This window comes from Marinobacter panjinensis (assembly GCF_005298175.1).
In the GTDB taxonomy this organism is placed as follows: Bacteria; Pseudomonadota; Gammaproteobacteria; order Pseudomonadales; family Oleiphilaceae; genus Marinobacter; species Marinobacter panjinensis.
Window position 1 is genome coordinate 2,647,707 of record NZ_SZYH01000001.1, and the last position, 55,668, is coordinate 2,703,374.

The following is a 55,668-nucleotide window of genomic DNA, read 5'->3' on the forward strand; positions in this document are numbered from 1 at the left end:
CCGAGAGCCATCGCTGGAGTATGGGAGCCAGCGGGTAAGGCCTTTTCGAAAGCGTGCGGAGCCATGGATGGCGGAGCTCGAGCGTACAGGGATGTATTTACAGCGTATTTCGAAAAGGCCTTACCCGCTGGCTCAAACTCCCAAATTTCGAGCAAGACCAGAAATAGGAGTTCCCATGTCAGGCAAAACCGTAAACAGCGCAATCCTTCTGCTGGTGATCGGCAACGCCATGGCCATCATATCCGACGTATTCATCAAGCTGATGGAGCCCGGTGCGCCGATTTTCCAGTTCGCGTTCCTGCGCTGCGTCATCACCCTGCTGCTGTTACTGCCCCTGGCAGGACAGCTCAACAGGAAACACCTGTTCACCGGCTTCAAGGTCCATGCGGTGCGGGCACACATACACCTGGCGGGCCTGCTGTGCATGGTCATTGCTCTTGGCAACCTGCCGCTGGCCACCGCCAATGCCGTCTTTTACGCTGCCCCTATCCTGGTCATGGTGCTATCCACCATCGTATTCCGGGAAAAACTCACCCCACTGAGCGTCATCGCCGTATTCAGCGGCTTCGCCGGCATCGTCGTTATCCTGCGGCCGGTAGAGTTCAACTGGGCCGCCATCGCCGCTCTGGCAGCTGCGCTTACTCTTTCCATCAACGCCGTCATGGTACGCAAGCTGCCCAAAGAGCAGACAACGGTTCACAAGCTGCTGCTCAACTACCTGCTGATCCTGCCCGCCAGTTTTGTTCTGATGCTGGCAGAAGGGGCGGCCTGGGACCCATCAATACTGTTCAGCGCTCTGGGCTCGGCGCTTTTTATTCTAGGTTACAACATCACCGTGCTGCTGGCTTACCGCCAGGTAGACGCCAATCAAGTCACAAGCGCGGAATACACGGGCCTGATCTGGGCGGTGCTGATTGGCTGGATAGGTTTCAATGAGATGCCCGATCTCTGGTTCGCCGTGGGCAGTGCCATGATCGTGGTACCGCTGATTCTGGTGGGGTTGCGTTCGCGTCAGCTGAGCCACAGGGTGCTCCCTGCTTACCCAGCGAATAGTTGAGACCCTGGGCCAGCGACGATGCAAAGGGACTGACCACCAAAAAGGTCGCTGCAAAGTCAGTCGCCACAGGGTTTTGCCCAGGTCCACCTAGTGTCACTGCGACGTCCTGCCCCTACCTCAGAATTTCGGTCCATTTAAAACTGGAAAAATCCGGCTCCTAAGCGTATCAGGTCACACCAAAACTGAATGTGGCGTGCCAAAGGTTGATTGGCGGATGCACAAAACTGAAGCTACGGCGCAAAGCGAACATTCATATTTGTTTTAAAGGATGCACTCGATAAAGACCAGCAGATGACTATGGTTTCACGAGAATTCAGCGGCGGCGAAAGCCGCCTGCTGTAACCGGTTGTGAGCCGCCGAGCTCAGAGCAACATCAGTCATCTAGTCGACCGGCGAATACCAGATCGGCGAAGTGTAGACTCGCTCCTGCTGTTTGCGGAGTGCCTCTTTCGGCGCCTGCGTTCCGAACATCTTCTCGTCATAGGCGATCCAGCTCGGTGTCGGGATTTCCAGCACGCGCACGTAATAGAAGGCCCGCTGTTTCGGGTCGAAAGTGAAGTCCTCCCAGTAGCCCCCCAGGAGTGCGTCGCCAATGGTGTTGGTGAAGGACGCGTTCGCGACGTCAACCGTGTCACCGACCGGCGTCTTGCTGCGACCATTCTCATCGATCTTGCGGCCGTCCGACACGGCGACATCGAAGATGCGTTCATGCGACTTGCCGGCGGCATCGACCCAGCCCTTGATGATCTGGATGCGATCGAGATTGGCCCCGTCTGGATCGCGCAGGGCGCGAACCATGAAACGTGGCTTGGCCCCATCTGGCGCCGCGCTCAGATCACCGCCCATAGGCACGCCACGCTGGTATCCCTGCGACGCGAAGTCGGGACGATGGACCTCGTCCGGCTTGAAATCCCAGCCGGCGAAGACCCGCACGATCATCCTGGTTCCGGTCGTCGCGTAGACCTCCTTGCGCGCCATCGCGTCCCACAGCGCCTCGCGCGTGTTCTCGCGGGCCCATACCCCCGCGAGCCCGGAGGCGAGCGATTCCCAGTGATAGACGTTCAGGCTTCCGTCCCCGTTCTCACGCAGGTCCTGCGAGACCAAGTCGTCGAATCGATGTTTCGACCCGGGCTCGGCACCGGCGAACTTGCCGAAATAGTTCTCTTCTCGCGTCGTGGCCAGCGAGGTGTGGCTGTCGGTGGCGCCGATCATCCCGAACTTGAACGGATTGGCTCCGAGCTTCTGCTCCTGCTCCAGCCCGATCCCGAGCGCGCTTCGCGCGTACTCGTGCGGCAACATTTCCGGTTTCTTTGGATTGAGGCCGAAGTCGCCCTTGTCCCACTGGTAGTAGTCAGCAAACTCGTCATTGAGTGATAGCCTGGGATGTACCTCCCCATCTCCTTTGATCTGTGTCACCTCGTACAGCGGCTCCCAACGCATCCTCCGTTTGGCGTACGCGGCATCGAGCGGCTGACCGGACATCGTCTCCACCGCGAACATCAAACCCTGGGACAGGTTGCCGCCGTGCGGGATGGCAAGTGCCCTGCCTCCGGTCTTCTTCTCATAGGCCTCCATGAAATCCCAGAGATCCTCCGGATCGACACTGTCAAAGATGCTTAGCGGCAAGACCTGCCTGGCCTCCTCTGCACCATCCCGGAAGATGACGTTGCGATGCAGGTTGCGCAGGTCTGGCGTCGAGGTCCATTCGAAGCCATGAAAGGCAGTGAACACACCCGGCTCGTTGTAATTGTCGACCGCGTCGATGATCCGCTCCCAAGCCGAACGCTGAAGGCTCGGATTAGGCATGGAATCTTCCCGCTCCGCTCCGCTTTTCTTCCATAGTTGGTAGGCCTCCCAGCCTTCCCCTGACTTCACGAGGTCGTGGTACTTCTTGCCCATTGGATCTCTCAGTAGCTCCGGATTCGATTCCTCGATCATCGGCGCGAGGCCCAAGTTCTCGGCGTGGTCGGCGATGACTAGAAAATCGAGGGGCCTGATCAGGCGCGCCGGCACCCCGGAGGAGGAGATGGCCTGCTCGCCTCGGGCGAAACGTAAGGCTTCTTCCGGTCCGAGGGTGTCGCCCACCATGCCTGCATCAGTAGAGAAGGAGGTGTGGAGATGGGTGTCGCCCCAGAAGACACGATTGGGGTAGGCCTGGTGGAGATAGGGCGAGTATTCCTTCTTGCCCGCCTTGATCTCGTCCTTGGTGATTGCAAAGTCTTGGGCCCCTGCCACGCCGATAGCACACAGCAAGGCGATGGCGATACCTATGAGCCTTTGCACATTTACTGGAGCGTTAAACGATCGTGATTCCAAATTCATGATTTATTCCCTATCCCTGGGCAGTTCGGCTAACGCTTTGGCTTTGCGGAGCACCGGATCGCCAGCCGAGGTAGGTCCGATAGCAGCCACTTATTAGGCTTTTCGCGGGCTTAAAATGCAAAACACTGCAAGCTGAATAATGCCAAATGCGAAGAAAAATGCCGACAATGCAGCTAGCTGCCAAGTGGCCTTGATAAAGTGCGCAGCGATGTACAAATTAAACTATAACAATTTTTTTATAGGCCGTTTTTCGTTATTTGTCCATAAATTCTACTGGCATCTTTGCAAAAAAAATGGCCTCACAAAAACTCATGTTCGGACGAATTCCAGAGCTCCAGCAAGGATAAATTTCTTAGGTTTGAGGCAGGAAAACGGGTTCGGACTGAGTGAGGGGTGAATGTTTGCTTTTGTTTAGTGAGCAACACGCGGACAGACTTTAGGATCCGGACGAGGGCCTTAGCCAAATTTTAGAGCAATACCGATTTTTGGCCCCCGCTCACCGAACAGCGGCTCTTCGATACCGCCTCTTGACCTAAGTTCTGAAACTACCTCAGGCATAAATCCGCGGCTTCGTCCGTTAGAAAATAGGCTTTTATCCACACTGTCTACATTGTCGATTCGTTGGATTACGATGCTTCCTGATTCGAATCCTTCACTAATTGTTCGACTCAAGACGTCCGTGATCTTGTAAAAGCCAACATACTCAAATGGGCGAAAAGCCAGAACGGTCAACCGAGGGTACGCGGCCGGTCTTTTTGCGAGCAGGTCAGCGGGTCTCGATTTCGCGACCTGGTTTAACACGGTGCAGCAAGGATTGTCCGTTTCGTGCGACCTAATCAGGTCGCACGAGCGGGACTAATTGGTAGGTCGGAGCGAGCATCTCAATCTTAAGGAGGGTGTCCTAATTAGATTCTGAGATGGGTGTCCAATTTAGTACTCCACTGATCTAGCTCGATTCGCGTTACGCCCGGGCACTGACTATGATTCTGGTCAGGCTGACCTATCCGTGATGTCCTCTCGTCCAGTCGTATCCCTCAACTGCCAATAGGGAATGTGCAATGGGATAGTCAGACCAATGCCCTCCATTGAGCCGTTGGGGCGCTAATACGAATGGAAAGGGAGGTTGACCATGAGTTGGTTCAGCAAGCTTTTCGCGGGTGGTGTCGGCGATGTGATCGAGAAGGTGGGGAGCACCATCGACCGGTTTAATCTTTCCAGAGAAGAAAAGCAGGCTTTCAAGCTGGAACTGCAACAGGTGCTCATGGAGCGGGAGTCTGAGATCGAGCAGACTATCCGCAAGAACTTGGAGGCTGAGGAGCGGATCCTGCTCGCCGAGTTGCAGCAGGGAGACACCTACACCAAACGGGCCCGCCCCTCCGTGGTCTATTTCGGCCTTATCATGATCGCCCTCAACTACTTTGTGCTGCCCCTCAGCCTTTTGGTGTCCGGCAACGCTGATCAGCTCAAGCAATGCACCACGGAAGAGACGAAGTCGGGGGGGGTTATTAAGAATTGCGAAGACCGAACCATGTTCCCGCTGCCCGGCGAGTTCTGGGTCGCCTGGGGCGGAATTGTTGCAACCTGGGCCATCGGGCGCAGTTTTGAAAAAGCCAACTCCAGCAACAAATTCAGTCGCCTGGTGACCGGCAACAAACAGCGTCCGACACTGCTCGATGACGATGGGGCCGTTGGCTGATTGGAGGGCTTGCCCATGAAGATCGAGAATCACTGGCTGAGTGACGATGGGAACGTCAATTTTGAGTTCGAAACCCCCAATACCGGCGGCGAGTTCCCAGCCGGACGGCCAGATACCCTAGTCATTCATTTCACCGGGGGCAGCAGCGCCGAAAGTTCCGCGCGCCACCTCTGCAAGCCGTCAAGCCGGGCCTCGGCTCACGCCGTGATTGGCCGCGACGGACTCATCTACCAACTGGCGCCGTTCAATACGATCACCTGGCACGCCGGCCGCAGTACCTGGAAAGACCGGTCCGGCCTGAATCACTACGCGATCGGCATCGAGCTGGATAACGCGGGCCAGCTGGAGCCCAATGGAAATGGTCAATACAGCGCTTGGTTCGGACGGAAGTTCACGCAAGAAGACGTCTTTTTTGGCGTCCATCGCAACCAGAGTGCCCCCACGGCCTGGCATGCCTACAGCGAAACGCAGATTCAGCGGGTCTTGGATCTGTGTGCTCTGCTGATCGAGTATTACGGCATCCGCGACATTCTGGGCCACGAAGAAATCGCGCCCCTGCGCAAAGTAGACCCGGGGCCCGCCTTTCCTTTGGACCGCTTGCGCGCTCGCTTTTTCGGCGAAACCCGCGATCTGGACGGCGAGGCCGAATGGGGCAGCCCTCGGGATCGCGCCATTGTCGATACGGAGCGGCTTAACATCCGCAGCGGACCGGGGGTCAGCTACCCCACGGTATCCGAGCCCATCCTGCGCGGAGCCACTGTGAGGACCCTGGAAAACCGCAATGGATGGGCAGAGGTGGAGTGCGTCACTCGGGGCTGGGTAAGCAGCCAATACCTCAAATATCCGGATTAGACCGTATATCTCCAGTAGCCTATAAAGGGGCAGATCGATTTAATGCAATTTCGTGGAATAATCCGTGCACTCCCAAGTCCCGAGAAGTCCATTGAGATTTTCCCGGGCAAAAAAGCATTCAAGAAACATCTGACGACGTTTTGACAACTCGCGAATGAGTCATGCTTCTTTCGGACAGGTTTGACTTGAAAAGCCGACCTGTCGGCGTAGGGACGAGCTCCAGTCTTACTTGATGCAGGATCTCTTAATCCGTATCGCTGAGTAACAGCGCGCATGCATGCTCGGTGTTATGCGCCGTTTTGAGGCTTTCAGCGGTCAGCCCAGTCGCATGCAGAATGTTCGTCCCGCTCATCTCCGCCCCGTCCAGAACAGCACCCGAAAACTCGGCACAGACCAGACTACAGCGTGAAAAATCTACGTCGCGAAACGTCCCGCCGTGAGCTTTCGCGCGGTCGAAATTCAGATCGCTCAGGTTGACCGGCACCCGTGCATCCTCCAACAACCGGCCCAATATGTCGATGGCCAGCTGGCTTTCCATCTCGAGCGGCTCAAGGAGCAAAGGCGGAGCAACAACAAGCAAACCGGTATCGTTCGGGACGTCGAAACCGGCATCAAGATACATCGGATGAACAGAAAGCGCGCGCCAGTTCCGTAGGGCTAACGCCAGTTGATCAATCGTCGGCACCACAAGGCCGGGATGAGCGACGGCCAGATCTTCAAGCTCGTGCAGGGCCTTCACGCGCAGGGCGGTGTCGTCCTGACCCAACTGCGCAACAGCAGCGTCAAACCGGGACGCCCGATATCAAGGCGCTTGTCCCGCTCAAGCTGCTCTTTAGCGCGTTTTTCAGCAGACATCTGAACAAGTTTGACCAGACCGACAAGGATCGTCGCAAAAGATGCCAAACCGCCGATGACGAGGATTAACATCTGGCGCGTCTCGCTTTCCCATTTCGCAAAGTCATCCACGTCGCTCTCCGGCGGCTCGGGCAGGACAAGACCCGGATTAATCAGTATGGCTCCCGCCGCAACGATCGTAAGTGCCACGGCCAGAATTACCAGGACGTCTGTTTTCATGGCGGTATTTCTGACCTCTGTGTTGGGTCTTTTTCGGGATCACTGCAACGGAACGACCACAACGGCGGCGAAAGTGAAAACTGCTCTTCTGCAAAGCCATTGCTGTGTCCGCTTCCGCTGAGGATGACATGGCCAGGGTGCGGGACGTCAAAATATCTGCCCAGGCTTTTCCCTAAGCTGTAGATGTTTTTTCCTCTCAGTCGAGTATAGGCAAGCCGGATTTTTCTGACAATGAGCGGTACTGAAACGGGGTCAGGGTCAGCCATCGATGGCTCAAACTCCCAAATTTCGAGCAAGACCAGAAATAGGAGTTCCCATGTCAGGCAAAACCGTAAACAGCGCAATCCTTCTGCTGGGGATCGGCAACGCCATAGCCATCATATCCGACGTATTCATCAAGCTGCTCGAACCCGGTGCCCCGATCTTTCAGTTTGCCTTCCTGCGCTGCGTCATCACCCTGCTGCTGTTACTGCCCCTGGCAGGACAGCTCAACAGGAAGCACCTGTTCTCCGGCTTCAAGATCCACGCCGTGCGGGCTCATATACACCTTGCAGGCATCCTCTGCATGGTCGTTGCCCTGGCAAATCTGCCGCTGGCCACCGCCAACGCCGTGTTCTATTCGGCCCCCATACTGGTTATGGTGCTGTCCGTCTTCCTGTTCCGGGAAAAGCTCACCCTGCTGAGCGTATTCGCCGTGTTCAGTGGGTTCGGCGGCATCATCGTTATCCTGCCGGCCGCCGGTGCTCTGGCACTCTGGGAAGGCGCCGCTCAAGGGCGCCGGCCAGAGGCTTTAATCCGGATACTCAGCGGGTAACATCGATAAGCAGCTGAGCGCCCTCTAAAACCTGGCGCTCTGCCGGATGAGAGCCGCTGTTGTAGCGAAACCGGTAACGGGTGCCATGATCATAGTGGCGGTCGTACCGGCTGTTGTTCCAGTGGCGTTTGTGGCCATGGTAGCCGTGTTTGCGCTGCTGGTATTTCTTGTGCTTCCAGCCGTGATGACGCTTGCTGTGCTTTTTGTGTTTCCAGCCGTGCTTGCGGTCCCGGTAGCCATGGTCGGCGTACCTGTCACGGTGCTGGGACGTCAAAAACTTCTTGTGGTGGGGCGCGCCCGTTCCGTGGTCCACCCTCTGATGGTATCCCGCCTTGTGATCTTCACGTTTGTAAGAGTCCGCCATGGCAGGAGCGGTGGCCATCATCAGGCCGATAAGACAACTTCCGATCAGAAACTTTTTCATCGTTCATCTCCCGATCTTTTCAGATCCCGGATACCAGCACTCACCGACACGATGTGTGTGCTCCCTGAGTTCAGGTTACGGAATTACCGGGTAATGTCAGGCGATCAGGAGCCGCTTTGCACTTCTTTTACGTTGACGCTGACAGTCTTTACAGTTGCTGCCGCCGGTTGACGCGCATACTGGATCAAATCAGGTGAGATTCCAGTTCAAATACGTGTGGGTCGTGATCTCCGAGGGCTCTGAGCGCGTCAGCCAGTTTCAACAGATATTCACTGTTGGGGCCGCTGGGGCCCGACGAACGTGCAATCTGGCGGGCGATGTCCAGGACAGGGGCTGGCCCCAGGAACGCGGCATTGTCTTCGGTGGCGATGTACACCAGGCCTTCTGCGCTGCTGCCATCGTCAAACGCCATGGGGGTGCTGAAACGCAGGTAGCCATTTTTCTCGCGTACGTCCAGATGTTCGAACACCTCCGGTGACACCCGATAGGCCATGCCCTTGCACATTGCGCCAGACTGCTCAATCAACGTGGCCACCCGGCCCGGGGCTTCCGGCGTACCCCGGTGATCGTGGGAGCCCTGCCAGAAACGCCTGGCCCAACCCTCAATGGTTGCGGGGCGCTGCTCAAGGAACGGAAAATCCACCTTGTAGATCAGAGAACCATACCCAAACAGCCATACGGAAGACACCCCGTCGAACTGCTGGCGGCTGCGGTTATGCTCTACGGTATCAAATGACATTGTGGTACTGCCCCTTTCTCACGAACGCTGGTTGAGACCCTCAGGTGGCCGCCGTCGACGCGATAAATCCGGCGATGCCCGTCAGTACAATTTCTGCCGCCATGGCGGACAGGATCAGCCCGCTTATCTTGGAGAGTATGTTCAGCCCGGTTTTGCCCAGAACCTTTTCAAGGTAACCGGACAGGTGCAGCAATACTCCCAATATGACCAACCCTGACACCAGCCCCAGCAGACCGCCTGTTACTTCCGGAACGCTGCTCAGCTCGGCACCATAAACCAGTATGGCACCAATGGTGGCCGGGCCGATCATCACCGGAATGGCCAGGGGAACCACGGCGATGTCGTCACGGTCCTCATCCGGCAGACCGGTGGCGTGGTTGCGGGTGCCACTGGTGACCAGGCTGATAGCGGTGAGAAACAGCAGACTGCCGGCGCCAATCCGGAACGAGTTCAGGGTAATACCGATGGCGCTGAACAGCAGCGGGCCGGCAAAGAACAGTATCAGCCCCAGGATCAGCGCCGACACGGTCGAGCGGCGGATAATCGAACTCTTTTCCGCCGCCGGCAAGCCCCGGGTAAGCGCCAGGAACATGGTTACCACAAAGAACGGGGCCAGCAGGAACAGAAATCGAATCGTGCTGCTGATGTAGGTACTGACAAACGCTTCAAACATTCAGAATATCCGGCCAGAAGTGAAAACGGTATAGCATAACGGCAGTGGTGCCTGAGTGCCGTACGGAAGTGAACCTACTCTACCGTTTAACAATGGATTTCCGGGGTTTACGTGGCTTCACCGGTTTTGCGGGTTTTCCCGGCCGCGGGGGTTTACCGCGTTTTCCGGCCGGTTTCCCAGGCGGTTTTCCGGGCAACCCGCCTTTTGCATTCTTACCGCGAGCGCCCTGGGGCGGTTTGCCGGCCTTTTTGCCCGGCTTTTTCCCCGCCGGCTTCTTCGTTTCGCTGCGACTGTCCGGGCTGACCTCCGACGACGAATCCCGGATCATGTCAAAAAGTCCCTTCAACTCCCTCTCACCCAAGTCACGCCACTCGCCAACCGGCAATCCCTTCAGACTGATGTTCATGATGCGCACCCGCTCGAGCCTGGTGACATCGTAATCAAAGAACTCACACATGCGGCGGATTTGCCGGTTCAGGCCCTGCACCAGGACGATTCGGAACACGAACCGGGACACTTTTTCTACCTTGCAGCGCTTGGTGACCGTGCCCAGGATCGGCACGCCGGCACTCATGCACTGCACAAACTCCGCAGTCACCGGCTTGTTGACGGTCACCAGGTATTCTTTCTCGTGGTTGTTACCGGCCCGCAGGATCTTGTTGACCAGGTCGCCGTTACTGGTAAGAAAGATCAGCCCCTGGGAGTCCTTGTCGAGGCGGCCGATGGGAAATATCCGCTCGCCATGGCCCACATGATTGACGATGTTCCTGGGCTCCGCCGGATCGGTGGTGCTGACCACGCCTACGGGTTTGTTCAGGGCGATAAAGATCAGGTCTTCTTCGTCACGGGGTTCGATCAGCTGGCCGTTGACCGTGACCTTGTCCCCGGGCAGGACCTGATCCCCCACCTGGGCGGCCTTGCCATTGATGGCGACGTTGCCGTTCTCGATGTAGCGGTCTGCCTCCCGCCGGGAACACATGCCACTCTCACTGATGTATTTGTTGAGGCGGGTCGAGTGTTTACCGGGCATGAAGTTCCTATAAAGAGTCTGGTCAGGGTCGTTTACGGTCTACGCTGCATGTGGGGATACATAGCTGAAACGCTTGCGATAGTGCTCCATGGTACAACCTACCGTGCGTTTGAACAGCCTTCGGAACGAACTGGCGTCTTCGTAACCCACGCTCCAGATAATGCGAGCCGTCTGTTCCCGGCTGGATTCCAGCAAATGTTTCGCAGCCTCAATGCGCAGATGCTGCAGGTAGCCGAGGGGGGTTTCCCCGGTGGCTTCCTTGAACCGGCGCTTGAAGGTTCGGGTGCCAAGGCCGGCTACAGCAGCCACCTCATCGATGGTCAGCGCGTCTGCGTAATGCTGTTCAAGCCATCCTTGGGCCTTGCGGATAGCGTCATCCTGGTGGGCTTTCTGGCTGTAGAACGCCATGTAGGGTGTCTGCTCCGTGCGGCGGCCATCCAGTACCAGCATCTTGCTGCAGGCCAGGGCAACAGCGGGTGACGCGAAACGCTCCACCAGGTAAATGCACATGTCCACAAACGCGGTGGCACCGCCGGCACAGATGATCTGGCCGTTATCCACCAGCAGTTGATCCTCTTCCAGACGCAGATGGGGGTAGCGGCTGCGGAAAAGCGGGGCGGCCCGCCAGTGGGTGGTGGCCACCTGGTCATCCAGCAGCCCCGCTTCCGCCAGCACAAAACTGCCGGTACAGACACTGGCCAGCACCGCGCCCCGCTCCAAAGCGCCCTGCAGCCAGCCAAACAGGGGTTTTGACGGGGCCAGGGTTTGCTCAAGGCGTTCCACACCAACGGCGGCTTCAACGGCAGACCCGACCACGATCAGATCCGCCTGGAAGCGTCCCCGTTCAATGGTCGGTGTGACCAAGGCACCGCTGTAACCACGCACGGGTTCGTCGTCCACCGTTACCACCTGGCAGTTGAACAACGGCTCGCTGTGGCCGGCGGGGGCGCGGCCACAGTAATTGGCAACGGTAAAGAAATCCATCACACCGTGCACGCCGGAGGCATGGCAGTTGGGCAAGGCAACGATGGCAATGTTGAACATGGATTGGCCCTTTTCGCACTTTATATGTCAAATATGACACTCCTGCTGACAAGCTGCAAGCCCTAACCTGAACCTGTCATTCACCAACGCAGGAAGAAGGACTTTCACCATGACCTCACAACTGAACACCCAATCAGAGATCTTTCAACGCCCGGCGATCCAGAAGGCTCCGCGCGATTCCGGGTTCTCCGCCACCCGGCTGGCCCTGCAGCTGTATGGCAAGGTTTCACCGCAGAAAGCCGGTCGGCTGGTAAACCGCATGGCCTTCAGGCCCTCCCGCCTGCCTGTGCCGATCCGCTATGAATACCTGCTGGACAACGCCGATAGCTATACCCAACTCCAGCACGGCGCCCGCACCATACCCGTGTACTCCTGGGGCCAGGGCCCGGTGGTTCTTGGCGTTCACGGCTGGGCCGGGGCCGGCATCCAGTTTGGCGCCTGGGTGACTCCGCTGGTGGAAGCCGGCTATCGCGTGGTGCTGTTCGATGCCCCGGCCCACGGCCGCGCCCAGGGCGAAAGCACCGACCTGCTCGAAATGGCTGAAGTCACCGCCAGGGTAGCGGCCAGTGTTGGTCGGGTTCATGGCATTCTGGCGCACTCCATTGGCAGCATCGCAGTGGCCAAAGCCATCGCAGACGGGCTTCAGGCCAACTATCTGGTGATGCTGGCACCCCCGGTCAGTCTTACCGCTGTAATGAACAACCTGGGAAGGCAACTGGGGTTGAGCCAGGAAGTTCTGGCGGTTCACCTTCAGCTGATGGAGGAGCGTTTTGGCAAATCCATCTGGGAGCAGTTGGACCTGAAAAACCTGTCCCGGTCATTCACCCAAAGGGGCCTGATCGTGATCGATGACGAAGACAACTCCATTTCGCCAGCAGAAAGCGAGCGTATTTCCAATAACTGGAAAAACGCCAACGTGTTACGCACCCGGGGACTTGGCCACCATCGCCTGCTATGGAGCCCAATGGTTGTTGAAACCGTACTGCGGGATCTGGGCCGACCGGTGGACACCGTCTGATTGCACCCCTGCGCCAAGCCGTTTATGGTTTTGAGCCAGACGTTAACGAACACGGAGTCCCGCAATGCAATTGTCCGACCCGAGACAGCAACAAACGCCCCGGGGCCGCTTCGCCTGGCGGGAAGGCGGCAGCCCCGAGGGTCAGCCACTGGTGATGATCCACGGCTGGCCGGAGAGCTCCTACTGCTGGGAGCACGTGGCCGCACACCTGAAACCGGGGTTTCGTATCATTGCCCCGGATCTGCGGGGGCTGGGCGACAGTGAACGCACCCCTGGAGTCGAACACTACCGCAAACAGGAAATGGCGCAGGATGTAATCAGCCTGCTCGACAGCCTGGGTATCAGGGACTTCCAGCTTGTGGGCCATGACTGGGGCGGCATTGTGGCCCAGGAAGTGGCCCTGGCCATCCCCGATCGCGTGCAGCGAATGGTGATCATGAACATTGCCATCATCAACAATCTCAAGGGCAATCAGGAAGTCATCGAAAAGGTCCGCTCCGGCAGTGGTGCCGCCTACTGGTACCAGCACTTCATGCAAACGCCGGGGCTGCCCGAGGCCATGATCCCTGGCGCGGAAGAGACCTGGCTGAAGCATTTCCTGCGCACCTGGAATGGTGAGCCCTTTCCACAGGACGCGTTCGACGAATACCTGCGCAGCTTCCGGATTCCGGGCACCCCCGGCACCAGCTCCAATTACTACCGAACCTTTCACGATGATGCCAAACGCTGGGCCACCACGGCAGGCCATCGCTGGCCGATGCCCTCCCTGTATATCTATGGCAACAAGGACAAGGTAATTATTCCGGAATACCTCAATCACATTGAGGAGTGCTTCGAGTCACTACAAGTAGAGCAGGTAGAGGCCGGGCATTTCCTGCAGGAAGAGCAGCCGGCTGCGGTGGCGGGCTACCTCAACGATTTCCTGGATAACGATTGAACGGCTAACGGGAGGGGCTGACGAACACCCAGTTGGTACCCACGTTGTCGCACACAACGATGTCGCGGTTGATCACCGTGCACAGGGAGAGGTCCTGCGGCAACTCATCGTGATAACGGGCTTTTACCGCCAGGCTTTTCTTGTCCTGTTTGAGCAGCGCGAATGTCTGCTCCATGCGCCGGGCAAAGTCGACCCCGCCTTCTTCCATGGTATGAAAGGCATTGTGGAACGCGGTAAAACTCATGGTGTTGGCGCCCAGGCCAATGTCCACCATTTTGGGAATGTAGCGGTCATAGGCGTCTGACAGGTAACGCCGGACCTCCTCCTCGTCATTCCGGTTGTCCTTGAACGAGCTCAGCCCCAGGCGATTATCCGGCTCAAGCACATCCTCCGCCAGCTTGCTGTTGGGTTGGTTTGCAACAAGCTCGAAACGGCGTTGTGGGCAGGTAATGCGCTTGCCTTCCAGGCGGCACTCAGTCAACCGGCCTGTTGGACCAGGATCGTCTTCCGTTTCGGCAGGTGCGGGTTCTGGTTTTGCGTGTGGCGGCTGCGACTTCGCCGAGGTACCACTGACCTGCGGCACCTCCAGACCCAGGCGACCGGCAGGGCGACGCAGCAACAGTGCCTGAACGCCCGGATCGTTGCGTTTGAAATCCGTTGGCGACGGTAAGCCGGCGCCCTGTCCTTCGCTGACGACGGTGCAGTACAGCTCTTCCAGTTCGGTTTTCGCGCCGTCCATGCAGGCATCATCGGCAGGGGCGGCCAGAGTGGAGCCAACGCAGGCGCCAAGCACGACCAGGGCCAGCCATCTAGTTGTCATCACGCTGCCCCAATGCCAGGCGTGCCATCAGGTCTTCAACCCGGCGGATGGTCTCGGCATCGCCCTTCTTGCCTGTGAGCACCACCTGCGATCCGATGGTGGCCACATACATCAGCAATGACAGGTCCCGTATGCGCTGGGGATCGCTGCTCAGGCGTTCATAAAGCTCGCAGTTCTGGTTGATCCGTGCTTCGTCCACCTCGGTCACCAGCTCCGCTGCGTAGTCGTTGCGGCGGGCAAAATCCCGCACCGCCAGCTCCACCTGAAGGCGGCGGATATTGCGGGAGGCGTCGGTGAGCAGCAGTTCCAGGATCTGCCGCAGTTCCGTTTCCACATCGCCCCCCTTCGGCTTCCAGTACTGGAGCTCGTGGAGCCGCCGATCCCGCCAACGGTCGAGAAAGCTGACCACCAGATCCTCATGATCCTTGAAGTGCCAATAGAAACTGCCCCGGGTGACACCGAGTTTTTTGGCAAGTGTCAGCACCCGCAAGTGGCCGAAACCGCCAGCGGCCACTTCCCCGGCGGCGGCGTCCAGCCAGTCGTCACGGGTCAATTGTGCTTTTTCCGACGTCTTGCGTCGGGTTGGTCTGGCGTCAGTCATTCGGTGTCCGGATCCTGCTGCTGGCGGTTTGGGAAACCTGCGGGTGCATTCTACATGAACAGGCTCAACAAATTTGAAACCGTTGACCCTGCCCAAAACATACATTAGTGTATGGAACAACAATACACCAGTGTATGGAGAATTCAACAAAGGTCTTCATACCACCGATTAACCCGATTCCAGTACCAGGGAGCTGCCCAATGAGTACCGCCCATTACGATTTAAACGGCGCCATTGCCGTTATCCGACTCGACAATCCACCGGTTAACGGTCTGGGCCTGGCTCTGCGCCAGGGCATTGTGAATGGCATCCGCCAGGCGGAAGCTGATGATGCAGTCAAGGCCGTTGTCCTGATTGGCTCCGACCGCGCTTTCTCCGGTGGTGCCGACATCAGTGAATTCGGAACCGGAAAAGCCACCGCCGAACCCAACCTGAACACGGTGATCCATTACGTCGAGACCAGCCGCAAACCGGTCATTGCAGCGATCAGCGGTGCCTGCATGGGCGGCGGGCTGGAACTGGCCCTGGGTTGTAATTACCGTATCGCCAAACCCGATGCCCAGATCGCCCTGCCGGAAGTAAAGCTCGGCCTGCTGCCCGGCGCCGGTGGCACCCAGCGCCTGCCCCGGGTAATTGGTGCCGAACACGCCCTGAACATGATCGTGTCCGGCAGCGTGGTACCTGCGAAGCAGTTCAAGGGCAGCGCCCTGTTTGACGAGATTGTCGATGGTGAACTGCGGGACGCCGCCATTGCCTACGCCACCAAGGTGGTCAGCGAAAACCTGCCGCTGAAGAAAGTGCGTGACCTGAAAGCCAAGCACCCCAATCCCGAAGGCTTCTTTATGTTCACCCGCAATACCGTGGGTGCCATGGCCAAGAACTACCCGGCGCCGCTGAAGTGCGTGGACGCAGTCGAAGCGGCGGTGACCAAGCCCTTCGAGCAGGGCATGAAGATCGAGCGTGAAGCCTTTGTAAACCTGATGCAGACGCCCGAATCCCGCGCCCTGCGTCATGCCTTCTTCTCCGAGCGCCTGACCAGCAAAATTGCCGATGTTCCCTCCGACACTCCGGTTCGCGACATCAAATCCGTGGGCGTGATCGGTGGCGGCACCATGGGCACCGGCATCAGCATCAACTTCCTCAACGCCGGCATTCCGGTGACCCTGGTGGAAATGAAGCAGGAAGGCCTGGACCGTGGTGTTGAGGCTATCCGTAAAGTCTACGAAGGCCGCGTAAAGAAAGGCCGCATGAGCGAGGATGATGCCAAGGCCAAGATGGCGCTGCTCACGCCATCGCTAACCTATGACGACCTGAGCAACGCGGACCTGGTGATCGAAGCCGTGTTCGAAGAAATGGGCGTGAAGCAGTCCGTGTTCGAGAAGCTGGATGAAGTGTGCAAGCAAGGCGCCATCCTGGCCTCCAACACCTCCACCCTGGATCTCAACAAGATCGCCAGCTTCACCAAACGCCCGGAAGACGTCATCGGCCTGCACTTCTTCAGTCCGGCCAACATCATGAAGCTGCTGGAAGTGGTACGTGGCGAGAAAACCGCCAAGGACGTTCTGGCCACTGCCATGAAACTGGCCAAGACCATCAAGAAGACCGCCGTGGTCTCCGGAGTCTGCGACGGCTTTATCGGCAACCGCATGATCAACCAGTACCAGCGCGAAGCCCTGCTGATGCTGGAAGAAGGCGCCAGCGTGCAGCAGATCGACAAGGCTATCGAGAAATTCGGCTTTGCCATGGGCCCGCTGCGCATGGCCGACCTGGCCGGCGGCGACATCGGCTGGGCCATCCGCAAACGCCAGTATGAAGAAAACCCGGACATGGTGAAGATGGTTGTGGCCGACCGCCTCTGTGAAATGGGCCGCTACGGCCAGAAGACCGGCGCCGGTTTCTATCGCTACGAGCCGGGCAACCGTAACGCCCTGCACGATCCGGAAGTGGACAAGGTGGTGGACGAGGTTCGCGCCGAGCTTGGCATTACCCCGCGCAAGATCAGCAACCAGGAAATTATCGAACGCTGTGTTTATGCCCTGGTTAACGAAGGCGCGCAGATTCTCGACGAAGGCATCGCCCAGCGCGCTTCCGATATCGACATGGTGTACCTGACCGGTTACGGCTTTCCCGTGTTCCGCGGCGGCCCCATGCATTACGCCGAAGAAGTCGGGCTGCCCAACGTGGTTCGCGCCATGCAGGCCTTCACCGAAGACCGCCACACTCAGCCAGGCTTCTGGGAGCCGGCGGCGCTGCTGGCAAAGCGCGCCGAGGAAGGCAAAGGTTTCGATAGCAAATAACCGGTAAACCATTTTATTCGGGGCGCCCAGAGCATCGGCGCTTCGAGCTGAGGAGAATTGTTATGTCCAATGATGTTGTCATCGTATCCACCGCCCGCACGCCACTGGCAAAATCCTGGCGCGGCGGCCTGAACATGACCCACGGTGCCACACTGGCCGGCCATGCCATCCAGCATGCCGTCGAGCGCTCAAAAGTCGACCCTAACGAAATTGAAGACGTGCTGATGGGCTGCGGCCTGCCAGAAGGTTCCACCGGTAACGACGTTGCCCGCATGGGGGCGATCCGCGCCGGCCTGCCAGTATCCGTCGCAGGCGCCACCATCAACCGCTTCTGTTCTTCCGGCCTGCAGGCCATCGCCATGGCAGCTCACCACATTGCCGTGGACCGGGTGCCGGTGATGGTCGCCGGTGGTGTCGAATCCATTTCCACGGTTCAGGCCAACGTCAACCAGAACTATTTCATGGAACCCTGGCTGGCTGAGCACAAGCCGGAGCTCTACTGGTCCATGCTGGACACCGCCGAAACTGTCGCCAAACGTTACGACATCAAGAAAGAAGACATGGACGAATACGGCGTACGCAGCCAGCAGCTGGCCGCCAAATCCCGTGACGAAGGCAAATTCGACGACGAAATCGTGCCCATCACCACCACCATGGGCGTTGCCGACAAGGCCACCGGCCAGCTCAGCACCCGGGAAGTGACCGTCAGCCAGGATGAAGGCATCCGCCCGGACACCAACCTGGAAGGCGTCAGCAAAATCCGCTCTGCCAAAGAAGGTGGCGTGGTCACCGCAGGCAACGCCAGCCAGTTCTCTGATGGTGCCTCTGCGTGTGTCCTGATGGACAGCAAAATCGCCGAACAGCGAGGCGTCGCGCCCCTGGGGATCTTCCGTGGATTTGCGGTAGCCGGCTGTGAACCCGACGAAATGGGCATCGGCCCAGTGTACGCCGTTCCCAAACTGCTCAAGCGTGCCGGTCTGACGGTCGACGATATTGGCCTGTGGGAACTCAACGAAGCCTTTGCCGTTCAGCTGCTTTACTGCCAGCGCAAACTGGGCATCCCGATGGACCGCCTGAACGTCAACGGCGGCGCCATTGCCATCGGCCACCCCTACGGCACCACCGGTTCCCGCCTGGTCGGCCACGCCCTGATCGAAGGCAAGCGCCGGGGCGTTAAGTACATCGTCGTTACTATGTGCGTCGGTACGGGTATGGGTGCTGCCGGTTTGTTTGAGGTTGCCTAAAACCTGAGGGGAAGCGGCTGGCCGATAGGGGTGTCCAAAACGCGCTCCTTCGGCACGTCCATGTGCCGAAGGAGCGTGTTTTGAAAGGGGATACCCATTCGGCGCCGCCCCAGAGCTAATAGGCCGGGCAGTAAAAACCAGCAGGCCACGAACAAGCTAAAACCATCAACCTCAGCCAACGGACAAAGAGGTAAAACATGGACCTGAATTACACCCCAGAACAAGAGGCGTTCCGCGCTGAAGTGCGCCAGTTTCTTGAAGACAACCTGCCGGACGACATCCGCGAACGGGTACAGAAACGCCTGCGCCCGGACAAAGCAATGACCGAGCGCTGGCAGAAGATTCTGTTTGATAAGGGCTGGGGTGCATCCACATGGCCAAAAGAGTTTGGCGGTACCGGATGGGACCCGATTCAGCAGATCATCTTCGAGGAAGAGTGTGCCCTTGCCGGTGCGCCCCGCCAGCTGGATTTCGGGCTGCGCATGGTCGCACCGGTGATCATGACATTCGGGAACGATGAGCAAAAGCAGCGCTTCCTGCCGGGCATTGTCAGTGGTGAAGACTGGTGGTGTCAGGGTTACTCCGAGCCGGGCGCCGGTTCCGACCTTGCCTCGCTGCGCACGTCCGCCAAACGCGAAGGCGACCATTACATCGTCAATGGCCAGAAAACCTGGACCACCCTCGGCCAACATGCCGACTGGATTTTCTGTCTGGTACGGACCAGCAATGAAGGCAAGCCGCAACAGGGCATTTCGTTCCTGCTGATTGATATGAACACCCCCGGCATCGAGGTTCGGCCCATCATCATGCTGGACGGTGAGCATGAGATTAACGAGGTCTACTTCGACAACGTGAAGGTGCCGGCCGAGAATCTGATTGGTGAGGAGAACCAGGGCTGGACCTACGCCAAGTTCCTGCTGGGTCACGAGCGTACCGGGCTGGCCAACGTGGGACAGTGGAAAGCCATGATGAAGCGGCTCAAGGAAGTGGCGCGCCAGGAACAGGATGGCCAGCGGCCGTTGATCGAGAACACCCGCTTCCGCGACCGGCTGGCGCAGCTGGATGCCGAGCTGCGCGCTCTTGAGCTGACCGTGTTGCGGGTGTTGACCGACAAGCGTGGCCCCGGCCCCCAAGCATCGATTCTTAAAATTCGTGGCACCGAAATCGGCCAGCAACTGTTTGAAATGCTGATGGAGGCGGGCGGCCAGGATGCCAGTGCCCATATTTCGGAGGCGCTGGAGCTGGACTACAACGGTCCACGGGCGGGCTCAATGGAGGCCACGCCCTCTGCCGGCGATTACTTCAACATGCGCAAGCTGTCGATCTTTGGTGGGTCCAACGAGATCCAGCGCAATATCATTTCCCAACTCGTGCTAGGTCTTTAAGGAGGCGCTATGAATTTTGATCTGAGCGAAGAACAGCAAATGCTGAACGATTCTCTGCGCCGCTTTGTGACCAACGAATACGGCTTCGAAAAGCGCGGGGAAATAATCAGCTCCGGAACCGGCATTAACCGGGCCACCTGGTCGAACTTCGCCGAGATGGGACTGCTTGGCTTCACCTTCCCGGAAGACTATGACGGGCTGGGTGGCAACGCCATCGACACCATGGTGGTGATGGAAAACTTTGGCCGTGGCCTGGTGGTGGAACCCTATCTGGCCACAGTGGTGCTGGCCGGCGGGCTGATCCGTGATGCCGGGAACGATGCCCAGAAAGCGGACATCCTTCCCGGCATTGCCAGCGGCGAAAGGCTTCTGGCACTGGCTCACTACGAACCGGGTGCCCGCTACAACCTGAGCCATGTGCAGACGACCGCCCGCAAGGATGGCGACCATTTCCTGATCAGCGGGCAGAAAACCGCCGTGCTTCATGGTGGCCAGGCCAACCAGCTGATTGTATCCGCACGCACCAGTGGTGGCGTGAATGATGAATCCGGGCTGTCCCTGTTTCTGGTGGATAGCAGCGCCAAAGGCGTGAAAGTGGACGACTTCGCCACCCACGATGGCCACCGTACCGCCGAGATCAGTTTCAGCAATGTCACCGTCAGTGCCGACAACCTGATTGGTGCCATTGACGAGGCTTTCCCGGCCATCGAAAAAGCCGTGGATCTGGGCATTGCCGCCCTGTGCGCGGAAGCGGTTGGTGCCATGGAAGCCATGAACGCTGCTACCCTTGAGTACATCAAGACCCGCAAGCAGTTCGGGGTACCCATCGGCAAATTCCAGGTACTGCAGCACCGCATGGCAGACATGTTCATCCAGACCGAACAGGCGAAAACCATGGCCATTCTTGCGGCCAGCGAAGCGGGCTCCGACGACCTGGCCAGCCGCCGCGAAGCCATCTCCATGGCCAAGACCCTGGTCGGCCAGGCCGCGCGTTATGTGGGGCAGCAAGGGGTGCAACTGCATGGCGGTATGGGCGTGACCGACGAAATGTTCGCCGCCCACCTGTTCAAGCGCCTTACCCTGATCAACCTGCTGTTCGGCGATGCCGATCACCACCTGGCACAGGTCAGCGACGGCCTGCTGACAACGACTGCCTGAACCCTCAAGGAGAGCACCATGAGCGTAAAACAACTACTGGATCTGACCGGCAAGGTCGCTTTCATCACCGGCGGCTCCCGGGGCCTGGGCCTGCAGATGGCCGAGGCAGCTGGGCGAGCTGGGTGCCAGAATTGCCATCAGCGCCCGCAAGCAGCATGAACTGGACGACGCTAAAGCCCACCTCGAAAGCCAGGGGGTTGAGGTGGTAACGATCGCCGCAGATCTGTCCAACCTGGAGGGCATTCCCGCCGTAGTGGATCAGGTGGTCAGCCAGCTTGGCGATATCGATATCCTGGTCAACAACGCCGGTGCCACCTGGGGTGCGCCAGCGGAAGACTACCCGGCGGAAGGCTGGATGAAGGTGATGAACCTGAACGTCAACGCCGCATTCTTCCTCACCCAGACGGTGGGAAAGCGCTGCATGATTCCCCGCAACACCGGCAAGGTGATCACCATCGCCTCCATCGCGGGCCTGTCCGGTAACCCGGAAGGCATGAAAACCATCGCCTACAACACCAGCAAGGGCGCCATGGTGAATTTCACCCGTGCGCTGGCATCCGAGTGGGGCCACTACAACATCAACGTGAACGCCCTCTGCCCGGGCTTTTTCCCGTCGAAAATGTCCCAGGGACTGCTGGATGCCCAGGGTGACAAGATGCTGGAGCGTATTCCGCTGAATCGCTTTGGTGGCGAGGAAGATCTCAAGGGCGCCGCCGTACTGCTGGCCTCCGAGGCCGGGCGGCATATTACCGGTCAATGCCTGGCTGTGGATGGCGGCACACTGGTCAGCTAAGCGTGCACCAATAATCGGTCACAGGCACTGACTGACCTGTTCCGGATCCAGATTGCCGCCAGTAATGATCAGAACCGTGTTCTTCTCTGGAGCAGGCAGAACCTGGTTTTCCAGTAACGCTGCCAGGCCCACGCTGGCGCCGGGCTCGACATAGAGCCTGGCCTCGGTCAGCAGGCGCCGGGTGGCTTCCCGAATACCTGCCTCGGAAACAGTCACAATACGGTCCACCACCTGTCGGGAGGCGGCGTAGGTGCAATCCCCGACTACTGCCGGGGCCAGGCTGGCGGCCCAGGTATTCACCGAATCGAGGCTGGCACTGGCATCCTGCTTTTGCCAGGCATTGAACATAGTGGCTGCGCCTTCCGGCTCCACACCGATCAGTTCCACTTCCGGCCGCTGCGCCTTGATAGCCAGACCCAGTCCGGAAATCAGTCCACCACCGCCAATAGGGCACAACACTCGATCCACATCCGGCCGTTGGCGCAGCAATTCCAACCCGACGGTACCCTGCCCGGCCATAATGCGAACATCGTTATAGGGGTGAACCAGGGTCAGCCCCTTCTCATCCCGCAATTCGTGGCACCGGGCCACCGCCTGCTGGATAGTGCCCTGAACAATGACCTCAGCACCCAGTGCCCGGGTGCGACTGATCTTCAGGGGGCTGGAACCTTCAGGCATCACCACAGTGAGCGGCACATCCTGCATGGCCGCCGCCCATGCCAGGGCAATGGCGTGATTCCCGGCAGACACCGTCACCAGGCCGGCCGTGAGTTCGTCTTCACTGGCAGTCAGCAGCCAGTTCAGGGCGCCACGGGCCTTGAAGCTTCCGGTGCGCTGAAGGCTCTCGCACTTCAGCGCAATTGACTGGCCCATGGCGGCATCCAGATCCGGCACAGTCAGAAGCGGCGTTTCGCTCAGTTGTGCCCCTATGCGCTGCTCCGCCTCCAGAATTCGCGAGATGTCAGGAAGGGTAGGTTTGGTCATGTCGCGCTCCTGTTGCTCCTTACCCAAACCATGGCCCCATCCGAGCCGACGATCAAGTCGCCGGCGCGGCTTCGCCCACCGCAACAGCCTCCGGCTCACACACATACTGCCCCGCATCAAACCGCCGCGTCTGCTGCCGGAACTGCCAGGTGAACCCCGGCCAAAGCGTGGTGTTCTTACCGTTCTCATTCACATACCAACTCTTGCACCCGGTCTGCCAGACAGAGTCGCCGAGTTTGGCGTGAATTGAGGCGTTGTATTTGCTCAGGGCGTCTTCCTTTACTTCCACGCTCTTCCAGCCATGCTTCTGCATCTTCTTGAGCGCGTCCAGCACGTACTGAATCTGGCTTTCGATCATGTACACCATGGAGCTGTGGCCCAGGCCGGTGTTGGGGCCCATCAGCATGAAGAAGTTGGGGAAGCCAGCAATGGTGCTGCCCTTGTAGGCTTCGGCGCCGTCTTTCCAGGCATCCAGCAGGTCCTGGCCATTACGACCGCGCACCATACCGGCGGGGATCGGATCCTGGGCCCTGAAACCGGTGCCGTAGATGATGCAGTCCACTTCCCGCTCACTGCCGTTATTATCCACGACGATATTGCCACGTACCTCGCGGATGCCGTCGGTCAGCACGTCGACGTTGTCCTGGGCCAGGGCCGGATAATAGTTATTGGAAATCAGCACCCGCTTGCAGCCGAAGTGGAAATCCGGGGTGACTTTCCTGCGCAGTTCCTTGTCCTTGATCTGGTTGCGGATATGGCGGCGGGCCTGCAGTTCACCGATCTTGAGAATGCGTGGGTTGCCCACAAAGCCCAGCACCCGGGCTTCCAGCATCCAGTAGATGCTCTGGCGGAAGGCATTCAGGGTCTGTGGGAACTTGCGGAACATCATCCGTTCCAGCGGGCGGATCTCGCGGTCCGGCTTGGGCACGATCCACGGTGGAGTGCGCTGGTACAGGTCCAGGTGGGCGGCGTCTTTGGCCACTTCCGGGACGAACTGGATGGCCGAGGCGCCGGTGCCGATCACCGCAACGCGCTTACCCTTGAAATCGTAGCTGTGGTCCCAGTCCTGGGAATGGAAGCTTTTGCCGGTGAAGGTCTCAATGCCCTTGATATTGGGGTAGGCCGGAGTGCTTAGGCCGCCCATGCCGGAAACAACGACATCCGCCTTGAAGGAGCTGAACTCGGGCAGATCCTTGTCCTTACGGTCCAGTTTGTCGCCGGGGTTCAGGCCTTTTTTCTGCATGTAGGCCCAGAGTTCGGGGCTGTCACAGGTCTCTACGGTCCAGCTTTGGGTCTGTTCATCGAATCGGGCGCCGGCCACGTGGGTATTCAGGCGCACGTGTTTCATCAGGTCGTATTTTTCAGCGCAGCCCCGCAGGTAGGCCTGGATTTCTTTCTGCTGGGCGAACATGCGGGTCCAGCTGGGGTTCTGTTCGAACGAGAAGGAGTAGAGTGCAGACTGGACGTCACAGGCGCAGCCGGGGTAATGGTTCTCGTGCCAGGTACCGCCGACATCGTCGCTCTGTTCGAGGATGACGAAGTTATCGTACCCCGCTTCTTTGAGTTTGATGCCCATACCCAGGCCGGAGAATCCGGTGCCGATTATGGCGATTTGTGCTGTGTTGCTCATGCTGCTACCTCGTTGTTCGCTGGCCATCCGGCCTTGCCTGTTATTGTGTGTTTCGCCATGATGTCTGGCGGTATACACATGTATACCCAACGAAGTAGACAGCTGTATACTTCGCTCCAGATTAAAATGGCTGATTGGCCTGGCTGGATAAGTAACTGTCCCTTGTGTCCAACATTGGGGAATGGGGCAGTTGGGAAGGCTTTTCCGAAACTGTGCGGAGCCATGGATGGCGGAGCTCAAGCGCCACATGGATGTGCTTGAGCGTGTTTCGGAAAAGCCTTCCCAACTGCCCCTATGAACTTCGGTGATATTTCATGAAAGCTTTGACTGGCGGGAAACTAAAGCTGATACAGGCTGCCCTGAGGCTGATAACCCAAAGCAGCAGTCTCTCTTCGTTAGGGCTGCGGGAACTTGCCCGTGAGGCCGGGCTGAACCCGAATACCTTTTACCGCCACTTCAAGAACCTGGACGAGTTCGGGCTGCAGGTGCTGGGATACATCGCCGAAGACATGAAGTCAGGGGTGCGCGAGTTGCGGCGGATGGCGGAATCGTCTGAGCAGGCGTCCCATGACACAGTCACCTTCGTGTATCACTACTTCCTGGCCAACCCCGCGGCGACCACTGTGGCGGTGAGGGAACTGCATGGGCCTTCACCCTTGTTACGAAGAGCGCTTGAGTCTCAGCTCGATGCCAGTGCGAAGGAGATGGCGGAGGATATTATTGAGCGGCAACTGGTCAGTGCCGTGCCGCCGGAGACGATTCACGAAATTTCCCGCATGACTATCCGCTACATCCTGTTCCGGGCCATGGATTACATCGAGAAACCCGCTCAGCGCAAAACAATCCAACAGGAAACAGAGCGCTTTATTAACCGGCAGTTTCGGGGTGCAATGCTGGATCATCTGTCCCAGACCGACGTCGAGGGCCTTGCGCAGAAAAACGCCTGAAACCCCTTCCCCCCCTCCTCTTCGGACTAAACCGAGCAAATCTGGCAACTTGCACTAGTATGTAGTTATCCAGACAACTGGTTCATCGGGCAATCCGGAGGACGCACCAACAATGAAAATCGGTATCCCCAGGGAAATTTTCAAGGATGAACGGCGTGTGGCGGCTACGCCTCCTTCCGTTCATAAACTCATTGGCCTTGGTTACGAGGTCGTTGTTGAAGGCGGCGCCGGCGAGGCTGCAAATTACTCGGATGCGGCTTACGAGAAAGTGGGCGCGTCAATAGCGGCCGATACCACCTCGCTGTGGCAGGAAGCGGACTTTATCCTTAAAGTTCGTGCCCCCATGGAAAATCCTGCCCTCGGCAAACACGAAGTGGATCTGATGAAGGACGGGGCCTTTCTGGTCAGCTATATCTGGCCGGCGCAGAACCCCGAGTTGCTGGAGAAACTGGCGGCAAAGAAGATTACGTCGTTCGCCATCGACAGCCTTCCCCGCATCAGCCGTGCCCAGAAGATGGATGCGCTCAGCGCCATGGCCAATATTGCCGGCTACCGGGCAGTAATTGAGGCGGCCAACAACTTCGGGCGTTTCTTTACCGGGCAGGTGACGGCGGCTGGCAAGGTACCGCCAGCCAAGGTCATGGTGATTGGTGCCGGGGTGGCGGGCCTGGCAGCCATTGGCGCTGCCAACAGCATGGGCGCCATCGTGCGGGCCTTTGATACCCGTCTGGAAGTAAAAGAACAGGTTGAAAGCATGGGCGCCGAATTCCTGGAGCTGGATTTCGGTGACGAGGAAGGCAGCGGTGGCGGCGGCTACGCCAAGCAGATGAGCGATGAGTTCATCAAGGCGGAAATGGCGCTGTTTGCGGAGCAGGCCGAGGAGGTGGACATCATCATCACCACCGCGCTGATTCCCGGCAAGCCAGCGCCGAAACTGATCACGGCTGACATGGTGAAATCCATGAAGCCTGGCAGTGTGATTGTCGACCTGGCGTCCGAGCGTGGCGGCAACTGTGAGCTTACCGAACCGGGCAAGGTGGCCCACCACCACGGCGTAACACTGATTGGCTACACCGACCTGCCCAGCCGTATGGCCAAGGTAGCCAGTGATCTCTACGCCACCAACCTGATGCACTTGCTCACTGAACTGACCCCAGAGAAAGACGGGCAGCCACTGGTCAACATGGAAGACGATGTCATCCGTGGCCTGACCGTTGTGCGGGAGAGCGACGTTACCTGGCCACCACCCCAGCCGGAAGCGCCGGTGAGCCCCAAACCGGCACCCGGTACAGAGGAACCGTCGGCGGCAGACAAGGCCGCTGCGAAGAAAGACGCCGACCGCCGCAGCCTGATTGGCAAGGGTGCACTGCTGATCGTGACAGCACTGGCACTCTACGGCGTCGGTGCCCACGCACCGGAAAGCTTCCTGCAACACTTTACGGTATTTGTGCTGGCCTGCTTTATCGGCTGGCAGGTGATCTGGAACGTAACGCCTTCCCTGCACACCCCTCTGATGAGCGTGACCAATGCCATCAGCGGCATCATCGTGATCGGTGCCATTTTACACCTGGCCCAGGCGGAGAACCTTGCCGTCGGCATCATGGCCTTTGTCGCGGTGCTGATTGCCAGCATCAACGTGGGGGGCGGCTTCCGGGTCACCCATCGTATGCTCAAAATGTTCCGCAGGTAGGAGACGCCCGATATGAGTACAGGACTGGTGAGCGTGGCCTACGTGGTCGCAAGTATCTGCTTTATTCTCAGCCTGGGTGGCCTCAGCCACCAGGAGTCGGCGCGGCGCGGCAACCTCTATGGCGTGGCCGGCATCATCATCGCGGTGGGGGCGACCCTTGCCAGCGTGGACGGCGGCGTCACTGCTATTGTGATTGCGGTGCTTCTCGGCGCCGGCATCGGCATTCCCATCGCCAACAAGGTGGAAATGACCCAGATGCCGCAACTGGTCGCCCTGCTCCACAGCTTTGTGGGCCTGGCGGCGGTGTTGGTTGGCTTCTCCGGCTACATCGAACCACTGATTGCAACTGCCGGAGCGGAACACACCATCAAACTGGTGGAAGTGTTTGTAGGCATCTTTATCGGTGCGGTGACCTTTACCGGGTCGCTGGTGGCCTGCGGCAAACTGGACGGACGCATCGACAGCAAGGCCCTGACCCTGCCCGGCCGGCACCTGATGAACCTGGTGGCGATCATTGCCTGTGTATTCCTGGGTGCCTGGTTCCTGGGCACCGACAGCATGGCGCTGGGCATCATTGCCCTCGTGCTGATGACAGTCATTGCCTCGGTCCTCGGCGTTCACCTGATCATGGCGATCGGCGGCGCCGATATGCCGGTAGTGGTGTCGATGCTCAACAGCTATTCCGGGTGGGCTGCGGCCTCCATCGGGTTCATGCTGGGCAATGACCTGTTGATTGTCGTTGGTGCCCTGGTGGGCAGCAGCGGTGCCATCCTCAGTTACATCATGTGCAAAGCCATGAACCGGTCGTTCATCAGCGTCATTCTTGGCGGCTTTGGTCAGACAACCAGCAGCGCCAGTGCCACTGATTCCGACCAGACGGTGCACGAATCCAGCGTCGACGATGTGTGTGAAGAATTGCGCAATGCCGACTCGGTGATCATTGTCCCCGGTTACGGCATGGCAGTGGCCCAGGCCCAGAATGGCGTCAGTGATATGACGAAGATACTGCGGGAGCGGGGCGTGAACGTACGTTTCGGCATCCATCCGGTGGCCGGCCGCCTGCCCGGGCACATGAACGTACTGTTGGCAGAAGCCCACGTACCCTACGACATCGTGCTGGAAATGGACGAGATCAACGCCGACTTCCCGGAAACCGACGTGGTCCTGGTGATTGGTGCCAACGACACGGTGAACCCGGCTGCTGCCGAAGACCCCGGCAGCCCCATCGCCGGTATGCCGGTACTGGAGGTATGGAAGGCCAGGCAAGTGGTTGTCCTCAAGCGGGGCATGGCTACCGGTTATTCCGGTGTCGAAAACCCGCTGTTCTTCAAGGACAACACCCGCATGCTGTTTGGTGATGCCAAGGAGAGCATCGACAAGGTGGTGAGCGGGTTAAGGGATTGATGCTAGCGGGGCCTGATAGCTCAGGCCTCTTTTGCGAAGAACCGCTCGATCTGCCGGGCATGGCTCTGGCCATCCCGGTAGCCCAGTTCGATCAAATCACGACAGAAACGCTTGTCGAACAGCAGGAAACTGGCCAGGTTGGCGCTGGAAACCGGCGCCGAATCCGACGCGCCGGTAAGCCGGCGAAGCACCAGCGGCATCGCATCGATGTACTTCATCGCAAGGTCGTTGATGGGTTCGGACGGTGAAATTTCCAGGATATCCACCGGACTCAGGTCAAGCCCGGATTCCTTCAGCCGTTCCTCTGGTATCAGCTCCAGTAACTGGTTGATCACCCGCGAGCGGTCGATGTCGTAATCCAGCGTATCCAGGAACATGCCGTTGAACACCTGAGCCAGCACCTGGGTCAGCGTTGGCATGCCGGGCTTTTCCGGCCGTTTTGACGGGCACATGGCGTTGGCACTGACGCCAATGACCAGTACCTTGCGGGCCCCCAGACGCAATACCGGGCTGATGTGAGCCATCTGCCGGGTAACGCCGTCGCCAAAAAACTCACGGTTGATCTTTACCGGACTGAACAGCGTGGGAATCGCAGAGGACGCCATAATATGGTCTATCGTCAGCTCTGTGCGGGCACCGCCACGCTGGCCCACTGACCAGCCCTCAAGCCCGTCAGCACCCTCGAAGAAACAGATATTCTGGCCAGAGGCATAACCGCAGGCATTGAGACCCACAGCGTCGATATGGCCTTCCCGGATGGTGTTGCGGATGCTTTGAAAGTCAATTTCCAGCTCAAGCATCTGTCGCAACGGCGCGTTATCCAGGAATGACACTGGCCCACCCCCGACCGGTTGGCTGATCATTTTGCGGGCAACGTTGCTGAAGCTGCGCATCAGGCTGATGGTATCGGCCCGGAAAACCCGGTCCATGGTCAATTCCGACCACATCTTTTCCAGGTGATCGATGTTGTGGCGAAAGAGCCCGCGATTACCCGCCAGTGCCATGGCATTAATGGCACCGGCGGACGTACCGATAATGACACTGAACGGGTAACTCCAGTCCGGATACATATCGGCGATGGCCCGCAGTACACCGACCTGATAGGCCGCCCGCGCGCCACCGCCGGTCAGTACCACACCGGCTTTGCTCATGATGTTGCCCCGTCCGTAGGCCTGCTGTCAGTCACGCCTGCCTGGTCCGCCTGCGCTTTCTGGCAAACGGATTATTGAAGCTGGAGTCATGCCCCTGCAATCTGGCTTCGGGGTGATTCTTTGTCATCAGCTCCTTGACCTTGGGAATATGCTCCTTCGGCGCATCCACCATGATCAGGTACTTACCTGCTTCTATGTCCTGGTGAAACGGCTCGATACGGTAGTTTTCATTCTGTATACCGCCAAAACCACCGACCCAGCCTCCTGCAACAACGACAAAGATGAACAGGGCAATCCAGGCAGCAGCCGGCATTTGCAGCACATCCAGCAGTGCCATCGGAACCAGAAAAGCGAGCGCCAGTACAAAACCGGCTATGGCACCGCGCTCCACATATCTGGGCAGATCCGTGCGGTCCAGGATGGACGCTGTGTGTAGCTGGTGGGTATACAGGCCGGCCTCGTCCTTGCTGACAATGTGGAAACGCCAGTCGGTGACACCATGCTCATGAAGGTCGTCGGAAATTTCCTTTGCACTGTCAATCGAAGATACCAGATAGAATAAACGTATCATGGTCTTGCTCCTTCTCCGCCAATCAATAAGGCGTTCTTCTTATGACAATCTAGTTCAAAATCTCCGGTTTTACGTAATCTGGATCAGCATGACCGGGCCCGCGAGTGCAATTCCCCAGGCAAACAGGGCAATAAATCCATCCTTCGAAATCATCGCGAGACCAAAAGTCATCAGTGCCAGGCCGGCAATACTGGCACTAAACGGAACAATCTCGGTTGCTGGCAAAGCCACCGAAATGAACATGCAGGCCAGCGCCATCACATACAGCCCGAGCCCCCTGACCAACGGGGTCAAGCGCGGGCGAATCAAGCGGTCAATGCGCCGGGCAGGCGGGCGCAGCAGTTCCAGCCCCTGCACAAGTTTCTTGCGGGGAATTTCCCGCTGCGCCAGCCAACCGGGCAGCCAGAAGTGCTTTCGCCCCATCAGAACCTGGCTCAGGGTCAACAGGGTAAGCAGCCCCATCAGCGTCGGCATCCCCGGCATTCCGCTCAGCGGTGTTACCAGAATCAGCCCCACCAGGAGCACCACCGGGCCAAAACTTCTGCGACCCACCGAGTCCATCATTTCTCCGATGGAAACGTGAGACCGGTTGGCCGCTCCGGCTTCTATCCGGTCCAGTAGCTCCTCGATATCAGCAGGATCGCCGTGAGAGTCCATGGCCACTGTCTCCGGATAGTCCAGCATTTACTCGGTGGTGTTATACACGTAGGAAGACACGGTTCCATCCTGATTGAAGCGTACCACCAGGTCCGTGGTTTCAGCATCACCAAAGGCGGACCAGCGGTATTTGCCATAAGTCCAGGTGCGCTTGCCGTCTTCAACACCCGTGCGCCAGGGTTCGCCGAACATCTCCTGAATCTCCGAACGGGTGGTTTCCCCGATTTCAATCTGGTCCACGTTGTGGGTGGCGAAGTCCTGGCCCACTGTGGCGCACCCGGCAAGGGCTAACGACAAGGCAAGCAGGACGATGGCAGAAAATGATGTAACAGACTTCATGATGTATCCCTTCTGTTGTTAATCAGTACATCAATCATACGGGTTTTGGCCGAACGATAAATTACAGCACGGACAGACAAAAAAAGCCCCGGCGGTTGGCCGGGGCTCATCGTCAACGCATGGTGTATTCAGTAAAGCTTCGCCAGCGACTTCTTTGCAAAGGGCGCCACCTCACCGATGCGGCCTTCCTTTAATTTCACCAGCCATTCCGGGTCCTGCAGCAGGGCGCGGCCCACGGCGATGAGCTCGAACTCGTTGTTGTTCATACGATCAACCAGTTCGTCGATGCCGGACTGCTCCACCGCTTCCTTCTTGCTGGCAAAGGTGCCGCTGATGAAGTCTTCGGTCAGTCCCACGCTGCCCACTGACATGGTCGGCTTACCGGACAGTTTCTGGGTCCAGCCCGCCAGGTTCAGGTTGGAACCTTCAAATTCCGGCTCCCAGAAACGGCGTGTCGAGGCGTGGAAAATATCAACGCCGGCTTCAACCAATGGCTTCAGAAACTGCTCGAGCTCTTCCGGGCTATTCACCAACTTCGCGTCATAGTCCTGCTGCTTCCACTGGGAAAAACGCAGCATGATCGGAAAATCCGGGCCCACGCGGTAGCGTACGGCTTCGATGATTTCCACCACAAAGCGCAGACGGTTTTCCATGCTGCCACCGTACTCATCGTCACGCTGGTTAGTGCCTTCCCACAGAAACTGGTCCAACAGGTAGCCGTGGGCGCCGTGAATCTCCACGCCATCGAATCCCAACGCCTTGGCATCCTGAGCGGCGTCGGCGAAGGCATTGATAACATCGTCAATATCTTCCTTGCTCATGGCCTTGCCATTGGGCTTACCCGGCGCGAAAAGACCGGAAGGGCTGTAGCCGGGCACTGTCGGGTCCGGCTCGGTTCCTTCCTTTCGTACCGCGCCTACATGCCACAGCTGGGGGAAGATAGCGCCACCGGCTTCGTGAACCGCGTCCGCCACGTCCTTCCAGCCGGAAAGTGCTGTGTCACCGTGGAAAAACGGCACGTTCGGGTAACCATTGGCGCCGGGATGATTCACCGTGGTGCCCTCGGTAATCAGCAGCCCGACCCCGCCTTCCGCGCGGCGGCGGTAATAGTCCACCACCTCCTGGTTCGGCGCATTGCCCGGCGAGAAGTTGCGGGTCATCGGAGCCATGGCAACGCGGTTGCGCAGGGTCAGGTTATGGATTTCGAAAGGCTCAAACAGGGGACCAAGGTTCATGCTCATGATAGATCGCAACCTCACTAATCTGGTTTCTTTAAGCAACCTTATTCAATCTGGTTTTAAAATGCAACCCTATTAGGTACACTGCCAGACATGGCCAGAAAACGTTTTGATGATTCCAGTTGCTCCGTCGCCCGTGCCCTGAATGAAGTAGGGGACTGGTGGTCACTGCTCGTGGTGCTGCACGCCATGTATGGCACGCGCCGCTTTGTGGACTTCCAGCAGGAACTGGGCATCGCCCGCAATATTCTTTGCGACCGTCTGGCACGGCTGGTGGACAACGAGGTGCTCAAAAAGGTGGAAGTGGGCGAGCATGGCTCACGCTTCGAGTACCGCCTGACCGAGAAAGGCCGTGACCTCTTTCCCATCGTGATTGCCCTGCGCCAGTGGGGCGACAAGTGGAACCCGGCGCCGGACCAGGCACCTCTGGACCTGCGGGATCGTGACACCGGGCGAACCATTCGCCAGGTGGAAGTTCAGGATGCCGACGGTCACCCGCTTACGGTTCGTGATGTGTTTGTGCCGGAAAGCAGAAAGAAAGTCGGCTGACAAGCCGTGGAACTACCCCCTTCTTTCAATTTCTTGAGTTGAATCAATCTCCCGGTGAACTCGGCCTGCCGGGCCCATCGCACTTGCGCTAAATCAAGTTTCGAGTCTCCGCAGTCATTAACCTGTAGTCATCGATTATTCAGGTTCAAGGAGATGACAATGTCCCGTACTTTCACCCTCAGCGTTCTGGCTGCAGGTATCCTGGCTGCTGCCCCTTTTGCGCAAGCCTATGAAGCCGGTGATTTCATGTTGCGTGTCGGGCCCGCACATGTCGCCCCGGATGATTCCAGTAGCGACCTGGCGTTCTCGGGCAGAGGCCCGCTGGCCGGTCAGAATCTGGCGCTGCCCGGCACGGGTGTGGCTGTCGATTCCAACACCCAGTTTGGGATCACCGCTACCTATATGATCACATCCAACATTGGCGTTGGTATTCTGGCGGCTACTCCGTTCAAACATGATATCAACGGAGCTGACAGCCTGAGCGGCTTTGGCAAGTTCGCCGAAACCAAACACCTGCCGCCAACGCTGACTCTCCAGTACTACCCCATGGAAAGTGCATCCCGCTTCCAGCCCTATGCAGGCCTGGGCGTCAACTACACGACGTTCTTTGAGGAAAAGACCACCGGCCGGCTGAATGCCGTTATTGATTCCGTCGCACAGGCAAATTTCGGCACCGATCCGGGCACTGTTGATGGCTCGAAACTGGATCTGGATGACAGTGTGGGCGTGGCCCTGGAGTTGGGCGCGGACTACATGTTGAGCGAGAATTTTGGTCTGAATGCGGCTGTCTGGTGGATTGATCTTGATACCGACGCCACCATTACGGCGCTGTCCGGTAATACCGAAGTGGGGGAAATCACCACGGACGTGGATATCGATCCGCTGGTTTATATGGTGGGTTTCACCTTAAAGTTCTAATTTACACACCCGCCGGAAACCTCACGATCTGAGGGTTTCCGGAAGGTACGTCCTCCAGTGCGGGGCCTGCGGGCCCCGCTTTTTTATGGAGAAAACCGAATCAGGCAGTTTCGCGCTGGGGCGAGCGCCTTGCCTGGCCACCGCTGCCATTCTGGCTACGGCCACCACTGCGACCGCCTGGCTTGCCGCCAAAGCTGCGACCATTGCCCGCTGGTTTACCGTTGCCACCACCGTTACCGGTGCGACCACGGGCGCGGCTGGGATCCGGCTTACCCTTGGGTTTCAGCGGCAGGTTGTTGGTCGGCTCAAAGCCTTCCACCGATTTACGCGGCAGCTGCTTCTTGAGCAGCCTTTCGATACCCGCCAGCATCGAACCCTCATCAGCACTGACCAGCGACAATGCGTGGCCGCTCTCACCAGCACGGCCGGTACGGCCAATACGGTGAACATAATCTTCCGGCACATTGGGCAGCTCGAAGTTGACTACCTGGGGCAACTGTTTGATGTCCAGGCCACGGGCCGCAATATCGGTTGCTACCAGAACGCGCACTTCGCCCTGCTTGAAGTCGGCCAGGGCACGGGTACGGGCACCCTGTGACTTGTTGCCGTGGATCGCAGCCGCGGTAATACCGTCGCGCTCCAGCTTCTGGGTCAGGCGATTGGCGCCATGCTTGGTGCGGGTAAACACCAGCACCTGCTCCCAGGCGTTATCACGCACCAGTTTGCTCAACAGGGCGGTTTTCTGGCTCTGGTCTACCGGGTAGACAGACTGAATGATGCTCTCGGCAGCCGTATTACGGGCCGCTACTTCCACCTGAACCGGGTTATCCAGCAAGCCCTCTGCCAGCGTACGGATTTCTTTGGAGAAGGTGGCTGAGAACAGCAAATTCTGACGCTTGGCCGGCAACAGCGCAAGAATCTTGCGGATGTCGCGAATAAAGCCCATGTCCAGCATGCGGTCGGCTTCGTCCAGAACCAGGATTTCCACTTCGTTGAAGCGAACAGCGTTTTGCTGGTACAGGTCCATCAGACGACCGGGTGTTGCCACCAGCACGTCCAGGCCCTTGCGCAGCTTCATCATCTGCGGATTGATTTTTACGCCACCGAAGACCACGGCGGATTTGGTGGGCATGTACTTGCTGTACAGGGCCACACTGTCGTGTACCTGGGCCGCCAGCTCGCGGGTGGGCGCCAGAATCAGTACGCGCGGGCCCTTGCCGGTGCGGGGGTTCTCAGCCAGGCGCTGCAACAACGGCAGGGTAAACCCTGCGGTTTTACCGGTGCCCGTCTGGGCGGCTGCCATTACGTCCCTGCCGGAAAGTACGGCGGGGATGGCCTTGGCCTGAATAGGAGACGGGGTTTCATAACCCTGGTCGGTAGTGGCACGGACCAGTTGCTCGGACAGACCGAGTGAAGAAAAACTCATATTGGATAACTCTTGATTAGTCTGCCTCCACGAACACCACTCTGGGCGAATGCGGGCAGATGCCATGAAGATTCATGGAATAAAAAACGACTACGGCCACACTCCGTTAACGGGGCGACGTCCTCTGACAGGTCGTATGGATGGTTCGCACGGGGCTTAATGCCTTGAACTGCGGAAATCCCTAGAGGCAGGATGGAAAGCACGGTAACAGAGGGTTCGGGAAATAGCCATAGGTGGTTTTGAGTAGGATGCTTTTTATTTTCAACGAAGGAAAGATGGAACTCCCATCCCTATTACGGGTCACTAGGCGCCGTACCCTAAACAAAACCCCCGATGACCGGAGAAGTCATGCTCAGTGTAGGCGTTGGTCCCTTCAGCCTTTCCATCGGACATCTGTTGCTGGTGCTGGCTTTTATCATTGCCCTGATTGTAGGGGCATTGGCCGGCCGCAAGGAAAACCTTCCGATATCCGGCGCCCTGGCTGATATTTTCCTCGCAGCCATGTTGGGCGCGCGGATCGGCTTTGTAGTCCGGTACCTTGAGCACTACCAGGACGACTGGCTGGGCATCATCGACATTCGCGATGGCGGCTTCGACGTGGTGTCTGGCCTGGCAGTGGCACTGGTGTTCACCGGCTACCTGCTCTGGCGGCGCACCAACATCCGACGCCCACTGGGGTTTGCCGTGGCCGCTGGCCTGATGACCTGGGGTTTCACCACCGGCGTGATTGCCATGATCGACAATCAGACCCAGGGTCTGCCCGACGTCGCCCTGACCGACCTGAACGAGCAACCGGTCAATCTGGACGCCCTTACCCGGGGGAAGCCCACGGTGGTCAACCTCTGGGCCACCTGGTGCCCGCCCTGCATTCGCGAAATGCCGGTGCTGGAGCAAGCCCAGGACCACTACCCCGGGATCAACTTTGTCTTTGCCAACCAGGGCGAGCCCCCCGAAACCATCAGCCAGTTTCTCAGCGAGCAAAACCTGACGCTCGACCATGTGCTCAGCGATCGGCAGGGTGACTTCGGCCGCGCCATCGGCAGTCAGGGCCTGCCAACCACCCTGTTCTATAACGCCAAGGGCAAGCTGGTAGACAGCCACATGGGTGAACTCTCCAAAGCCAGTCTGGCGCGGGGCCTTGAACGCTTCGACGCCAGCCATCTCGAACCATCACCGTCGAAGGAGACCGCATCACGATGACCCCACTGCAACGTTTAGTGCACGGCGCCCTGCTATCAACAGCTGTTATTACAACCAGTGTCCAGGCCGAGGAGAACCCACCGGCGATCCAGCAACTGGAGCAACAGGGTGTCGAGGTTCTAGAGAGTTTTGACGCCCCCGGTGGAATGACCGGCTATGTCGGAGAAATGCGGGGCCGTTCCCTGGCCTTCTATCTGACGCCCGATGGCGATCATGTGATCGTGGGCACAATGCTGGACAAGGACGGCAATAACCTGAGCGAGGCCAGCATCCAGGAACTTGTCGTGGGCCCGAAGTTCGAAAGCGCCTGGCCGGAACTGGAGGACAGCCACTGGGTACGGGACGGTGACAAAAACGCCGACACCGTCATTTACACCTTCACCGATCCCAATTGCCCCTATTGCTATCGCTTCCGCCAGCAGGCCGAGCCCTGGATCGAAGCCGGCAAGGTCCAGTTACGCCACATCATGGTGGGCATACTCAAAGAAGACAGCCTGACCAAAGCCGCCACCATTCTCGGCAGCGAGAACCCCGAAGCGGCAATGCATGAGCATCAGACGTCCTTCGAGCAGGGTGGTATAGAGGTGGACCGCAAGCGCGTGAGCGCGGCTCATCTGAAGGTAAAAGCCAACAACAGCCTGATGCAGGAAATGGGCTTACAGGCCACACCCAGCACCCTCTACCAGGGAAAGGATGGAAAAATCACCATGGTACAGGGCCTTCCCAATCCACAGGCACTCAAACGCATGATGGGCCCTCGCCCCTGATTCCACCGGATGATGTCCCGCCAACCAGTACGGCGGGACTCACTCCGTGGCAGCTTTGGCAAAGCCGGCAAGCGCTCCCTTCACTTTCTCGATAACCCCATCACAACCCTCAATGTTGTGGCGTTGCTTGAGGTACTCAGGGTCGTTATAGCCAAGCCAGACAACGCCCTCACTGTCTTCCCATATCAGCGCTTTCTGTGGCAAATCAATGGCCACACTCTGGGCGCACTGCATCAGCGGTGTGCCTACCTTCGGATTGCCGAAGATCACCACTTCCGTGGGTCGCAATTCCAGGCCAGCCTTGTCGGCTCCGGCAGTGTGGTTGATACGGTTCATCACCGTCATACCCTTTTCTTCAAGCACGGCCTCCAGCTTGTCGGCGGTGGCGTCGGCGCTGTGGTTGCTTTTAACGGTCACCATACCCTCTGCAGCCAACACCGAGAGGGGAAGTGCCAGCATGACAATGCCTGCCAGGCGCCTGAAGATGGAAAACATCGGTGTCTCCTCTTGTTTGAAACCGTGCCTACAGCATAGGCCAGTCTGCAATGCACTGCCCGCATCAGTTATGGACTATAGTGATACATACTGGTTAAAGGCCCGTAATGAAGAAGTGAATCCAGATTTAAGAGGTCCTTGATGACTCCGAAGCTTATTGGTGCGCTGATTCCTTTTTTGTTCGTTATCGCTGGTTGCAGCCAGGGTGACGCAAAACCCATGAACAACGACGAAGCAGCAGAAGCACTCGCACCGCCGGAAGAAACCGGAGTGCTGGAAGTTGCAACCCGCAATGGCTCCACCACTTACTATCTGGACCGTCATGAAAATCCTTCCGGCCCTGAATACAGCCTGATTACACGATTTGCACAGAGCAAGGGCTGGGAGGTCAACTGGACAATGCACGAGTCCACCTCGGCTGTGCTCGACGCATTGGAGTCAGGAAACACCCACATTGCCGCAGCCGGGCTGACCCACCTGCCCTCCAGAACCGAGAACTTCGTTCGCGGCCCGGCCCATACTGAAATAATCGAGCAACTGGTCTGCCACCGGGACATGCGGCCCATGCCACGCACCCCCGATGCCATGGCTGGTGTCGGCATTACCGTCACCGCGGAGGCCAGTTACGTGGAAACACTGGACCGGCTAGCCAGTGAGCATGAGGGAATTGAGTTCAGTGAGGACAAAAACCGGACGACAGAGATCCTGCTGGCTGCAGTAGCCGAACAGTCCATTGACTGTACGGTGGCCGACTCGAACATTGTCCAGGTAATGCGCCGCCACTTCCCACACCTGGAAGTGGCGATGAACCTGAACACCGGAAACAATCTCGGGTGGTATCTTCCGGCTGGTTCTGAAAGTCTGGCCGGCACTGCCCGCGAGTGGATGAACAGCACCGCCGGCGATGAGGCCATCGGCTACATGGAAAGCCGGTACTACGCTTACATCGGTGAATTTGACTTCGTCGACCTGAGAGCACTGAACCGCCGCATTGATGACCGGTTGCCGAACTTCATCAAGCGATTTACTGACGCCGAAGCCAACACTGGCATGCCCGCTGATCTCCTGGCGGCGCTCTCTTACCAGGAATCCCACTGGGACCCGGCAGCGGTGTCACCCACTGGCGTACGCGGCATCATGATGCTCACCCGGAACACGGCAGAATCCCTGGGCGTCACCAATCGCCTGGACCCGGCGGCCGCCATTGATGGCGGAGCACGCTACCTGGCCGATCGCCATCGCCGGTTACCAGACACCATTCCCGAGCCGGACCGCACCTTCCTGGCACTGGCGAGCTACAACATCGGCCGCGGCCACCTGCTGGACGCCCGCCAACTGGCGCGGGAACTGGGCAAGAACCCCGATTCCTGGGACGACATGAAGGAAGTTCTGCCGCTGAAAGCCGACAAGCGCTACTACCCGAGCACCCGTTACGGTTATGCTCGCGGCTATGAGCCGGTGCACTATGTGCAACGCATCCGTAACTACCGGGATGTGATCAGCGCGTCTTTTGAGTAACCGTTGCCTCAGTAGACCTTTTCTGCGCCTTCGGGACGGGTCTTGAAGCGTTTATGCAACCACAGATACTGGTCTGGCTGTTCGCGAATGGTGTCTTCAATGTAGCGACTCCAGGCCTCGGTGTCGCTCTGTTTGTCCGTGCCAAACGCCTCCTGGATCGCTGAAAAGATGACCCGATAGCGCCCGTCCGGCATCCGCAGATGGCTTACACAGATAACCGACGCACCGGATACCCTGGCAATATAGCTCGGAGAGGTAATACACCCGGCCTCAGTGCCGAAGAACGGCACGAAAAGCTCGGTCTTCTTGCCGAAATCCTGGTCGCAGGCAAACCAGACTTCGCCGCCTTTTTTCAGGAACGACACAAGCGGTCGCAACTCACGCTTGGTGAAAGGCCGGATATCGAAATGGCGCTGACGGCCGTTTTCGATCATGCGGTCAATCACCGGGTTGTTGTTTGGGCGGTACATATACCCCGGTTTTTTCAGGTGACAGGCGATCAACGGCAACGCAAAATCGAAAATGCTGTAGTGCCCGCCAATCAGCAGCACCCCTTTGCCCCTGGCCTGAGCTTCCCTCAGGTGCTCCAGGCCATGGACTTCAGCGTCTTCACAATACTCCGACATATCCCGCCACCAGGCGTGGATGCTCTCCAGAAAACCACGGGTGCAGGCAACGAAATTGTCCTGCACCAGCTGTTCGCGGGCCGCGTCATCAAGCTCGGGAAAGCAGGTGGCGATGTTGGTGTTGGCCACTCTGGCCCGGGATTTCAGCTTGCCTTCCAGAAAACAGCCCAGCCGACGGCCGAGGCGCTGTTTGGCCGTCATCGGTACCAGGGAAAGCAGATACAGCGTGAATACCAGAAGCCATGAGGGCCAGAATGCAGGGTGCCACAAGGGCCTTTTGCTCTTGGTCTTACTGCTGGACATACATCGTTGCCTGTTCGAATACGAGCAACGAGCCTGCCATAGAAAGCGGGCAAAGTGTACTTCCAAATGTGACCGAGCGTCGCTAGCCCGGGCCTCAGGAACCAAACAGGGCGGATTTCAGCGGCCGCAGCAAACCGCTCCGGGGCGCTGTGTTTTCCACTGGACGAATACCATCGAATTCCAGGTAACCGTCTTCAATCGGACCAAACCTCAGGGTTTTTACGTCTGCCACATAGTCCTGGGTAACCTTCCAGGGCCCATGGGAACCCTGACGTGGCAAGCGATCATCCGCACGGCGAATGTACCCTGAATCCAGCCCGCCCATCACTGTGCCTTCGCCACGGCTGTCGCCGGTATCCCTGGCCACACAGACGCGATTGCCATGGGCATCCATGTAGTTCAACAGCCGACACAGGTATTCCGCGGCAATATCCACCTTCAGGGTCCAGGAAATATTGGTGTAACCGAAAATCATGCCAGCGTTGGGCACGCCCTCTACCATCACATTCTTGTAGATAATCTTGTCCCGCAAAACCACAGGCTGACCATCAACCACCAGATCCATGCCCCCCAGCATCTGGATATCCAGCCCCGTGGCCGGAATGATGATATCGGCCGCCAGTTCCTCGCCGGATTTCAGGCGGATACCCTGCTCTGTAAAGCTCTCAATATGATCCGTCACCACCGACGCCTTACCAGAGCGGATAGCCCCGAACAGATCACCATCCTTGACCACGCACAGCCGCTGGTCCCAGGGATTGTAGCTGGGCGAAAAGTGACTCATATCAGCCTTGCCATCCAGTTGCCGACGCACCAGGCCCAGCATCAGCCGCCGCATGATTCCCGGATTCTTGCGGGAGCGGTTATAAAGAATACGGGCAACCGCCACATTCCGCGCCCGGGTCAGGCGATAGGCGGATTTCGCAGGCAGCATTCGCTGGAAGAACATCGCCAACTTGTCGTTTGACGGCAGCGGCATCAGATAGGAGGGCGAGCGCTGCAGCATGGTGACGTGTTCGGCTTCTTCCGCCATGGTGGGTACCAGGGTTATGGCCGTGGCGCCGCTGCCAATAACCACCACGCGCTTACCGGCGTAATCCAGGTGCTCCGGCCAGTGCTGGGGATGCACAATCTGGCCCTTGAAACTGTCCTCACCAGGGAAGTCCGGCTTGTAACCGGCGTCATAGTTGTAATAACCCGTGCAGCCAATCATGAAACTGGCGGTGAAGGTGAGTATTTCACCGGTGGCCTCTTCCACCGCCGTCAGTGTCCAGCACTTGTCAGTGCCGGACCATTGCGCGCGTGTCACCGCCACCCCGTACCGAATATGTTTTTCGATGTCGTTTTCCGCAGCGGTGTCACTCACGTACCGCTTGATGGATGGGCCATCCGCGAGAACCTTACCACTGGTCCAGGGGCGGAAATTATAGCCAAAGGTGTACATGTCTGAATCGGAACGGATGCCAGGATAACGGAAAAGGTCCCAGGTACCGCCCAGGGATTCCCGGCGCTCAAGAATGGTGAAAGACTTGCCCGGACATTCCCGCTTGAGGTGACAGGCCATACCAATGCCGGATACACCGGCCCCGATGATCAGTACGTCTACATGCTGCTTACTCATAGCCACCCTTGCCCCGACTGTTGTTGTTTTTATCAATATTTCAACGTGGTGGCCCACGCCAACCGTTTGAGGATAGCCCAGGAAAACAAAAGGGGAAATTGGCCCGATGCAGGGAATCCGGCGCCGTTTCGGTCAGTGTGAGCGCTCGGTTATATGAAACTTAAAGTTCCACACCATAGTGGCGCAGAGCAACCACCATTAACCAGTAGCAGATCGCGGTGATGCCAATGGACATGGCAAGGCTGAGGTAGAAATTGACCCCATGTGTCAGCAGGACCGGCAGCGCAACAAACAGTGCCAGTGATGGCAGAACCAGCCAGAACACGCTGCCTGCAAGCTCGCTGACTTTGCCAATGTCTCCGGTATCTATGTAGAGCCAGAGCATCGCCAGAACTGAGGTCAGTGGCACTGACGCCAGCACCGCCCCGATAAAGGAGCTGCGTTTGGAGATTTCGGAAATCAGGACAACCAGGACAGCGGTAACGGCGACTTTTGTAATGTAATAAGTCAATTGTCTCTACCTCTTGCCGTGGTAGTTCCTCAAAGATCCGAACTCACATGAACTCTGCTCGTTCATCAAGACATTCATCGGAACCCATTTCAAATTCCCGACAGATCCAGGGGCGATTCTCATAAATTGTACACATGAAGGTATCCCGATCGATCGCCGAGCACCAGCCATCCGCCAACCGCAACATGGTTTCACCGCCCCATTCATCGACAGCAATATGTCGCTCTGGAACGCCGGTGTCAGAAATTATCATGACTTCCAGACGGCAGCAGCAAGCCTGACAATTTGAGCAAGAGATTTCTGGGTCAGTAATATTTTTAACGGGAATAGTCATGGATCTGTACTGCCAGCTGAAGGCAGGTTGCCTCCCAGCATGTTTTCAACCACTGCCGCATTATAGAAGGCTTCAACTTTCTGTATCTTGTCGTTCTGGACACGAAACCAGACGGCAAGCCGTACATCTCCGATCGGTTCATAGTTGGTCAGGTAATCCAGAATTGCGAACACGTGCTCACCTTCGGCGCTGAGCTGACGGAGGACCAGGTCTTTCTGAATGGCAACCATACCGAACTGGTAAGACAGCATGTCATCCCGACTAAGGAAGCGCATATTCGGCCCTACATATTCAAACCCCTCAGCAACCAGCAAGGACTTTGCCTCATCAAAACGCTGGGCACTGATATCGGCGATGAACTGCGCCACGATGTCTTTTGGCTGCATTGATAGACTCCACTTCTACGATGGGGACGATTTGGATACCCGGATTCGCGTACATGCCATAAAAAAGTGGTGTACCGATCCCACTGATATACCAAATAGCAGGCTATGACAAATGAGTTTGTGGGAAATCCAGAATGGACTTGATCGCAATGTTATTGGCCAGGAGCACAACACCCTGACCCTTGCTGAATTGGCGGACACGGTACCGTGCCATAGGAACAAAAGACACAGCAGTCTCCCTGCTTCGGCTTCAGTAAACTACGACAAGATTCACACTCGTAAAAGTACTGGCAGGAGTCGGTAGGCATGGCTTCCGTTTTCTGATGGCCACAGTTTGGGCATTTGATTGTCGATTCCAGAACTATATCGACCATAACCATGCTCTCCTAAAAGGGTGAATTTTCGCCCAAACCAATTTGAATTAAGCCCGAAACAGGCATTGGCCAGGTCAATAACGCGTGGCTTTGCGGCGAGCCGGAGCGCAGCGTAGGTGCGTCCGACAACAGCCACTGGTTATGTGATTGTAGCTCAAGCTGGCAGTCCCTCGAACTTTGGCACCTCCCCTAACCCCTCATCCCAGGCAGCTTTGCTGGATGAGAAGATATGCGCAGTTGGCAACATAGTGATTTCAGTGTCCAAACACCCGGCGGGAACGACGAGCAAACCTGCGACCTGAGTGTTTGGCAATGCTGAACCACACAACTTACAAAAGCTTTTGTTATGACGAGTGCCGGGGAGCGTAAAGGAAGTCACAGCATCTGCACCCGACTGCCAGACCAATTTAGCTGAACTTGAGAATAGATTTGCCGAATGAGCCGAACCTGTATCCTTTTGGCAATGCTGACAATGGCACAGGTAAAAACTGTCGAAATCACCTTTTACCTCAAAACTCACGGTGCCGCAGAGACAAGAACCGAAATAATCAGTCATTAGAACTCCTTCCCTTGCCTGGTTAGGCTTCCTCATCCTTCCTTCGGACCAACCCAAAAGAGGGAGTTTCACCAGTTTCGCACCTGCTCATAGAAGCGTACCGACACTTCCAGATCACTGACGCCCAGCGTAATCATGCTGATCCTTGGCTTCATTCAGAATCCTCCTTTGAGGTATAACCCCAGCAGGCACCACGGAATCAATCGATGGGCGTCCCGGGGATGTTTTCCAGAAGCTCGGCATTTGTGGGGCACTTCTCAAGCAGCTCAACCAGCTTTTTGGTGCCCTCTAGCGGTTTGAGACCGCTAAGCGCCCGGCGCAACGCTCTTATTTTGTCTAAATCTTTCGGATCCAACAGCAGCTCTTCACGGCGTGTACTGCTTTTCGAAATGTCCAGCGCGGGGAAGATTCGCTGATTCGCAACGTCTCTTGATAAAACCAGCTCCATGTTCCCCGTGCCTTTAAATTCCTCAAAGATAACCTGGTCCATACGGCTGCCGGTATCCACCAAAACGGTTGCCAAAATGGTAAGCGAGCCGCCATTCTCAAGGTTTCGTGCAGAGCCAAACAACCTCCGCGGGATCTCCATCGCTCGAGCATCAACCCCGCCAGACATAGTCCGACCGCTGCTCTTTCGCTCCGCATTGTGCACACGCGCAAGCCTCGTGAGAGAATCAATCACAATCATGACGTTGTGACCCTCGCCCGCTTGTTGGCGAGCGATATCAAGAAGCTCATCGGCAACGCGAGCGTGATGAGCATAGCTTTCATCCGAAGAAGAAGCGTGTACCTCAGCCGGGACGCTACGCCTGAAATCAGTGACCTCTTCGGGTCGCTCATCTATCAATAACGCGTAAAGTTTAATGTCGGGATACGCCTTTCCCACCGCCTGGCAAATATCTTTTAAAATCGTCGACTTTCCAGACCCCGGCGGTGCAACTATCAAACCTCGCTGCCCCATTCCAATCGGCGTGATCAAGTCCATCGCGCGTACCGTGAGTTTTTCTGAACCTGACTCCAGGCGAATCCCCGGCGTTGGATTGATAGCCACACCGTTTAAAAAACGTTTTTGTGGATCAGCCTCATCTTCAACCATAGCTTCGGCTTCCTTAGCCACGGGTTTGGCGTCTTTATTTGGTTTCCGGGTTAAGCCTAATGTCATTCTCGTCATAGCTGTTTGATAGCTCTCGTTTGATAGATATTTTTTGAAATGGGCTGATAACGCCAAAAAACAGAAGCCCTAACAGATTGCTGAAGACCATTTTCGACAAAGCCAGCCCAAGGCAAAAAACCAGTGTGTACAAAATAAGTCCCGGTTTTTCGGTTTTTACGATGTAAGAAAAGAAACCTAAGCTGTCTAGCTTGTCGATATCGTGTGTCATTAACACTCTGCTCAGTGGCCCCAGCGAGCCCGATGTCCTCTGACATCGATATGCACAAATGGCCCGTGAGCTGAATTACTCCGATACAGCCCAAGACCTCCCCGGAACGGCTCGTAGAATGTTTGACCGTAGAGCTTCTCGACAAAATCGTAGAGCCATCGGGAGTCGCCTACATTGATTTTCCCGTCGCCGTTGAGGTCGTCCATCATGCCGTCCTTTGGCGAGTCATCAATGTAGATGTCGGCGGCACCGCCCCATACGTGGCGGCTGAATGGTACATTGCCAATCGCCGCGTTGTAGAAGGGGGTTCGATAACCACTCATGATCACAAATCCTTTAACGGGCTTACCACTGAGATTAAGCTCTTCAAGCAACAGCTCCAGCTTGAGAACCAGCCTCTCCCGCACAATCAGATATTTTGGGTAACCGGACGCCTGCTTACTGGGAAACTGGGCCAGCGTAAAGTGCGGTGAGAGCTGCGTTGATCCATTGTCCTCGGTCAATTTAATAAAGCCACGAGGCTTGGGGTAGAGCGCTGCCTTCTTACCGGTTGCTTGAGGGTAGTCGCCAATTCGGTAACCGTTCAGCCGGCCTTTGACCACGCGGGAGGCAGGCTGCATCACGAACAGATTCAGCTTCATCGTGTGGCCGTCAGCCGCACGCTCCAGCCGCAATGGATAGGTGCCTGGTAATGCCGGGAGTTTTACACCAAATGGTTTTCCAGCCGTCACTGTCTGAATGCTCTCACCGAAACGGTACTGGAATTTAGCACCACTCGTTGTATCCCGGATGGTGAGTTCCAGCGTTTCACCAGGCAGGCCAGACAGCGCAAACACCGAATAGGGAATCACCAACCCTTTCGCGGAAAGCTGAAAGTCGGCGCGACCGGTTTCGTAGGCGTTGACCTGAGTCACAGCCAGCGTCAGTCCGCCGAGCAGGATTATCGCAAAGCGCAGGTATGTTTTCAGAGGTCACTCCGGCTCATCTTTGGTGGTGGAAGCTGCAAAGCAGACTGCAAGCGGGCGTCACGGCCGTAAATATCGCGACGGAAATGCACTTGGCCATTTTCATCGACCCAGGCTGTCCAGTAAAGCAGATGGACCTGAACCGGGTTCTTCAACTTAACCGTTGTGATTTTCTTGCCAGCAATTTCCCGGTCAATTCGGCCACGATCCCAATTGGGAGTTCCTTCCAGTACCCAAGATGACAGCTCGAGCGGTTGCTCCAGTCGAATGCAGCCAGAACTGAAATCCCGCTTTGCTTTGGCAAACAGGTTTCGAGCGGGCGTGTCATGCAGGTACACCGCATGGACATTTGGAAACATCAGTTTGACGCGTCCAAGTGCATTGTTTTCGCCCGGCAACTGGCGAAAACGATAGGGCAAACTGCGCTCTGTCATGCTGCTCCACAGCACTGAGGATGGGTCCACCTGAATCTCATCGGCTCCCCAGCCTCTGAGCACCTGCATGTTCATTCTGGAAAGATAGCCCGGGTCAGCCTGAATCTGTTTCAACAGGTCTTTTCGGGCGATTGACGATGGCACTTCCCAGGTCGGGTTGAAAACAAGGTAAGTCATCTCACCCGAAAATACCGGCGTACGACGGTAGTCCCTCCCGACCACAACCGACTGCGACGCAACACGCTGGCCACCCTCCCAGGCTTCCAGTTCAAAACTGGCAATATTCACGCGAATGTGCCGCTCGCCCAGGGATTCTGGCAACCAGCGCCACCGTTCCATGTTCATGGCAATGGTCTGTGCTCGGGAAGCAGCCGACTGATTCAACTCCGCGAGCGTCTCCCGGCCCACGGCACCATCGACCTCCAGACCGTGCCGGCGCTGAAAGACCTTGACCGCCGACTCCAGCTCGGCATCGTAGACGGTGCCTACCTCCTCCGGCACAGGAATGCCTAGGCGGGTTCTGAGCAGCAGCACACGCGGGTCATCCATGCCCCGCTTGAGGGTGCCGCCAGCTGGAATTCCTGGCCAGCCGCCTGAAGCGGCAATGCGGCGGTAATCAGCCAGTGCCTGCTTGAGTGTCAGGTAACCGGGTTGTAAGGGTTGCAGGGCCGCCAGGCGGGCGGCAACTTTGCCATCCTCCGCCACCTTCGAGAGCAGAATTGTCAGGTCGGTATCGCGGTGACTGGACGACCATTCCGGGTCGATAGAGGTCGGATTGATGCGTCCCTTTAAGCTGTGAGCAGCAAAACTCAGGAACATATCGGAGAGGGCCAGTTCAAGATCGACCTGTTGGGATACCGTCATTACTTGGCTTTGGCCCGCCAACTGGGCGCTCACCGCGGCCAGATGATAGTCCTCCGGCCTCATGGCGTCCAAGGCTGCTTCGCCCACTGTATCCACGAGGCGATAAGCTTTGGGCAACGCGCCCTCGTCCGTTATCCAGATAGGCTTAAAAGCCCGAGACTCGTACTCCGACATCATCAATGCCCGATTGTACAGCGGCTCGGACAGAGCCATAGGCTCGCCTGGCGCTTCGAGTCTCTGCCGGATCAACTCCGAGGCAGTGGGGGCTGCGCTTAGCCCTGAAGCCAGAACGCAGAACATCAGCAGGCAGAAACTCCTGGCCAGGGCCCGGGATGTGAACTGTTTGCAAACAACCATCATATCATTCCGGTGTTAGTGAAAAGGATCGACGCTTTTAGGTCCATCACCACATTGCCGGAGCGGGTGTAGGTGGTGAGATCAAGGTCCCTACATTCATAACAGCGTATTATAGGAACGCGTTCGCATACCACCAATTCGTATAACTCCCATTTCAGCCGCTCCTCTGATTCCAGAAAATCTTTTTAAAACCAGAAACTAAGCCTGAATCACTCCGGGTACCGGTACATCCAGGGGCGTAGCCACGGGGAGGAGCCGGGCAGATGGAATAGTGGGTAGGATTGGCTGATCTTTCAGTTAAGGCTCCGGACCCATGAAAAAACCCATACTGATCATCGGGGGTGTCTCCGTGGACACCGTGATCCAGCTTGATGTGCTGCCACAGCCTGTTCCGCAGACCATCTGGCCAAACGAAAGCTACAGAACCCTGGGCAGTACCGGCGCCGGCAAGGCACTGAATCTGTCAGCTCTGGGGCGTCCCGTCATACTGCACTCCCTCCTGGGACGGGACCAGGAGGCGGGCTTTGCCGGGAGTGCCCTGGGCCTGCCGGGAATTGAGTTGTTGGTAGAAACAACCGATGCACCTACCGAGCAGCACGTGAATCTGATGGACCCGCACGGCGGGCGGGTGTCCCTGTTTGTCCAGCCACCCGCCGAACCGGCATCAGTGGATTGGGCCCCGGTGTGCTCTGCCATGGAACACTGTGAGCTGGTGGTGGTCAACATCCTGGGCTACGCCAGGCCTGCTCTGGCACTGGCCAGAAACGCGGGCAAGCCGGTATGGACTGACCTGCACGATTACGATGGCCACAACTCCCATCACCAGCCGTTTATTGATGCCGCCAGCGTTATTTTCCTGTCCAGTGACAACCTGGCGGGCTATCGCGCGTTTATGGAAAAGATGATCGATGGGGGCAAGGAGCTGGTGGTGTGCACCCATGGCGCTGACGGCGCCACCCTGCTCGACCGGAACGGGGACTGGCTGGAACAGCCGGCATTTCCGGTCGAAGAGGTGCGCGACACCAATGGGGCCGGTGATGCCTTCTTCAGTGGTTTTCTGGCCGGCTACCTGGAAGGGCAAAGCCTGCAGACCTGCCTGAAGCTCGGTGCCGCGTGTGGCGCACTCTGCGTTACGTCACGCTCACTGGCAGCACAGAACCTGAGCCTCCAGCGGCTTTACGACCATTTACGGGCGGGTGGCTGGTAGTTTTTCAGGGCGGATATCAACGCTTCCGGCTGTTGTTCCACAATCACCATATCCGCGTATTCGGGCTTGAGAAATCCGGCACCGGACATCTTGCGGATGAAGGCCAGCAGCTCATCGTAATAGCCATCCACATTATAGAAGGCACAGGGCTTGTTGTGATAGCCGAGCTGGCCCCAGGTCCAGGCTTCGAAGATTTCGTCCATGGTGCCCGGGCCGCCGGGCAAAGCCACGAAGGCGTCGGCCATGTCCGCCATCAGCGCCTTGCGCTCGTGCATGGAGGCCACCACGTCCAGCCTGGTCAGGCCCTGGTGGGCCAGTTCCCGGTCCCGCAGCGATTCGGGGATAACGCCATACACCTCGCGGCCGCCGGCCAGCACGGCATCGGCAACCACCCCCATCAGGCCTACATTGCCGCCCCCGAAAACCAGGTCAATGCCCTGGCTTGCCATATAACCGGCAAACTCAGCGGCGGCTTCGGCAAACCGTTCGTCGTTGCCCCGGCTGGAACCACAAAAGACAGCGATTTTCATGACCGATTCCTGTGAATGGATTCATTGTTTGGTATGTTGATCAGCAGAGTGTCAGGCACCGATCAGCAACTCTGGCTGCCGGGCTTACCGAGATCAACACGGGCTATCTTCCCATGAAAACTGTTTTTTCACCGTTGCACAACCGCCGCACGGCCACAACAGAACTCGACGGCGGTATCCTGATCGCGCCCCATGAGAAGCCGTCACGTGCCGAGACCATACTGGGCCGGGTAAAACAGGAGCAGCTGGGAGAGGTTCTGCCACCCCGGGAGTACGGACTGGGGCCGGTGCTCCGCGTACATACCCAGGACTACGTGGACTTCCTCAGGGTCAGCTGGGCAGACTGGATCGCCGAAGGCAAACCCGGAGAAGCTATTTCCGCCGTCTGGCCCGGACGCGGCATGCGGCACCGGGTACCGAAAGACATTGATGGCCGCCTGGGCTATTACAGCTTTGGCGCCGAAACCTCCATTACCGAAGGCACCTGGGATGCCGTCTGTGCCTCTGCCGATGTCGCGCTGACCGCACAGGCACTGGTGGCCAACGGCGAATCTGCCGCCTTCGCGCTGTGCCGCCCACCCGGTCACCACGCCCACGCTGACCTGTTCGGCGGTTACTGTTTCTTCAACAACGCTGCCATATCCGCCCAGGCCTTCCGGGATCAGGGCGCCAAACGGGTGGCGGTGCTGGATGTGGATTTCCACCACGGCAATGGCACCCAGAGCATTTTCTACCAGCGTGATGATGTGATGACCATCAGCCTGCACGGCGACCCGGACCTGGTGTTTCCTCATTTTCTGGGGTTTGAAGATGAAACCGGCGAAGGTCCTGGCGAGGGCTTCAACCTCAACCTTGTCTACCCGCCCGGCACGCCCTTCAGCGTCTGGCTAGATGGGCTGGAAACCGCCTGCGCCAGGATCGCAGCCTGGCAGCCAGACGCCCTGGTGATTGCCCTGGGCGTGGACACCTTCGAGGATGACCCGATTTCTTTCTTCAAATTGAGGTCTGCAGACTACCTGTTGATGGGGGAGCGGCTGGGCAAACTGAACCTGCCAACGCTGTTCACCATGGAAGGCGGTTACGATGTGGATGCCATTGGTGTGAATGTGGTGAACGTGCTGAAAGGGTTCGAACAAGCCCGGCTATGAACCGGGCTCCTTCAGATTTTCAAACGCTTCCGGATACCGGCGTTTCATCCGGGCAAGGCGGCCGATGGTAATGAAATTGGTCACTACCACCATGCCCTCCGCCAGGGTGCCGCCCACAGAGCCGATGACGATATTATTCAGCATCCAGGCAATGGCGGCAGCCATCAGCATCAACCGCATGGGAATGCCCCGGAGCATGAACATGCCCACGGTACCGAAGATGGCAGCGGCAATGGCGAAGTAATCCACCGGGCTGCGCCAGGTCAGTGCCGCCGCCACCAGGTTCACCGCCAGCACCGCCAGCATCACCTTCCAACTGCCCAGGTACTTCCGGGCCAGCATGATACGGCCAATCACCAGCAAACTCAGTACCGCCGCCGTCCAGCTGCCGAACAGCGCGAACTGCAGCGCAAAGGCCACGTTCGCGGAGATCAGCAGCACCATCAGGCGGTCGTCCCGCTTGCTGGCGAAGCCGACAATGCAGAACCCCAGTGCAATCAGGCTGACGACCTGGCCCGCCAGGTCGGTATAGCTCATCCCCTCAAGCATGGGGATCCATCAGCAACAACAGGGAGTGGCTTTGCCGGGCCCGGATCACCTTCTGCGATAATCCGGGTCCGTCCAGCAAAGCGGCAGGGATTCTCCGGACGGGAAGTTCAGGCCGGCTTTTTCAAAGCTCTCCGGGTCCTGGGCCTCCTCACCGAAGTGCAGGCTGCCCTTCACCGTCGATTCATGGGGATCAAACAGCGCCTGGGTGTCCAGCACTTCTATCATGTGACCGGTCGATTTTTCGGCGAGAAACATAAATCCCTCCCGGATTTCCCTGATGGTGTGTGAAACGATCTAGCTCGCTAACTCAATCTTCCTGAAGTCGAGTGTATTCTCTTTGGGCGAGGCTTCAATGCCCATCACCTCGAAGCGCCGCTTCATTACAATGTAGACGAAGCAGCTGAAGTACAACGCAATCACCAGGGCGCCGACCCATTGGATGCGCAGGAAATCAAGCTGGAACAGCAGTGTCAGGCCACACATGGCGACCAGGTTCCCCAGATAGTACTTGCCCTGGCCCAGCCGCTTTGCCGTCAGGTTCAGGTTGTCGGTATAAAGCCGGATCAACGAATCCAGTGAGTTGATTACCATCAGGATACCGACGGTGATCATCGCGATGTTGATAAACGCGGCAATGTTCAGGCCCTCGGCGTGATAGTGGTACAGCACCGAAAACCAGGTGCCGATGGCAATGGACGGAAACACCAGCATGGCGATCATCAGCTGCCAGGTGCGCAGGCCGCTGACAAAACGGGCGGTGAACTGGCCGATCATGATGCTCCAGGAGAACCACCAGAGCAGGTAAAACTCATGGTAGTCGTTCAGCGGCAGCATGAACTGGTGCAGGTTGGTGAAGTACTCGCCAATCAGACCCGCGGTGCTGAAGAAGTCCCCCACGCTGCCGTTGCCGGTGAGAAACGCACGGCCCCACATCGCCGCAATCAGGGCGATAAACAGCCAGCTGGAACCCAGGCTGAGGATGCGCACGTACTTGATTTTACTGCTGGAATGTACGGCCGCCGCAATCGCCACGAAGACAATCAGGTAGAAGATGGGCACCACGGTTTCCCCGTCGCCGATTTCCGGCAGGTACCAGGGCAGGTTGATCAGCAGCAGGAAGGCGGTGAACGCGCAGGTGCCAATGATCACCACGTTGTTGACCACTTTTACCAGCGGTATGTCGAAGAATTTCACCCGCGGCTCAATCACGCAGAAGTAAAAGCAGGTCAGGAAGTAAAAGCCCCAGATCAGGAAGGCCCAGAAACCGAACTCAATGGCCAGCGGGTTGGCAAACCCGTACTCAGGGCTTGTCCCGAGGTCGCCGTAACCGGCGAATTCTGTCAACGGGAACATGATCAGGCCCACATCGAGGCCGGAGGTAAACAGGATGGCGATAAACGTGAACGTACGTACCGGCGTAACGCCGATGACTTTCAGGTCCCACCATTTGAACAGGATCAACGCGATGGCCGCGAAGGTGAAAATCAGGCCTGTGGATAACCAGAGTGTCATACACACCTCCGGGTACAGGAAATCGCTATTTTATCGGACAACATGGGTGTTCCTCCTCTACTTTGAAGCAATGGTTCATTCGAATCGGACACAAACCCCCGCGTTGACGGGTCAACACTTAACTATCGCGCGCTCAGGACGGCGCGAACTTCGCAGCCGCAGCGACGATAGGTAAGTCCTGATGGTTTGCATAAAAAACCGGCAGCCATTGCGCCGCCGGGATACGGTCAGGCGATCGCGCGTCTGGCGCCCCCCGGGCGCTGACGGTCTCGCCATTGCTCGTCCATTGCCACGGGGGCATCGGACGGATTCAGTGGCTCAACGCCACGAATAAGGTCAGCAGCACGCTCCGCCACCATGATGGTTGGCGCATTGAGGTTACCGTTGGGGATAGTCGGAAAGATGGACGAATCAACCACCCGCAATCCGCTCAGGCCGTGCACCCGGGTATCCGGGCCCACCACGGCCTGGTGGTCCACACCCATCTTGCAGGTACAGGAGGGGTGATAGGCGCTTTCCACCGCCTGGCGGACAAAGGCATCGATTTCCTCGTCGCTCTGTACGTCGATGCCCGGCTGAATTTCCGGGCCCCGGTAGACGTCCATTGCCGGCTGGCTGACGATTTCGCGAGTCAGGCGCACGCAATCACGGAAGCCCTCTCGGTCATCCTCATGCTGAAGATAGTTGAAGAGGATACGCGGTGCCTGCCTGGGGTCGGCCGACTGCACGTACACCGAACCACGGCTCTTGGGCTTGTTGTGGCCGACATGCAGTTGGAAGCCGTCGCCATTGAAGGCTTCCTTACCGTCGTAGCGCATGGCCGCCGGCAAAAAGTGGTATTGCAGGTCCGGCCACTCGACACCCGCTTTGGAGCGGATAAAGCCGCAGGATTCAAAGTGGTTGGTGGCACCCAAGCCATCCTTCTTCAGTAGCCAGCGAACACCGATCTTGAGCTTGTTCCACCAGTCGAGCTTGCCATTAAGAGAGACCGGTTCTTTGCAGCGAAACTGGAAGTAGAACTCCAGGTGATCCTGCAGGTTGCCGCCTACACCAGGCAACTCGTGATTGACGGGGATGTCCGCCTGCTCCAGGACCTCACGGTTACCAATACCCGAGAGCTGCAACAGATGGGGTGACCCAATGGAACCCGCAGAGAGGATCACTTCCTCAGAAGCGGCCACATCCACCAGCTTGCCGGCTTTCTCATAGCGCACGCCGGTGGCCCGCTTGCCATCCAGCAGCACCTTGTGAACCAGCGCATGGGTGACGACGTTCAGGTTGTCCCGCGCCATCGCCGGGCGCAGGTAGGCGTTGGCGGTGGACCAGCGGCGGCCATTCTTGACCGTCATGTGCATGGCACCAAAGCCTTCCTGGCGGGCACCGTTGTAATCATCCGTGGCGAAGTAACCGGCATCCACGCCCGCGTCCACAAAGGCCTTGTAGAGGGGGTTCTGCATATTGTTGCCGTTGTTCACGCCCAGCGGGCCCTGATCGCCCCGGTACTCATCCCCGCCAAACGCCCAGGTTTCCGCCTTCTTGAAATAGGGCAGGCAGTGGCGATAGTCCCAGCCATCGGCGCCCTGTTCCTGCCATTCGTCAAAGTCACGGGCATGGCCACGCACGTAGACCATACCGTTGATGGAGGACGAACCGCCCAGCACCTTGCCCCGGGGGCAGTGCATGCGGCGGTTATCCAGATAGGGTTCCGGCTCGGTCTCGAACTGCCAGGCGTATTTTTTGGTGTTCATGGGGATGGACAGTGCCGTGGGCATCTGGATGAAGATGCTCTTGTCGCTGCCACCGGTCTCCAGCAGCAGCACCCGGTAGCGGCTATCCTCGGTAAGCCGGTTGGCCAGCACACAACCGGCAGACCCCGCTCCTACAATGATGTAATCGTAATTCGCTTCTTTCATACGCAACTCCCGGCAGCCAACTCAGAAAGGGCTGTCTATATCTTCCATTCCCACATACACCGCCTTCAGCTGGGTGTACTGGTCGAGCGTGACACGGCCGTTCTCACGGCCCACGCCGGAGAGTTTGTAGCCCCCCACCGGCATTTCGGCCGGCGACGCCCCGTAACTGTTGATCCAGCAGATGCCAGCCTGGATGCGATGAATCACCCGGTGGGCGCGGCGGATATCACTGGTGAACACTCCGGCGGCAAGGCCGGTGTCGGTATTGTTGGCCCGATTGATCACCTCTTCTTCATCGGAAAATGTCAGTACCGACATCACCGGCCCGAAGATTTCCTCGCGGCAGATGGTCATGTCGTCGGTGCAGTCGGTGAAAATGGTGGGCTCCACGAAGTAACCACCGGGGGCGGATGCCGGTTTTGCGGCCTTGCCACCGTGGCTGAGGGTGGCGCCTTCGGCAATGCCCTTGTCGATATAATCCAGTACCAGCTGCTGGTGTTTACTGGAGATCAGGGCCCCGAAATTGGTTTCCGGGTCAGTCGGGTCGCCGATGCGGATGTTGTTCAGCGTGCGCTCCAACAGCCGGTCCATGAATTGCGAATAGATCGCCTCGTGCACGAATACCCGGGTACCG

58 protein-coding genes and 1 pseudogene (1 of these 59 cut by a window edge) are annotated in these 55,668 nt (G+C 57.8%); 22 read left to right on the forward strand and 37 right to left on the reverse strand.

What is annotated here, in order from left to right; all coding sequences use genetic code 11:
* Positions 1-175: 175 nt before the first annotated feature.
* Positions 176-1,057, forward strand: coding sequence for a DMT family transporter (locus FDP08_RS12150; protein WP_137436407.1), 882 nt, complete (start codon positions 176-178; stop codon positions 1,055-1,057).
* Positions 1,058-1,438: 381 nt separating this feature from the next.
* Here FDP08_RS12150 and FDP08_RS12155 read toward each other — a convergent pair whose 3' ends face one another.
* Complete coding sequence (locus FDP08_RS12155; protein WP_137436408.1) at positions 1,439-3,379, reverse strand: DUF3604 domain-containing protein; 1,941 nt, start codon at positions 3,377-3,379, stop codon at positions 1,439-1,441.
* 1,129 nt (positions 3,380-4,508) lie between these two features.
* On the opposite strand from FDP08_RS12155, the gene FDP08_RS12160 reads away from it, so the two are divergent.
* A complete protein-coding gene (locus FDP08_RS12160) occupies positions 4,509-5,075 on the forward strand; it encodes a 3TM-type holin (protein WP_137436409.1) in 567 nt (188 codons plus the stop codon).
* A 15-nt stretch (positions 5,076-5,090) separates the two neighbouring features.
* Positions 5,091-5,927, forward strand: coding sequence for an N-acetylmuramoyl-L-alanine amidase (locus FDP08_RS12165; RefSeq protein ID WP_137436410.1), 837 nt, complete (start codon positions 5,091-5,093; stop codon positions 5,925-5,927).
* A gap of 244 nt (positions 5,928-6,171) precedes the next feature.
* Here the strand turns inward: FDP08_RS12165 and FDP08_RS12170 are convergent, their stop codons facing one another.
* From FDP08_RS12170 to FDP08_RS12180, 3 genes are read right to left on the reverse strand one after another with little or no spacing between them, the layout of a single operon-like run.
* A complete protein-coding gene (locus FDP08_RS12170; protein WP_137436411.1) occupies positions 6,172-6,693 on the reverse strand; it encodes a pentapeptide repeat-containing protein in 522 nt (173 codons plus the stop codon).
* On the reverse strand, positions 6,663-7,001 hold the full coding sequence (locus tag FDP08_RS12175) for a hypothetical protein (RefSeq protein WP_137436412.1): 339 nt from the start codon (positions 6,999-7,001) through the stop codon (positions 6,663-6,665). Before FDP08_RS12175 ends, FDP08_RS12170 begins: the two co-directional genes overlap by 31 nt.
* On the reverse strand, positions 6,998-7,267 hold the full coding sequence (locus tag FDP08_RS12180; protein ID WP_137436413.1) for a hypothetical protein: 270 nt from the start codon (positions 7,265-7,267) through the stop codon (positions 6,998-7,000). The genes FDP08_RS12175 and FDP08_RS12180 overlap by 4 nt, the downstream gene beginning before the upstream one ends.
* Before the next feature lie 50 nt (positions 7,268-7,317).
* Between FDP08_RS12180 and FDP08_RS12185 the strand changes: the two are divergent.
* Positions 7,318-7,731 (forward strand): annotated as a pseudogene (locus FDP08_RS12185) (EamA family transporter); the annotation flags it as partial.
* A gap of 73 nt (positions 7,732-7,804) precedes the next feature.
* Here FDP08_RS12185 and FDP08_RS12190 read toward each other — a convergent pair.
* From FDP08_RS12190 to FDP08_RS12210, 5 genes are all read right to left on the reverse strand, one after another.
* Entirely contained in the window at positions 7,805-8,239 is a 435-nt protein-coding gene (locus FDP08_RS12190; RefSeq protein ID WP_137436414.1) for a hypothetical protein, read from the reverse strand.
* 184 nt (positions 8,240-8,423) lie between these two features.
* Positions 8,424-8,978, reverse strand: a complete 555-nt coding sequence (locus FDP08_RS12195; RefSeq protein WP_137436415.1) for a gamma-glutamylcyclotransferase — start codon at positions 8,976-8,978, stop codon at positions 8,424-8,426.
* A gap of 40 nt (positions 8,979-9,018) precedes the next feature.
* Positions 9,019-9,651, reverse strand: coding sequence for a MarC family protein (locus FDP08_RS12200; protein ID WP_137436416.1), 633 nt, complete (start codon positions 9,649-9,651; stop codon positions 9,019-9,021).
* Between the two features lie 79 nt (positions 9,652-9,730).
* Complete coding sequence (gene rluF / locus FDP08_RS12205; protein ID WP_137436417.1) at positions 9,731-10,681, reverse strand: 23S rRNA pseudouridine(2604) synthase RluF; 951 nt, start codon at positions 10,679-10,681, stop codon at positions 9,731-9,733.
* A gap of 39 nt (positions 10,682-10,720) precedes the next feature.
* Complete coding sequence (locus tag FDP08_RS12210) at positions 10,721-11,725, reverse strand: GlxA family transcriptional regulator (protein ID WP_137436418.1); 1,005 nt, start codon at positions 11,723-11,725, stop codon at positions 10,721-10,723.
* A 109-nt stretch (positions 11,726-11,834) separates the two neighbouring features.
* On the opposite strand from FDP08_RS12210, the gene FDP08_RS12215 reads away from it, so the two are divergent.
* Positions 11,835-12,743, forward strand: coding sequence for an alpha/beta hydrolase (locus FDP08_RS12215; protein WP_137436419.1), 909 nt, complete (start codon positions 11,835-11,837; stop codon positions 12,741-12,743).
* A 64-nt stretch (positions 12,744-12,807) separates the two neighbouring features.
* Positions 12,808-13,680 carry an alpha/beta fold hydrolase gene (locus FDP08_RS12220; protein WP_137436420.1) on the forward strand — a complete coding sequence of 291 codons (873 nt, stop codon included), beginning with the start codon at positions 12,808-12,810 and terminating at the stop codon, positions 13,678-13,680.
* 4 nt (positions 13,681-13,684) lie between these two features.
* Here the strand turns inward: FDP08_RS12220 and FDP08_RS12225 are convergent, their stop codons facing one another.
* Both FDP08_RS12225 and FDP08_RS12230 read right to left on the reverse strand, forming a co-directional pair.
* A complete protein-coding gene (locus FDP08_RS12225; RefSeq protein WP_228263295.1) occupies positions 13,685-14,500 on the reverse strand; it encodes a hypothetical protein in 816 nt (271 codons plus the stop codon).
* A complete protein-coding gene (locus FDP08_RS12230) occupies positions 14,490-15,101 on the reverse strand; it encodes a TetR/AcrR family transcriptional regulator (RefSeq protein ID WP_137436421.1) in 612 nt (203 codons plus the stop codon). The genes FDP08_RS12225 and FDP08_RS12230 overlap by 11 nt, the downstream gene beginning before the upstream one ends.
* A gap of 200 nt (positions 15,102-15,301) precedes the next feature.
* Between FDP08_RS12230 and FDP08_RS12235 the strand changes: the two genes are divergently transcribed.
* The 6 genes from FDP08_RS12235 to FDP08_RS12255 all read left to right on the forward strand — a co-directional run bounded on the left by FDP08_RS12235 (position 15,302) and on the right by FDP08_RS12255 (position 21,978).
* Entirely contained in the window at positions 15,302-17,398 is a 2,097-nt protein-coding gene (locus FDP08_RS12235; protein WP_137436422.1) for a 3-hydroxyacyl-CoA dehydrogenase NAD-binding domain-containing protein, read from the forward strand.
* 62 nt (positions 17,399-17,460) lie between these two features.
* Positions 17,461-18,642 (forward strand): acetyl-CoA C-acyltransferase, encoded by a 1,182-nt coding sequence (locus FDP08_RS12240; protein WP_137436423.1) that lies wholly within the window; start codon positions 17,461-17,463, stop codon positions 18,640-18,642.
* 197 nt (positions 18,643-18,839) lie between these two features.
* Positions 18,840-20,027, forward strand: a complete 1,188-nt coding sequence (locus tag FDP08_RS12245; RefSeq protein WP_137436424.1) for an acyl-CoA dehydrogenase family protein — start codon at positions 18,840-18,842, stop codon at positions 20,025-20,027.
* A gap of 9 nt (positions 20,028-20,036) precedes the next feature.
* Positions 20,037-21,185, forward strand: a complete 1,149-nt coding sequence (locus FDP08_RS12250; protein ID WP_137436425.1) for an acyl-CoA dehydrogenase family protein — start codon at positions 20,037-20,039, stop codon at positions 21,183-21,185.
* Between the two features lie 18 nt (positions 21,186-21,203).
* On the forward strand, positions 21,204-21,344 hold the full coding sequence (locus FDP08_RS20490; protein WP_228263296.1) for a hypothetical protein: 141 nt from the start codon (positions 21,204-21,206) through the stop codon (positions 21,342-21,344).
* Position 21,345: 1 nt separating this feature from the next.
* On the forward strand, positions 21,346-21,978 hold the full coding sequence (locus tag FDP08_RS12255; RefSeq protein ID WP_257791958.1) for an SDR family oxidoreductase: 633 nt from the start codon (positions 21,346-21,348) through the stop codon (positions 21,976-21,978).
* Between the two features lie 18 nt (positions 21,979-21,996).
* Here FDP08_RS12255 and FDP08_RS12260 read toward each other — a convergent pair whose 3' ends face one another.
* A complete protein-coding gene (locus FDP08_RS12260) occupies positions 21,997-22,962 on the reverse strand; it encodes a threonine ammonia-lyase (protein WP_137436426.1) in 966 nt (321 codons plus the stop codon).
* Between the two features lie 52 nt (positions 22,963-23,014).
* Complete coding sequence (locus FDP08_RS12265; protein WP_137436427.1) at positions 23,015-24,592, reverse strand: flavin-containing monooxygenase; 1,578 nt, start codon at positions 24,590-24,592, stop codon at positions 23,015-23,017.
* A gap of 314 nt (positions 24,593-24,906) precedes the next feature.
* On the opposite strand from FDP08_RS12265, the gene FDP08_RS12270 reads away from it, so the two are divergent.
* The 3 genes from FDP08_RS12270 (at position 24,907) to pntB (ending at position 28,633) form a co-directional block, all read left to right on the forward strand.
* On the forward strand, positions 24,907-25,539 hold the full coding sequence (locus tag FDP08_RS12270) for a TetR family transcriptional regulator (RefSeq protein WP_137436428.1): 633 nt from the start codon (positions 24,907-24,909) through the stop codon (positions 25,537-25,539).
* 112 nt (positions 25,540-25,651) lie between these two features.
* Complete coding sequence (locus FDP08_RS12275) at positions 25,652-27,229, forward strand: Re/Si-specific NAD(P)(+) transhydrogenase subunit alpha (protein ID WP_137436429.1); 1,578 nt, start codon at positions 25,652-25,654, stop codon at positions 27,227-27,229.
* Positions 27,230-27,241: 12 nt separating this feature from the next.
* Complete coding sequence (pntB, locus tag FDP08_RS12280) at positions 27,242-28,633, forward strand: Re/Si-specific NAD(P)(+) transhydrogenase subunit beta (RefSeq protein ID WP_137436430.1); 1,392 nt, start codon at positions 27,242-27,244, stop codon at positions 28,631-28,633.
* Positions 28,634-28,653: 20 nt separating this feature from the next.
* On the opposite strand, the gene FDP08_RS12285 is transcribed toward pntB, so the two are convergent.
* The 5 genes from FDP08_RS12285 to FDP08_RS12305 all read right to left on the reverse strand — a co-directional run bounded on the left by FDP08_RS12285 (position 28,654) and on the right by FDP08_RS12305 (position 32,592).
* Complete coding sequence (locus FDP08_RS12285) at positions 28,654-29,784, reverse strand: patatin-like phospholipase family protein (protein WP_137436431.1); 1,131 nt, start codon at positions 29,782-29,784, stop codon at positions 28,654-28,656.
* 31 nt (positions 29,785-29,815) lie between these two features.
* A complete protein-coding gene (locus FDP08_RS12290; RefSeq protein ID WP_137436432.1) occupies positions 29,816-30,355 on the reverse strand; it encodes a hypothetical protein in 540 nt (179 codons plus the stop codon).
* Between the two features lie 69 nt (positions 30,356-30,424).
* A complete protein-coding gene (locus tag FDP08_RS12295) occupies positions 30,425-31,012 on the reverse strand; it encodes an exopolysaccharide biosynthesis protein (protein ID WP_137436433.1) in 588 nt (195 codons plus the stop codon).
* Positions 31,013-31,039: 27 nt separating this feature from the next.
* Complete coding sequence (bamE, locus tag FDP08_RS12300) at positions 31,040-31,351, reverse strand: outer membrane protein assembly factor BamE domain-containing protein (protein ID WP_137436434.1); 312 nt, start codon at positions 31,349-31,351, stop codon at positions 31,040-31,042.
* A gap of 128 nt (positions 31,352-31,479) precedes the next feature.
* The gene (locus FDP08_RS12305; RefSeq protein WP_137436435.1) at positions 31,480-32,592 is read right to left on the reverse strand and encodes an NADH:flavin oxidoreductase; all 1,113 of its coding nucleotides are present in this window, start codon (positions 32,590-32,592) and stop codon (positions 31,480-31,482) included.
* Positions 32,593-32,682: 90 nt separating this feature from the next.
* Between FDP08_RS12305 and FDP08_RS12310 the strand changes: the two genes are divergently transcribed.
* Positions 32,683-33,138 (forward strand): winged helix-turn-helix transcriptional regulator, encoded by a 456-nt coding sequence (locus tag FDP08_RS12310; RefSeq protein WP_137436436.1) that lies wholly within the window; start codon positions 32,683-32,685, stop codon positions 33,136-33,138.
* A gap of 159 nt (positions 33,139-33,297) precedes the next feature.
* Positions 33,298-34,056 (forward strand): OmpW/AlkL family protein, encoded by a 759-nt coding sequence (locus FDP08_RS12315; RefSeq protein ID WP_137436437.1) that lies wholly within the window; start codon positions 33,298-33,300, stop codon positions 34,054-34,056.
* Positions 34,057-34,156: 100 nt separating this feature from the next.
* Here FDP08_RS12315 and FDP08_RS12320 read toward each other — a convergent pair whose 3' ends face one another.
* On the reverse strand, positions 34,157-35,482 hold the full coding sequence (locus FDP08_RS12320) for a DEAD/DEAH box helicase (protein WP_137436438.1): 1,326 nt from the start codon (positions 35,480-35,482) through the stop codon (positions 34,157-34,159).
* 348 nt (positions 35,483-35,830) lie between these two features.
* Between FDP08_RS12320 and FDP08_RS12325 the strand changes: the two genes are divergently transcribed.
* Positions 35,831-36,682 carry a TlpA disulfide reductase family protein gene (locus FDP08_RS12325; RefSeq protein WP_137436439.1) on the forward strand — a complete coding sequence of 284 codons (852 nt, stop codon included), beginning with the start codon at positions 35,831-35,833 and terminating at the stop codon, positions 36,680-36,682.
* Positions 36,679-37,449: a thiol:disulfide interchange protein DsbG gene (gene dsbG / locus FDP08_RS12330; RefSeq protein ID WP_137436440.1), complete on the forward strand. Its 771-nt coding sequence runs from the start codon at positions 36,679-36,681 to the stop codon at positions 37,447-37,449. Before FDP08_RS12325 ends, dsbG begins: the two co-directional genes overlap by 4 nt.
* Before the next feature lie 39 nt (positions 37,450-37,488).
* Here dsbG and FDP08_RS12335 read toward each other — a convergent pair whose 3' ends face one another.
* Complete coding sequence (locus FDP08_RS12335) at positions 37,489-37,944, reverse strand: DUF302 domain-containing protein (RefSeq protein ID WP_137436441.1); 456 nt, start codon at positions 37,942-37,944, stop codon at positions 37,489-37,491.
* A gap of 141 nt (positions 37,945-38,085) precedes the next feature.
* Between FDP08_RS12335 and mltF the strand changes: the two genes are divergently transcribed.
* Complete coding sequence (gene mltF, locus FDP08_RS12340; protein ID WP_137436442.1) at positions 38,086-39,462, forward strand: membrane-bound lytic murein transglycosylase MltF; 1,377 nt, start codon at positions 38,086-38,088, stop codon at positions 39,460-39,462.
* Between the two features lie 8 nt (positions 39,463-39,470).
* Here the strand turns inward: mltF and FDP08_RS12345 are convergent, their stop codons facing one another.
* The 11 genes from FDP08_RS12345 to FDP08_RS12395 all read right to left on the reverse strand — a co-directional run bounded on the left by FDP08_RS12345 (position 39,471) and on the right by FDP08_RS12395 (position 48,178).
* A complete protein-coding gene (locus FDP08_RS12345) occupies positions 39,471-40,391 on the reverse strand; it encodes a lysophospholipid acyltransferase family protein (RefSeq protein WP_137436443.1) in 921 nt (306 codons plus the stop codon).
* A gap of 94 nt (positions 40,392-40,485) precedes the next feature.
* Entirely contained in the window at positions 40,486-42,012 is a 1,527-nt protein-coding gene (locus tag FDP08_RS12350; protein ID WP_137436444.1) for a flavin-containing monooxygenase, read from the reverse strand.
* A 160-nt stretch (positions 42,013-42,172) separates the two neighbouring features.
* Positions 42,173-42,523, reverse strand: a complete 351-nt coding sequence (locus FDP08_RS12355) for a DUF3147 family protein (protein ID WP_137436445.1) — start codon at positions 42,521-42,523, stop codon at positions 42,173-42,175.
* Between the two features lie 43 nt (positions 42,524-42,566).
* Positions 42,567-42,857, reverse strand: a complete 291-nt coding sequence (locus tag FDP08_RS12360; RefSeq protein WP_137436446.1) for a YkgJ family cysteine cluster protein — start codon at positions 42,855-42,857, stop codon at positions 42,567-42,569.
* Positions 42,854-43,243, reverse strand: coding sequence for a nuclear transport factor 2-like protein (locus FDP08_RS12365; protein WP_137436447.1), 390 nt, complete (start codon positions 43,241-43,243; stop codon positions 42,854-42,856). The genes FDP08_RS12360 and FDP08_RS12365 overlap by 4 nt, the downstream gene beginning before the upstream one ends.
* A 152-nt stretch (positions 43,244-43,395) precedes the next feature.
* The gene (locus FDP08_RS20495; RefSeq protein ID WP_486624537.1) at positions 43,396-43,623 is read right to left on the reverse strand and encodes a GDCCVxC domain-containing (seleno)protein; all 228 of its coding nucleotides are present in this window, start codon (positions 43,621-43,623) and stop codon (positions 43,396-43,398) included.
* Positions 43,624-43,771: 148 nt separating this feature from the next.
* Entirely contained in the window at positions 43,772-44,173 is a 402-nt protein-coding gene (locus FDP08_RS12375; protein WP_137436449.1) for a GFA family protein, read from the reverse strand.
* Positions 44,174-44,372: 199 nt separating this feature from the next.
* Positions 44,373-45,269 (reverse strand): transcription termination factor Rho, encoded by an 897-nt coding sequence (rho, locus tag FDP08_RS12385; RefSeq protein WP_228263297.1) that lies wholly within the window; start codon positions 45,267-45,269, stop codon positions 44,373-44,375.
* Positions 45,270-45,303: 34 nt separating this feature from the next.
* Complete coding sequence (locus FDP08_RS20325) at positions 45,304-45,555, reverse strand: hypothetical protein (RefSeq protein ID WP_170978940.1); 252 nt, start codon at positions 45,553-45,555, stop codon at positions 45,304-45,306.
* 11 nt (positions 45,556-45,566) lie between these two features.
* Positions 45,567-46,469 carry a D-Ala-D-Ala carboxypeptidase family metallohydrolase gene (locus FDP08_RS12390; protein WP_137436451.1) on the reverse strand — a complete coding sequence of 301 codons (903 nt, stop codon included), beginning with the start codon at positions 46,467-46,469 and terminating at the stop codon, positions 45,567-45,569.
* A 50-nt stretch (positions 46,470-46,519) separates the two neighbouring features.
* The gene (locus FDP08_RS12395; RefSeq protein WP_137436452.1) at positions 46,520-48,178 is read right to left on the reverse strand and encodes a L,D-transpeptidase family protein; all 1,659 of its coding nucleotides are present in this window, start codon (positions 48,176-48,178) and stop codon (positions 46,520-46,522) included.
* 310 nt (positions 48,179-48,488) lie between these two features.
* On the opposite strand from FDP08_RS12395, the gene FDP08_RS12400 reads away from it, so the two are divergent.
* Positions 48,489-49,382 carry a carbohydrate kinase family protein gene (locus tag FDP08_RS12400; RefSeq protein ID WP_137436453.1) on the forward strand — a complete coding sequence of 298 codons (894 nt, stop codon included), beginning with the start codon at positions 48,489-48,491 and terminating at the stop codon, positions 49,380-49,382.
* Here FDP08_RS12400 and FDP08_RS12405 read toward each other — a convergent pair.
* Positions 49,352-49,912: an LOG family protein gene (locus FDP08_RS12405; RefSeq protein ID WP_137436454.1), complete on the reverse strand. Its 561-nt coding sequence runs from the start codon at positions 49,910-49,912 to the stop codon at positions 49,352-49,354. The two genes, FDP08_RS12400 and FDP08_RS12405, sit on opposite strands and share 31 nt — an antisense overlap.
* 113 nt (positions 49,913-50,025) lie before the next feature.
* Here FDP08_RS12405 and FDP08_RS12410 point away from each other — a divergent pair, with 113 nt between their 5' ends.
* Positions 50,026-51,060 carry a histone deacetylase family protein gene (locus tag FDP08_RS12410; protein WP_137436455.1) on the forward strand — a complete coding sequence of 345 codons (1,035 nt, stop codon included), beginning with the start codon at positions 50,026-50,028 and terminating at the stop codon, positions 51,058-51,060.
* On the opposite strand, the gene FDP08_RS12415 is transcribed toward FDP08_RS12410, so the two are convergent.
* The 5 genes from FDP08_RS12415 to betB all read right to left on the reverse strand — a co-directional run.
* Complete coding sequence (locus tag FDP08_RS12415; RefSeq protein WP_137436456.1) at positions 51,055-51,609, reverse strand: YgjV family protein; 555 nt, start codon at positions 51,607-51,609, stop codon at positions 51,055-51,057. The genes FDP08_RS12410 and FDP08_RS12415 overlap by 6 nt on opposite strands.
* 45 nt (positions 51,610-51,654) lie before the next feature.
* A complete protein-coding gene (locus FDP08_RS12420; RefSeq protein WP_137436457.1) occupies positions 51,655-51,864 on the reverse strand; it encodes an acetyltransferase in 210 nt (69 codons plus the stop codon).
* A 39-nt stretch (positions 51,865-51,903) separates the two neighbouring features.
* Entirely contained in the window at positions 51,904-53,121 is a 1,218-nt protein-coding gene (locus FDP08_RS12425; RefSeq protein WP_137436458.1) for a BCCT family transporter, read from the reverse strand.
* Positions 53,122-53,348: 227 nt separating this feature from the next.
* On the reverse strand, positions 53,349-55,034 hold the full coding sequence (betA, locus tag FDP08_RS12430; protein ID WP_137436459.1) for a choline dehydrogenase: 1,686 nt from the start codon (positions 55,032-55,034) through the stop codon (positions 53,349-53,351).
* A gap of 21 nt (positions 55,035-55,055) precedes the next feature.
* Positions 55,056-55,668, reverse strand: partial view of a betaine-aldehyde dehydrogenase gene (gene betB, locus FDP08_RS12435; RefSeq protein WP_137436460.1) — the 3' end only. Its footprint extends 854 nt past the window's final position; the window shows 613 of its 1,467 coding nt (coding positions 855-1,467); its start codon lies off the right edge, out of view; the stop codon is at positions 55,056-55,058.

Bases quoted from the DNA above. Each gene is read 5' to 3' on its own strand.
- FDP08_RS12225 (WP_228263295.1), bottom strand. From the start codon at position 14,500: ATGACAACTAGATGGCTGGCCCTGGTCGTGCTTGGCGCCTGCGTTGGC.
- FDP08_RS12285 (WP_137436431.1), bottom strand. From the start codon at position 29,784: ATGAGCAAAGCCGGTGTGGTACTGACCGGCGGTGGCGCGCGGGCGGCC.
- FDP08_RS12295 (WP_137436433.1), bottom strand. From the start codon at position 31,012: ATGGACTCTCACGGCGATCCTGCTGATATCGAGGAGCTACTGGACCGG.
- FDP08_RS12320 (WP_137436438.1), bottom strand. From the start codon at position 35,482: ATGAGTTTTTCTTCACTCGGTCTGTCCGAGCAACTGGTCCGTGCCACT.
- FDP08_RS12210 (WP_137436418.1), bottom strand. From the start codon at position 11,725: ATGTTCAACATTGCCATCGTTGCCTTGCCCAACTGCCATGCCTCCGGC.
- FDP08_RS12325 (WP_137436439.1), top strand. From the start codon at position 35,831: ATGCTCAGTGTAGGCGTTGGTCCCTTCAGCCTTTCCATCGGACATCTG.
- FDP08_RS12175 (WP_137436412.1), bottom strand. From the start codon at position 7,001: ATGAAAACAGACGTCCTGGTAATTCTGGCCGTGGCACTTACGATCGTT.
- FDP08_RS12400 (WP_137436453.1), top strand. From the start codon at position 48,489: ATGAAAAAACCCATACTGATCATCGGGGGTGTCTCCGTGGACACCGTG.
- FDP08_RS12220 (WP_137436420.1), top strand. From the start codon at position 12,808: ATGCAATTGTCCGACCCGAGACAGCAACAAACGCCCCGGGGCCGCTTC.
- FDP08_RS12415 (WP_137436456.1), bottom strand. From the start codon at position 51,609: ATGCTTGAGGGGATGAGCTATACCGACCTGGCGGGCCAGGTCGTCAGC.
- FDP08_RS20325 (WP_170978940.1), bottom strand. From the start codon at position 45,555: ATGACACACGATATCGACAAGCTAGACAGCTTAGGTTTCTTTTCTTAC.
- FDP08_RS12395 (WP_137436452.1), bottom strand. From the start codon at position 48,178: ATGATGGTTGTTTGCAAACAGTTCACATCCCGGGCCCTGGCCAGGAGT.
- FDP08_RS12350 (WP_137436444.1), bottom strand. From the start codon at position 42,012: ATGAGTAAGCAGCATGTAGACGTACTGATCATCGGGGCCGGTGTATCC.
- mltF (WP_137436442.1), top strand. From the start codon at position 38,086: ATGACTCCGAAGCTTATTGGTGCGCTGATTCCTTTTTTGTTCGTTATC.
- FDP08_RS12250 (WP_137436425.1), top strand. From the start codon at position 20,037: ATGAATTTTGATCTGAGCGAAGAACAGCAAATGCTGAACGATTCTCTG.
- FDP08_RS12180 (WP_137436413.1), bottom strand. From the start codon at position 7,267: ATGGCTGACCCTGACCCCGTTTCAGTACCGCTCATTGTCAGAAAAATC.
- FDP08_RS12235 (WP_137436422.1), top strand. From the start codon at position 15,302: ATGAGTACCGCCCATTACGATTTAAACGGCGCCATTGCCGTTATCCGA.
- FDP08_RS12200 (WP_137436416.1), bottom strand. From the start codon at position 9,651: ATGTTTGAAGCGTTTGTCAGTACCTACATCAGCAGCACGATTCGATTT.
- FDP08_RS12270 (WP_137436428.1), top strand. From the start codon at position 24,907: ATGAAAGCTTTGACTGGCGGGAAACTAAAGCTGATACAGGCTGCCCTG.
- FDP08_RS12215 (WP_137436419.1), top strand. From the start codon at position 11,835: ATGACCTCACAACTGAACACCCAATCAGAGATCTTTCAACGCCCGGCG.
- FDP08_RS12265 (WP_137436427.1), bottom strand. From the start codon at position 24,592: ATGAGCAACACAGCACAAATCGCCATAATCGGCACCGGATTCTCCGGC.
- FDP08_RS12260 (WP_137436426.1), bottom strand. From the start codon at position 22,962: ATGACCAAACCTACCCTTCCTGACATCTCGCGAATTCTGGAGGCGGAG.
- FDP08_RS12240 (WP_137436423.1), top strand. From the start codon at position 17,461: ATGTCCAATGATGTTGTCATCGTATCCACCGCCCGCACGCCACTGGCA.
- FDP08_RS12375 (WP_137436449.1), bottom strand. From the start codon at position 44,173: ATGACTGATTATTTCGGTTCTTGTCTCTGCGGCACCGTGAGTTTTGAG.
- FDP08_RS12230 (WP_137436421.1), bottom strand. From the start codon at position 15,101: ATGACTGACGCCAGACCAACCCGACGCAAGACGTCGGAAAAAGCACAA.
- betA (WP_137436459.1), bottom strand. From the start codon at position 55,034: ATGAAAGAAGCGAATTACGATTACATCATTGTAGGAGCGGGGTCTGCC.
- FDP08_RS12405 (WP_137436454.1), bottom strand. From the start codon at position 49,912: ATGAAAATCGCTGTCTTTTGTGGTTCCAGCCGGGGCAACGACGAACGG.
- FDP08_RS12305 (WP_137436435.1), bottom strand. From the start codon at position 32,592: ATGAGCATGAACCTTGGTCCCCTGTTTGAGCCTTTCGAAATCCATAAC.
- FDP08_RS12245 (WP_137436424.1), top strand. From the start codon at position 18,840: ATGGACCTGAATTACACCCCAGAACAAGAGGCGTTCCGCGCTGAAGTG.
- rluF (WP_137436417.1), bottom strand. From the start codon at position 10,681: ATGCCCGGTAAACACTCGACCCGCCTCAACAAATACATCAGTGAGAGT.
- rho (WP_228263297.1), bottom strand. From the start codon at position 45,269: ATGGTTGAAGATGAGGCTGATCCACAAAAACGTTTTTTAAACGGTGTG.
- FDP08_RS12155 (WP_137436408.1), bottom strand. From the start codon at position 3,379: ATGAATTTGGAATCACGATCGTTTAACGCTCCAGTAAATGTGCAAAGG.
- FDP08_RS12290 (WP_137436432.1), bottom strand. From the start codon at position 30,355: ATGATACGTTTATTCTATCTGGTATCTTCGATTGACAGTGCAAAGGAA.
- FDP08_RS12410 (WP_137436455.1), top strand. From the start codon at position 50,026: ATGAAAACTGTTTTTTCACCGTTGCACAACCGCCGCACGGCCACAACA.
- FDP08_RS12190 (WP_137436414.1), bottom strand. From the start codon at position 8,239: ATGAAAAAGTTTCTGATCGGAAGTTGTCTTATCGGCCTGATGATGGCC.
- FDP08_RS12165 (WP_137436410.1), top strand. From the start codon at position 5,091: ATGAAGATCGAGAATCACTGGCTGAGTGACGATGGGAACGTCAATTTT.
- FDP08_RS12335 (WP_137436441.1), bottom strand. From the start codon at position 37,944: ATGTTTTCCATCTTCAGGCGCCTGGCAGGCATTGTCATGCTGGCACTT.
- FDP08_RS12420 (WP_137436457.1), bottom strand. From the start codon at position 51,864: ATGTTTCTCGCCGAAAAATCGACCGGTCACATGATAGAAGTGCTGGAC.
- FDP08_RS20490 (WP_228263296.1), top strand. From the start codon at position 21,204: ATGAGCGTAAAACAACTACTGGATCTGACCGGCAAGGTCGCTTTCATC.
- FDP08_RS12310 (WP_137436436.1), top strand. From the start codon at position 32,683: ATGGCCAGAAAACGTTTTGATGATTCCAGTTGCTCCGTCGCCCGTGCC.
- FDP08_RS20495 (WP_486624537.1), bottom strand. From the start codon at position 43,623: ATGGTTATGGTCGATATAGTTCTGGAATCGACAATCAAATGCCCAAAC.
- FDP08_RS12425 (WP_137436458.1), bottom strand. From the start codon at position 53,121: ATGACACTCTGGTTATCCACAGGCCTGATTTTCACCTTCGCGGCCATC.
- pntB (WP_137436430.1), top strand. From the start codon at position 27,242: ATGAGTACAGGACTGGTGAGCGTGGCCTACGTGGTCGCAAGTATCTGC.
- FDP08_RS12150 (WP_137436407.1), top strand. From the start codon at position 176: ATGTCAGGCAAAACCGTAAACAGCGCAATCCTTCTGCTGGTGATCGGC.
- FDP08_RS12195 (WP_137436415.1), bottom strand. From the start codon at position 8,978: ATGTCATTTGATACCGTAGAGCATAACCGCAGCCGCCAGCAGTTCGAC.
- FDP08_RS12315 (WP_137436437.1), top strand. From the start codon at position 33,298: ATGTCCCGTACTTTCACCCTCAGCGTTCTGGCTGCAGGTATCCTGGCT.
- dsbG (WP_137436440.1), top strand. From the start codon at position 36,679: ATGACCCCACTGCAACGTTTAGTGCACGGCGCCCTGCTATCAACAGCT.
- FDP08_RS12365 (WP_137436447.1), bottom strand. From the start codon at position 43,243: ATGCAGCCAAAAGACATCGTGGCGCAGTTCATCGCCGATATCAGTGCC.
- FDP08_RS12345 (WP_137436443.1), bottom strand. From the start codon at position 40,391: ATGTCCAGCAGTAAGACCAAGAGCAAAAGGCCCTTGTGGCACCCTGCA.
- FDP08_RS12360 (WP_137436446.1), bottom strand. From the start codon at position 42,857: ATGACTATTCCCGTTAAAAATATTACTGACCCAGAAATCTCTTGCTCA.
- FDP08_RS12275 (WP_137436429.1), top strand. From the start codon at position 25,652: ATGAAAATCGGTATCCCCAGGGAAATTTTCAAGGATGAACGGCGTGTG.
- FDP08_RS12160 (WP_137436409.1), top strand. From the start codon at position 4,509: ATGAGTTGGTTCAGCAAGCTTTTCGCGGGTGGTGTCGGCGATGTGATC.
- bamE (WP_137436434.1), bottom strand. From the start codon at position 31,351: ATGAAGTCTGTTACATCATTTTCTGCCATCGTCCTGCTTGCCTTGTCG.